This window comes from Caballeronia sp. LZ033 (genome assembly GCF_031451265.1).
In the GTDB taxonomy this organism is placed as follows: Bacteria; Pseudomonadota; Gammaproteobacteria; order Burkholderiales; family Burkholderiaceae; genus Caballeronia.
The window spans coordinates 328,812-386,482 of record NZ_JARUXQ010000002.1 but is presented as its reverse complement, the minus strand read 5'-3'; the positions used below and the strand labels follow the sequence as shown (position 1 = coordinate 386,482).

Below are 57,671 nucleotides of genomic sequence, written 5' to 3'. Positions count from 1 at the left end.
ACAGCACGGTATGCAGTTCGTCGGCGAGCATGCGGCCCACCGGAATGCCGGTCCAGCCCGAGATGACCTTGGCGACCGTCTCCGAATCGACGCACACCGGCACCAGCGGCTCGTCGTTCTGCACCGCTTCGAGACCCTTCTCCAGACGCGACAGATTGGCGGTCAGCGACTCGGCGTCGTCGCCGTCCTCGTGTGCAGCGGGCGTGTCCTGCTCGACGAAATCGCGGATCTTCTTGCGCCACGCGAGGATTTCATCGACAGCGCGCTTTTCGGTGGCGAGCTTGTCGGTCAGGCGCGCGCGCTGCGTGCGCTCCTCTTCCAGCGTCTTCGACAGCGCCGCGATGGCTTCCGCGCGGTCCGTGCCCGTCGCCGCTTCGTGGCGATAGATGCGCAACTGGTTCTCGGCGGTATCGATGGAGCGGCCCAGCGCCTCGATGTCCTCCGGCACGCCGTTCTGGCCGATCGCGACGCGCGCGCAGGCCGTGTCGAGCACGCTGATCGCCTTGTCCGGCAACTGCCGTCCCGAGATATAGCGATGCGACAGCTTGACGGCGTCGCGCACGGCGTCGTCGAGAATTTCCACGCCGTGATGTTCTTCCAGCTTGCGTACCATGCCGCGCAGCATGTCGATGGCGACCGCCTCGCTCGGCTCCTCCACCTTCACCACCTGGAAGCGCCGCGCGAGCGCCGGATCGCGCTCGACGTACTTCTTGTATTCGGCCCACGTGGTGGCTGCAATCGTGCGCAGTTCGCCGCGCGCCAGCGCCGGCTTGAGCAGATTGGCGGCATCGCCCTGCCCTTCGCTGCCGCCCGCGCCGATCAGCTGATGCGCCTCGTCGATGAACAGGATCACCGGCACCGGCGACGCCTTCACTTCCGCGATCACGGACTTGAGCCGGTTCTCGAATTCGCCCTTCACGCCCGCGCCGGCCTGCAACAGCGCGAGATCGAGCGAACGCACCGAGACGTTGACGAGCGCGGGCGGCACGTCGCCCTGCACGATGCGCTGCGCGAAGCCTTCGACCACCGCCGTCTTGCCGACGCCCGCCTCGCCCGTGAGGATCGGGTTGTTCTGGCGGCGGCGCAGCAGCACGTCGATCAATTGACGGATCTCGCTGTCGCGGCCGCGGATCGGATCGATCTTGCCTTCGCGCGCGAGACCGGTCATGTCGACGGTGAACTGGTCCAGCGCCGACTGCCGGCCGTTCGCGTTCGGCGCCATGGTCGGCATGGCTTTCGCCGTTTGGGCATCGGGTGCGGCAGCGGGCGTTTGTGCGCCGCCCGCATCTTCCGCCGATCCCGCAAGAATCGCCGCGAGCCGCTCGCGCAGGTTCGCGCGCGGGATGTTCAGCAACGCGGGCGCGGATTCGAGCAGCATGCCGCGCAGGCTGTCCACTTCGAGCAGCGCGAGCGCCAGCGTGCCCGAACGGATCTGCTGTTCGCCGAGCAGCATCGAGCTGAGCAGCCACGCTTCCTGGAACAGCGGCGAAAAGTTCGGCGACAGCGCGGGCGTGCGGCCATTGCCGCGCTTGAAGGCATCGACGGCTTTTTGCAGCTGCGCCGTCAGCGTCTCCGGCTTGATGCCGAAGTGCCCGAGGATCGCCTTCAGGTCGGGGGCGTCGGCTTCGAGCAGCACCAGCAGCAGATGCTCGACATCGACGTTGTAATGGGTCTGGCGCACGCACAGTTGCGCGGCCTGCTCCATGGCGAGCTTGCATTCGGGATTGAGACGGCCCAACAAGGTGCGGATATCGATGTCCATGCGCTTCAGGAGTTCGTCGGCGCGGCTGCGGGCGTCTCGCGCAGGGCGAGGCGCACCGGAGCCGGCGCGTGATCGGACCCGCGCGAACCGCCGAGCCACGAGGTCCAGCCGAGGCGGGACGCACGCGGGCCGCCGGCCTCGCAGGCAGTGCGTTGCGGCGCGAGATGCAGAACGAAATGCACCTCGAGGTCCTGCTGGAGATACGCGCGCGTCAGCCAGGCAGCGAGCGCGTGAAGGCGTCCGCCGGGCAGGAGCGCGTCGAAGTGTTCCTTCGACAGATCAGGAAACACGAGACTGATGCCGCTCGCCTGATCCCAGGTCCGCTGGCCGAGCACGGTGAAGGACGTGAGACGCGGCGCACCCGAGCCGGCGCGCGCAAGGCGCAGCGCATCCGCGCGATCCAGTTCGCGCCAGCCGCCTTCGAACTGCGTGCCGCGCACGGTCAGGCCAAGCCGGTCGGACAGCAGCGCGACGAGACCGCTCATCGAACGCGGCGCGGCGCTCATCAGGCCCGCGTGACGCATCCAGAGCCGCACGCCTTCCGGGCCGCGCACGCCCGCGCGCAAGCCGAGATTCGACAGTGCGTCGAGCGCCCCCGCCAGCGCCGATGCATGCGGCGAACGCCAGTTCAGACCCGGCGCGTGCTTCTTGCGGCTGCGGTACAGGAACGACAGGAAGCGGTGATTGAAGATGTCGAGCAGGTCGGCGGTCGCGTGATCGCGCTTTGCGCGGCGTTCCAGCACGAGTTCCGTGAACGACACCGGCAGCGGACCGTTCGCACCCGCCAGCGTGAGCACCGGCGTGGTCAGCGTCCAGGCAGCGCGCGGCGTGTAGTCGGGCGTGGCGGCATCGGCTGCGGTGTGCGCCTGCACGCGGCGCACATCGCTCGGTTCGAACGCGAGCGACACATGCCCCGTCAGCCGCACGCCTTCGCCAAGACCGTTGCCGCGCCCGAGCGGACGCGCGGACGGCACGGCGCGTTCCAGGAGACTGATCGCCTGGAACAGATCGAAACGCTGCGGATTCGCCTGGAGACGGGCGATCAGAGCAGCTGCTGGCAGCCGGTCATCGGCTCCCATTGCTTCCATGTCTCGTCTCCGCGGCGCACGACCAGCCGCACGAATGAATTGACCGAGGTGTACATCGCGAAGAAGCGCGCGAGCACGGCGCCCATCAGCAGCGGCGAGCCGCCCACGAAGGTGTCAGGATCGAACTCGACCGCCACTTCGGTGCCACGGCAATAGCCCCGCCACGCGTCGCTGCCGACGTGCGCCGTCACGCTGCGCGCCTCAACACTGCGGATGCCGCGAATCTGTTCCTGCTCGCGGGTGGTTTCGGCGGCGAACAGGCGCAGCATTTCCTGCAACTGCGCGCGGCCCGTCGCGCCGCTCACCAGCGAGTGATAGTTCAAAGTGAGCAGCGAGATCAGGCGCCACAGCGTTTCGCTGCCGAGCGCCGGACTGCGCTGCGCGGTGGGCTCGTACAGGCAGCGCACGCGGGCGTTCTGCGAAACCTTTTCGACGAACATGCGCGCGCCGATCGGCACGTGTTCCGCGAGGCGCCGGTTGGTACAGAGCACGTTCGCGTAGACCACCGGCGCGCCGGGTTCGGCGAGCGCGCTGGCCGCGTTGACGAAGCTCAGGAAGGTGTCGGTGCCCTGCACGTTCTCGCGCAGGCTGTGCTCGCGCCGCGCCGACCAGAACACGGTTTCGCCATCGGCTTCGACGTGGTCGATCGCGGAAAAGCACGGCACGGTTTCCGCGCGTTCCAGCGAAGGATCGGACGCGACGACCGAGACCACCGAATGAATCTCGGTGATCGACTCGCGGCGCTGATCGGCGACGAGGCGGTATTCGTAATGACGCTGATCGACGACGATCGGCTCGCTCGTCTGCGAGAACAGGTTGATGACCGGCGTGCAGCCCAGCTGGAAATTGCCCGCGTTCAGCATGCCGAGACCGCGCGGCGCGCGCGTCAGGTGCAGGATGATTTCGCAGCTTCGGCCACGGCCGAGACGCCCTTGCAGATGATGCAGGTCGAAGAAATGGAACTTGCGCGGAAACGCGAAGTATTCCTGCATCAGCGCGTAGGCCGGTTGCGCGTTCGGCGGACGCGGCAGCACGTCGTCGTGTTCGCCGTAGCCCACTTCGCGGAACGCGCGCGCGGGCAGCAGCGTCGCGGCGCGCGCGCCTTCGGGCCGCACCGAGACATCGGCGACGCCGGACACGAGCAGCTCGTAGAGCGGCATCGTCACCATCCAGTCGCCATGCAGATGCACGCGCAACTGCGTCAGTTCCAGTTCGCTGAAGTCCGCGCCGCCCGTGCATTCGAGCGTGAGACGCAGCGTAGCGTCGTCGCCGAACTGCGCGCGGCTTATGACGAGCGGCCACAGCGTGGTATCCCACGCGGTGCGGAAGCGGCACACGTCGCCGCTTTCGGTATGGGCCTGCAAAGCCGTATGGCGCGGCACGGCGAAACCGGCCGTCACCTTGCCCTGGCTCGGATCGAGTTCGAAGTGCGCGACCGTCATCGACGGCACCGGCTGCACGAGCGTCGGACAGACGTTGTCGAGCAGCGCCGACGCCACTTGCGGAAACTCCTGATCCAGGTCGCGATGCACGCGCGCGGCGAGAAACGCCGTGGCCTCGATCAGGCGTTCGGTATGCGGGTCCAGCGATTCCGTGCCATGCAGCGCAAGCCGCGCCGCGATTTTCGGATAGCGGCGCGCGAAGTCCGCGCCCTGGATCCGCAGATAGGACAGCTCGCGCTTGTAGTACTGAAGGATGTCGTCGGGGGCCATGTCAGACCGCTTCCGCTTCGCGGACGGCGAAGGCGTCGCCGTCGGCGGCCAGTTCGAAGGCCACGTGCTGGACGTTGCGGCCGGCGCGCAGCTCGCCGCCCACCGAGACCACGGCGCGCGCGTCGAACTTCACGCTGACATTGACGAGACGCGGCTCGAAGCGCGCGATGGCTTGCTTCACCGCAACGGCGATGGCCTCGCGGTCGAACGCCGATTGCAGCGAGCGATCGGAGAAATCAGGCAGGCCGTAATCGAGCACGGTGCCGTCGCTGGCGGCGAAGGCGTCGAGCGTCAACGGCGAGCGCGTATTGAACAAGCGGCCGAGTTCGCGCGCGACCGACTCCCGCAGCGCATCGGCGCCCGAGAGCTGCGCCTCGCCGTCGCCGGCGAGGCGGTCGAACAGAGGCATCGGTGAACCGCTTGCTGCCGGCATGGCGCGCGTACTCCAGAAAACCACGACTGCGCGGCACGCTTCGCTGGTGCGAGGCGCGCCGCGTTGGGACAGGATCAGCTTGCGGCAGGCGCAGCGTCGGCGTCGGCGGCGACATCCCAGCCGAACGACGTCTTGCCCTTCTGCGTCGAGTCGGTCTTCTGCTGCGTGTAGACCGCCGTGATCTTCGAGTAGCCGATCGCGAATGCATCGCTCGGCTGGCCCGCGCCCGACGTGTTGACGTTCGAGATCATCGCGTCGGTCAGCACGTAGGTCATCAGCTCCATGAACTTGCCGTTTTCCGTGCGGCCGATGCTGATGGTCGCGTCGCCCAGCTTGTCGCCGGCGGCGCACGCGCGGTACAGCGACGGCGTGGCCAGATCGGTGATCTTGGTGCAATGCACTTCGCTGAACATCGCGCGGCCGAGCGTACGTTCGGTCGCCGAGGGATCCGGGTTCATCGGCAGCTGGATGCCGAACGAATAGCTGCTGAGGATGATCTGGTCGGCGTGGCCGGTCAGCGCGCTGTTGCCCTTGATCTTGTCAATCTTGAGGAGAATCGTATCCATGACCAATTGTTATCAATGAAGTGGAATCGGGTCGGCGCGCGGCATGAACCGCACGCCGTGCCATCACGCTGCGGCTGCGGGCAGTTCCGCGACCAGGCGAATCGAAGCGGTCAGCTCTTCCATCTGGAAGTGCGGCTTCAGGAAGCAGGTGGCGCGATATGCGCCCGGCTTGCCGGGCACTTCCGTCACGTCCACGCGTGCTTCGCCGAGCGGGAAGCGCGCCTTCTGCGCCTGCGAAGCCGACGGATTCAGCAGCACGTAGTCGGCGATCCAGTTGTTCAGATACGACTCGATGTCGCTGCGCGTCTGGAAGCTGCCGATCTTGTCGCGCATCATCACCTTCAGGTAATGCGCGAAACGCGAGGCCGCGAGCACGTACGGCAGACGCGCGGACAGTTGCGCGTTGGCGTTGGCCGAGTCCTTGTTGTAGACCTTCGGACGGTTGGTCGTCTGGCCGCCGAAGAATGTCGCCGAGTTCGAGCCCTTCGAGTTCACCAGCGCGATGAAGCCGAGGTCGTTCAGTTCCTTCTCGCGGCGGTCGGTGATGGTCACTTCCGTCGGGCACTTGAGGACGATGTCGCCCTCGCCGGTCTTGAACGCGTGCGCCGGCAGGCCTTCCACCTTGCCGCCGCCTTCCACGCCGCGGATCGCCGTGGACCAGTTGTACTTGGCGAAGGCATCCGTGATGCGCAGGCCGAGCTGATAGGCCGAGTTGGCCCACAGGTACTTGCCGTGCTCGGTGCCGTCGACGTCTTCCTCGAAGCTGAAGCTGTCGACCGGATTCGTCTGCGCGCCATACGGCAGGCGTGCGGCATACGAGGGCAGCACGAGCGACACATAACGCGAGTCTTCCGAATCGCGGAAGCTGCGCCAGCCGGCGAGTTCGGCGCTTTCGAAGACCTTCGACAAATCGCGCGTCACGCCGAGTTCGGTGAACGACTTCAGGTCGAACAGGCTCGGCGCCGCTGCTGCGACGAACGGTGCGTGCGCGGCGGCGGCCACCTTCGAGATGCGCTCGAGCAGCGCGATGTCCTGCGGATGTCGGCCGAACGTGTAGTCGCCGATCAACAGCGAGTACGGCAGGCCGCCGAACGTGCCGTATTCGTCTTCATAGACCTTCTTGAAGAGCGTGCTCATGTCGTGATCGACCGCGGTTTCGAGGTCTTTCAGCAGTTCCTTCTTGGTCACGTTCAAGAGGCGCAGCTTCAGCTGCGGGCCCGTTTCCGTGCCGTAGACCATGTCGTGCAGGCCGGTCCACGACGCTTCGAGCGCCTGGAATGCCGGGTCGTGCATGATCGCGTTGAGCTGGTCCGTGAGCAACTGGTCGATTTCCGCGACGCGCTCGTTGATCATCGCGACGACGCTCTTGTCCGGACTCGTGCGCATGCCTTCGTCGAGGATCTGCGATGCGAGCTGGCCAATCAGTTTCTTCGCGTAGCCGCTTTGCGACGGCTCCACGGCCATGTTGCCTTCCTGGACGATGCGCTCCAGGAGGCTCAGTTCGGCGGTGGCCGCGTCGAGCGTCCGGGCTTCGCTGCCGGCCGCGCCGGCTGCAGTCGTGCTTTCCATCTGAATCACCTTTGCAAGTTCGTTGCGCTCACGATCGGACGCTTCTCGTCCCGATCGCGTCTGCTATGCGGGTTGGGGCCTGAGGCCTGTGGCTGTCTCAGGCGCCCGGCGTGGCGCTGGCTTGCGCCTGGCTCTGAACCGCCTTCAGTTCTTCGCTGCTCAGGACGATGCGCTCGAGCATGGAGTCGAGTTCGTCGTTGCCGTCGAGCTTGCCGAGCAGATCGCGCAGTTGCTGGCGCGCTTCGAGCAGCTTCGCGAGACGCGGAACCTGGTTGACGATGCTTTCGGGATGGAAATCGGAGAACTGTTCGAACTTGAGTTCGACCTTGAGGTTGCCCTCGCCCTTCATCGTGTCGGGCACGGACAGGTCGAGACGCGGGGCGATGTTGCCCATGATCTCGTCGAAGTTGTCGCGGTCGATCTCGACCAGGCGACGCTCCTTGAGCTTGGGCAGCGGCGTTTCCGGCTGACCCGAGAGGTCGGCCAGCAGGCCCACCACGAGCGGCAGCTCGCGCTTTTCGGTGGCATCGCCGACTTCGACGTCATAGGTGATCTGGACACGCGGCGGACGGTTGCGGCCCACCCACTTTTGCAAACTGTTCGACATGGATCTCTCCGGAGACGCTTGACTCTGTTTAGATGACTGACTACCCGCATTGCCCGCGAGCCTGGGTACGACGTGCAAAAGCCGGTGGAGAACGCAACGTTGTGGTGCAAAGGACGCGCGAACGCCTTCCCGCTGACGCTGGCTAACGTCAGCGCGGGCATGTTTCTTTAGCTTTCGTGGAACCGGACTACCCCACACGAAGGGTCGAGCGAGCCTTGCGCGAACAGCAAGCCGCCATGAAGAACACCGAAAAGCAGAGTCAGCGCTCGTCCCCGTTTCCTCAAGGGCCATGAGCACTACCCTGGTCGGAGGTAATGGCCTGCATGGAGGAAAAATTACTTGCTTGAATCAGGCGGAAGTGTGTCTCGTGAACGTTTGTTTGCCTGATGATTTCGGCAGCATTAGAGCACAGACTTTTTACGTCTACAAGACGGAAAACCGTGAGCCGATAACTTTTTTTAGCGCATCGGTATAAGCGCTTGTGGGTGGGTTGCTTATGCGCTGATGCAGTGCGTCATTGTAATTTCTTACCTTGGACGCGGCACGCGGGGCCGCTGTGGCGGGGCTTTCGGGGCCTGCGCGAGCGTCAGGGGCGGAGCTTGATTCACGCATTTCTAAAAACCGTCTGGTTGAATATCAATTATCAAGTCAGAGCGCGCTTTTAAGAGGAAGCCTGCGGTGTTAGATTTATTATCTTTGCGGATCTGATTAAACAATAATCGATGCATTAGACACGGCACGACAGGTAACTATTTCTTTTAACAAAGTTGTCATGTGGCCGGAAAGCCTGAGATAACCCGTGTCATGCGATCGCGCCTGACCGTTGTTTAGCACGTGGCGCATGCTTGTTTCCCAAGCGTGGCAAGGACGTGCGGTGAGTCTTTGTTCATATGATGCTACGCAAACGCGACGCAGTCTTCGTAACAATGCCGTAAGCGCTTTAGCAGTGGATGCTTAAGTGCGCCGAGCTTCGCGCTAAAGCACGTGCAGATGTGTCCGTTCAAGCAGATCCGCTTGGTCGGAGCTACCGCGTGAAACCTTATATCCTACGTTTCCAAGGCCGATTTAATCCGTTCGATTTCACACATAGCAATGAAGCCGTGACCGGCGCGTTCCTTCGCGATGCCGGAAGCTATCAGCAGAGTAAGAAGCGGCACACTCGTGCGTTTTGTAAAGTGCGCCGCCCATGCATGAATCGGCAAACGATTGCCTTGCGCGCGTCCGGGTTGTGAAGCAGTTCAAGGCAGGCGGATGAACGGACTATTCAGGAATGGCGAGTTCTTGAAGCGGTCGGGCAGCGTGTCGCGCAGCAATTCCTGGAGCTTGCTTGCGCGCGACACCTTGAGCTCCGTGATCATCGACAAGGTGGATCCGGGCGGAACGGACACGTCCTTGTTGAACAACGGATTGAAGCCGGTGAACGACACGACCGGCAGCACCGTCACCTGGCCGAACGGCGGCGGCGTCTCGGTGATCGGGCCATTCGTGATGACCGCGACGGTCGTGCCGGTGACATCCAGTCCGCTGTAGTTCGGCACTTCGAGGCTCGCCTGGGTCGGCTTGAAGCCGAGGCCGGTCATCGAGAGCGTGATGGGCGATGAGGTCTTGTTCAGGATATCGACCTTTTCGGTGATGCGCGAACTGAGCGACCCGGATGTGTCGCCCTCGACGGTATAAACCACGCCGCCCACGACCGTGGCTGCATTGGCGCCCGTCACATAGCCGAGCATCAAGCCTTGCACGTGGATCTGATTCGCACCAACGTGCGCATTGGAATGCATGTGGCCGAGATCGAGGAAACTCGACGGCCCCGAGGGATAGACCAGGATGCGCCGTCCATCGACGGTCCATTCGAGGGTTCTCAACAACTGCACGGGGTCGCTGGGTAGCGCGAGGTTATAGATGGGATCATCGCGCGTGACCTTCAGCGTGGAATTGTTGCTGGAGATGCTGACACTTTCCGCCAGCACTTCGCTTGAAAACGCCATCAACACGCATGCACACAGCAGAGTGGGTTTTGCTCGCATTTCAACCTCCGTCGTCAGGCTCGGTCCCACGGGACATGACGGGGCGCTGGGCACACATCGTCCCGTCCGCTTGAGCCGTTCGAATCGGTTGAGGAAGAAGGCGGCCTACCGGGTTGAATCGGCATCCTATCGGAAACGTTAGCTCACGATTTGCAAATTACAAGGTGCCGACATAACTTTTCAATCAGCCTGTGAATGAAGTGCAGAATGGGAGGGGGGTTGAATGAAATCTCGCCCTCGCATTCCACCGATCGACTCATGGCACAACCTGAAAGACACTCCAGCATGTTCGAGCCATACCTGAAGCGATGGGAGCTCACGATAGACGGCGAACCCTTCTCTTCCCGGAATGCCTGTCTTGTTCCGGTACGCCACCGTGATACACCTGCCATCCTCAAGATCTCTTCCGAGCCCGAAGAACAGGCAGGAGGCGCAGTCATGGCGTGGTGGCGCGGCGGCGGCGCAGCGCCCGTGCTGGCTCACGACAGCGAAGCGTTGCTGATGGTGCGTGCGCAAGGCTCAACCTCGCTGACCGAGATGGTGAAAGAAGGCCGCGATGATGAGGCGACCCGCATCCTGTGTGCCGCCGCTTCACGCCTGCACGGGCCTCGTTCAGAGCCGCTTCCTGCGTTGGCGCCGTTGAAGCAATGGTTCAATGCCTTGCTCTCCGGAGCCAGCACTCATGGCCGCCTGTTCGAGCACTGTGCGCGTACCGCCGACGAACTACTGCGCCTACCACGCGATATCACGGTCCTGCACGGCGATATCCATCACGGCAACGTGCTCGACTTCGGGCCGCTCGGCTGGCTCGCGATCGACCCGAAAGGACTGCACGGCGAACGCACCTTCGATTACGCCAATCTCTTCTGCAATCCCGACGCCGAGAGCGCGCTGACGCCGGGCATCTTCGCGCGGCGCATCGATCAAGTCGCCGATGCGGCGAATCTCGAACGACGACGTCTGCTGCAATGGGTGCTCGCATGGACCGGTCTGTCGACGGCCTGGATACTCGAAGACGGCGGCCACCCGGGCAGCACGCTCGACGTGGGAAGACTCGCCGCAGCCGCGCTCGGCATGATCGATTGACGGTCTCCAAGGGCACGCAAAGCCGCCCCGCCCTGCAAGCTCCATTCTTTCCCGTTTACAATCCTGCTTCCCCAAGACTCGCGGACAGGATCCATGGAATCGATGCTTGAGCGGCTGTCGGAAACGGTGGCCGCGGCAGAAAGTCTCGAACAACTCACCCGGCCACTCCTCGAAATGCTCGAGATCGTCACCGGTCTGGAGTCTGTCTACCTGACGTCCATCGATGAGGCCGCCGGCATCCAGACCGTCGACTTCGCGCGCAACTCCGGCGATCTCGACATCAGCGAAGGCCTCGAAGTGCCGTGGTCGGACACATTGTGCCGGCGCTGCATCGACGAAGGACGCCGCTTCACCTCCAATGTGAGCGAGATCTGGGGCGATTCCCAGGCAGCGAAGGCGCTCGGCATCGAGACCTACGCCAGCGCGCCGGTCTGCGGCAGCAATGGCGCGGTCATCGGCACGCTGTGCGCCGCGAGCCGCCGCAGCAAGGCGATCGGTCCGCGCGCGCGCAGTGCGCTCAACCTGTTCTCGAAGATCATCGCCCAGCACGTGGAACGTGAACGCCTGATGGGCGAACTGCGCCGTTCCAACGAATATCTGACACGCTTCGCGCTGACGGACGCGCTCACCGGACTGCCCAATCGCCGCGCCATGCAGGACGAACTCGGGCGGCTGCTCGCGCGCGCGGCCCGCGACGGCTCGTATGTGCTCGTCGGCATGATCGATCTCGACGACTTCAAGAAGATCAACGACGAGTTCGGCCATGCCGCGGGCGACAGCCATCTGAAGCAGTGCGCCAACCTGGTGTCCGGCGTCACGCGCGACACGGACATGCTCGCGCGCATCGGCGGCGACGAGTTCGCCTTCGTCGGTCCAGGCGCTCTCGATGCGGACGAAGCGCATCGCATCGCCGAAGAAATCCGCGCGCGCATCATGGAAGCGGGCAACGGTACGAGCGCATACGGCGAACACGCCGGGTTGAGTGTCGGCGTGGTCGCCGTGCGTTTCGTGACCGCGGATCAGGCCATCGCGCTCGCCGATACCGCCATGTACGAAGACAAGCGTGAACGCAAGCGCCGCCGCCGCGAAGCCCAGGCGACGCAGGAGTAACGCGGTCATGACCATCAAGGCCGTGGTCTTCGATGCATTCGGCACGCTGTGCGAGATCGGCGACCCGCGACGGCCTTATGCGCGGCTCTTACGGCTCGCGCAGCCGCAACCGGACCGGCTCGAAGCGCGCGCGCAGCTGATGAGCGCTCCGTTGTCGCTGCGTGATGCAGCCACAGCACTGAATGTCGGGCTCGACGGTATCGATGCGCTGGAGCGCGACCTCCAGGCGGAACTCGCGAGCATCCGTCTCTATCCGGAAGTGCCGCGCGTGCTGCGGGCCTTGCGCGCGCAGGGCTATGCGCTGGCTGTCGCGTCGAACCTGGCGCTTCCCTATGCGGCGCCGTTGCAGGCGCTGTTGCCCTTCCCCCTCGATGCGCATGCATGGTCGTTCGAAGTCGGCCATGTCAAGCCCGACCCGCGCCTGTTCGACTTCGTCTGCCGCACGCTCGACGTGCGCCCGAACGAGGCATTGATGATCGGCGACACCTATGCGGACGACTATCTCGGCGCGACCCGCAGCGGGCTCGCGGCGCTGCATCTCGACCGTGGCGCCCAGCCGCGCGCCGGTTCCATCCGAAGCCTCGACGCGGTGCTCGAACACCTCGCCATCCCGCTCGACTGAAAACGCCACACTGTTGGCGCGCCGCTGACCGGAAGACGGCGAATGGTGGTTGCCGGCCCACACGACCGCGTGCTTCATGCACGGAGAGCACGGCGAGCACGGCCCGCGCGAATGGCATAACAAATGCATCGGCTCCTGCAAGCGACCGGCCGCCCATGTGTTCTCTTTTCAACCTTGCCAGGAGCGCAACCATGAACCTATTGACCATCAGCGACATTCCCGTCGCCGTCGATCTCGACAGCCAGCAGATGAAGGACATCCACGGCGGCCGCATGAAGCTGCCCGGACAACAGCCCAAGGGCGCGATTCTCGTCTCGCCCGACGGCGAGCCGGTCTCCGTGTACGTCGACGGCTCGCTGCAGAACTCGGTCAGCGACGGCTTCTATCACCTGTGAGATCGAAGCCGGATGGTGCGCCGTCCGGCTTCACACCTGCTCGCGATCCAGACGTGCTTCTGGCGCACGCGTCTCGACCGGCGCGGCGTGCTCACTCGCCGCCTCATGCAGGTTGCTGCCGCTCGTTTCCGGAAGGAACACGGCCGCGATGAACGCGACGCCATACGCGCACAGCGCGCACGTCCCCATTGCAGTACCGAGCGGCAGGTTCGCGGCAAGCAGCCCGACCGTGGCCGGCACGACCGATCCGAACCCACGCCCGCCGCCCAGACAGAATCCCTGACCGCTCGCGCGGATGGTGGTCGGGAACAGTTCGGCGAAGGTCGGCAGCATGCCCGACGCCAGCGCGCCCTGAAACGCACCGAGGAAGAAGCTGAGAATGACGGTCACGCCGGCGCCGATCGGCGCGAGCAGATAGATGGCCACGTTGATGGCCTGCAGGACGAGGAAGGTCATGAACGCGGGCCGCCGGCCCAGCCGGTCCGAGAGCAGCCCGTACAGCAGCGGACCGACCAGCGACCCCAGGATATTGCACGCCAGATACCCCGCACTCGATCCGACCGACAGATGCAGCGCGGTGCGCAGGTACGTGGGCAGCCAGGTGATCATCACATACGCGCCGCCGAAGATGCCGGTCGCCATGATGACGGCGGCCAGCGTGCGGCGCAGATGGCGGGTCGCGAAGATTTCCCAGAACGGGCTGGCGGAGACGCCGTTGGCGCGGGCCACCTTGGCTTCCGCATAGACGCCCGATTCGGGCACCAGCCGGCGGATGAAGAACACGAGGATGGCGGGCACCACGCCGAGCGCGAAGAACACGCGCCAGCCGAACTGCTCGGGAAACAGTGACGCGATGACCGGCAGCAACGCCACCGACAACGCATAGCCCAGCGCATAACCGCTCTGCACGGCAGCGGCGACCCGGCCGCGCAGCACGGGACGGATCACTTCGCTGATGAGCACGCCGCCGACCGCCGCTTCACCGCCGTAGCCCAGGCCTTGCAGGAAGCGGATGCCGAACAGCACCGGGAAGGTGCTGGCGAAGGCTGCCGCGATGGTCGTGATGGCCACCCAGACGATGGTGAATTGCAGGATGCGCACGCGTCCGATCTTGTCGGCGAGAATACCCGCGCCCCAGCCGCCGATCGCGGTGCCGATCAGCGCCGCCGTGGCCAGATAGCCCACTTGAGGATGCGTGAGCCCGAGGGTGGCGATGAGCGCGGGGATGACCAGCGAGAAAATGCTCGAATCCATCGAATCGAGACCGAATCCGGCGAAACACGCCCAGAACGTTCGCCGCTCGACCGGCTTGAGGCTTGAGTACCAACCCAGACGCATGCTTCCCTCTTGATCTTGCTTGCAAACGGCGGACGTTAGCCAGATCGGGGATCGTAAGCAGGCTAGGGTTTACCCATGGCAAAGAGCGCAGCGGCAAGAAGCGGCACAGGGGTGTGCCGCTGTTCGACGGCATGAGAAGGGATTCCGGCATCGCACCAGGGCCCGGAGCGATGTCCTTTTTGCAGCGTCGTCCGATAAACAAAACTGATGGCATTGGCTGCACATCGGAAGCGGGAAGCGGGAACGACACGATCCCGCGCAACCGTCTACGCGATCACTCGTCGAGCGCGTCGCGGCAAACGGAAATGAAGATGTCGCGCAGCCACTTGTGCGCGGGTTCGCGGTCCATCCTGGGGTGCCACATGGCGGAGACCACGATCTCCGGCGCAAGCACCGGCAGTTCGAAAGCGACGAGGCCCTCTGCAAGCGCGGCCGCACCGGGCAAGCGTCCGCGCATCAGGCTGCGCGGCACTTGCGCGAGCACATCCGAGTCGCGGGCGATCCGTAACGCATCGGGAAAACCGGGCACGACGGCCACGATGGACCGCCTGAGCCCGAATTCGGCCAGCGCCCGGTCGATAGGGCCTTCGAAGTCGGCCTTGCGCGAAGCAACGACATGCTGGCAGGCAGCGTATGCCGCGGGCGTGACGGGATCCCGCAGCAACGGATGGCCGATACGCGCCACGCCGACAAAGCGATCCCGGAAGATCGACCGGGTCCGGACTTCGGGTGCGGATTGCCCGAGCACTCCGATCTCGAGATCGACCTGCCCTTCGCGCAGCGACACCGCGTCCTTCACCACGCGGGGAACGAAACGAAGCCGCACGCGCGGCGCCTCCCGCGCGACCGTGGTCACCAGCGCCGCGGCAAGCAGTGCGATGAAGCCTTCGTTCGCCCGCACGACGAAGGTCCGCGCAAGCGTGGCGGGATCGACCTCGGTGGCCTGCGGGCCAAGCAATGTCCGGGCATCCCGGGCGACATCGCGCACCCGGTCCTGCATCGCCATGGCGCGCGGCGTCGGCACCAGTCCGTTGCCCGCGCGCACCAGCAAGGGATCTCCGGTCATCGATCGGAGGCGGGCAAGCGTACGGCTCATCGCGGAAGCGCTCAGGCCGAGGCGCCGCGCCGCAGCCGTCACGCTGCATTCGTCGAGCAAGGCATCGAGCGCCGGAAGAAGATTCAGGTCGATATCGGTCATGACTGCGTTCGGTGGATTGCACGGCCGGCGTGGCGCGGCGTGCAACACCATTGTGCACGCCACGCGTCTGGCGCACGACGGCAGCGGCGCCGATACTGGACGCATCCTCACCACCGGAAACACTCATGAGCGATGCAAAATCCCCACGACCCTCGATCCTGCTGATCGGCGCCTCGCGCGGCCTGGGCCATGCAATGGCGGAGGAATTCGTGAAGCGCGGCTGGAACGTCGTCGGCACGGTGCGCGGCCATGCCAGAACGGCACTGCACGCCCTCGCGGATGATCACCCGGAGAACGTGACCATCGAATCCGTCGACATCACGGATCCGGACCAGTTGGCCGCGCTGCGCGATCGGCTGGCCCCACGACGTTTCGATGCGCTCTTCGTGAATGCGGGCACCGCCAACGAGCAGCACGAAGATACGATTGCGGAGATCACGACGGAAGAATTCATCAGGGTCATGGTCACGAACGCGCTCAGTCCCATGCGCGCCGTTGAAACCCTCGAGCCGCTCGTCGCGGAAGGCGGCTTGATCGGCGTCATGTCCTCGGGACAGGGCAGCGTGGCGGGCAATGAGAAAGGCGGGCGTGAGCTCTATAGAGGTTCGAAGGCCGCGCTGAACATGTTCATGCGCAGCTATGCCGCCCGGCAAGCGAACAGCCAACGCTCACTGCTCCTGATGGCGCCAGGCTGGATTCGCACGGACCTGGGTGGACCGGACGCGCCATTCACGATGGCCGACACCATTCCCGACGTGGTCAGCGTGATCATCGATGCGCAGGGCAAGCCGGGGCTGCGCTATGTCGATCGCAACGGCAAGACGGTTGCGTGGTGACGGCGGCAGGTCTCACCGCGCCGCCGTCCGCGCCCCCGTCAGCACCGTCTTCGTCACATCGGGAATCGCGTCCAGCGCCTGCTCGCTGAACGGGAAGCGGGTCCAGGTCTTCTGCGCATAGACGCGTGTGGTCGCGCGATACCACGGCGACGCCGGATCTTCGGATACACCGGTCGTCAGCATCGTGTCCGCCTGCGGACCCTCCGCACCGAAGCTCACGACCTGCATATAGCTGTTGCCATGGGCATCGCTGTCCAGCGACTCACCGGTCTTGTTGAGCGGCTGCATCGCGCACGCCACCGTGAAATAGCCTTGCAGATCACAGCCGCCGTACAGCGGAATGCGCCGGGCTCCGTCGCTGATGTAATGCATCTCGCCGCGCGTCGCGTCGACGGCAAAGTCATTCGCACGCAACGCCAGCACCGCGCCGCCGAGCGCATCGCCAAGCGCCCGCACCGTCGCGGGATTCGACGTGTCGAGGCCATCGGGCGTGGTGAGCGGATGCGCGGCATCGAAGGGCGTCGTGTAATGCTGGAGCGCCGGCATCGACGCAGCGCGCTGCCAGAACGCATCCCACAGATTCGCGCCGCGCGCATTCACATTCGCCGTGCCATCCCATTGCCGCAGCGCCGCGCAGGCAGCGCGAATATCCACCTCCTGCGCCTGATCCGGCTTCGCCGGGTCCGCCGTCACGCGCACGATGGCCGTCTTGCAGACCGCATCGGTCACGGGCTTCAGGAACAACTGCGCGGACATCGACGTACTGGCCAGCACCGTCCGCTCCAGCGCCGCGCGATCGACCCCGCCGGGTGCAGACATGGCCTGCGCGGCGATGCCATGTCCCAGGCGGGTGCGCAGGGACTGCACCGTGCCCGTTTGCCCGAGCACCTGCGCGTAGCCCGTCAGCGGTGCGTGCGGATTCGTCAGCCAGTAGCTGCCGTTGAAGTTGCCGACATAGTCCGCGCGCCGCAACTCAGGCATCGATGCAACCGGCATGCGGCCCGTGCGCACTGCGCCGGACAGCTTTCGCGCCGTCCAGTCGCACGCCGCGCGCGAACCGTCGAGGAACGGCACGCCGGGCAGGCGCGCATCCACCGCGCGGCCCGCAGGCGTCGTGCAGGCGTTGGCAAGCGCATCCGTCACGCCCGGCACGGCGCCGATATCCGCGAACCAGACATCGGCGCTACCGCGCCCGATGGCGAACGTGTTGACCCATGGCATCGATGCCGCGTGCTTCTGCGTCGCGATGAAATCGTCGAGCGAGCTGGCCTGATTCCATTGCAGGAAGTTGGAGAAGGTGCCGGGGTTGTCGGCGTTGACATCGGCGAGTGCGAACGCATGCTCGCCGTTCCACGCCAGCGCCGGCGACAGCGACGACAGATCCGCCACCGGCCCGAAGCGCGTCCGGTACAGCGTGCGCGTGACGGGCGCGAGCGCGCCGGTCTTCATGTCGCGCACCTGCACGGTGGCGGGCACGGCGCGCATCGCTTCATCGCGGCCTTCGTAGCGATAGTGCGTCGGCGCGCCCGGCACGAGCGACAACTGGAAGATGCCGAAGCGCCGCGCGCTCGACACCGTATGCGTCCACGCAATGTTCTCGTTGAAGCCGATCATCACCATCGGCACGCCGAGGAACGCCGCACCCGCCGCATCCATCTGCTGCGGAATGCGCAGCTGCATCTGATAGAACCGGTCCGGACCTTGCCAGAACCAGTGCGGATTGCCGAACAGCAGACTCTGGCCGTCCTTCGTGCTGGCCGCACCGAACGCCAGCGCATTGCTGCCGATGCCGGCCTGCCCGCCTATTGCGAGTCCATTGGCGCTGGCGAGCGTCGCAACCTCGCCGCCCGTCGCTGCTGCACCCGCAGCCCCCGGCGGCTGCGCCCGCGCGATGCCGCGCAGGAACGGCATCGTGCCGCCCGCCAGATTCGCGGCGATGAAACGTCGATACAGATCGTCGGTATCGATATGCGTGACCCAGCGCGCGCCCGCACAGCTTGCATGCGCGCCCGGAAAGTGTCCCGCATGAAGCTCGTCGATATAGCGGTTGTAGCCATCCGCATAGCCCGCGACGAGCGCACGTTCGCGCGGCGGCTGGGCATCGCGGAAACGCGTCACCGCGTCATGATCGATCACCGAGCGGAAGAAGAAATCGGCATCGAGATTGGCGGGCCGGCCGAAGGTCGATGGCCCCGGCGGATGCCCTTCCGCGCCGAAGTTCGCCGACCGCTTGCCGCGCCAGGTGACGAAGGCATCGGACAGCGTGCACAGCGCATCCTGCGCCTGCGCGAAGCCGACGCCATAGCCGAGGCTGCCCCAGTCGGCGGCATCGATATGCGGCACGCCGTCCGGGGTCCGCTTGATCGTCACGTCGTAGGCCGCGCCGGATGCTTGTTCCGCCGGCGTATGACACCCCGACACCAGCACCAGCAGCACGGCGCCGCCACACATTGCCGCCAGCTTCCGGGCGGTCTTCGAAATACTCAGCACAGGCATGTTCGCGTTACGTGGTTCTTTGCAGCACTGCAGGGAAATGTGGGGTTCAGGCGGCCGCGTCGAGCGAATGCTGCGCGAGCTCGCGTCCGTCGCCTGTCGCGGCGATCTGGCCGTAATCCAGCTTGATATAGCGGTCCGCCAGCGAGAAATAGCGGTCGTCGTGCGTGATGACCAGCACGGTCTTGCCGCGCGCCTTCAGGTCGGGCAACAGCCGCCGGTAGAACACGTCCTTGAAGGCCGGATCCTGATCCGCGGCCCATTCATCGAACACATAGAACGGACGGTCTTCCAGATACGCCACCAGCAGCGCAAGACGCTTGCGCTGGCCCTGCGAGAGATCCGTGGTCGAGAACCGGCCGTCGCGGATCGTCACCTTGTGCTCCAGATGCAGCAGTTCGAGCAGCTCCTGCGCCTGCGCGTCGAGTCCGTCGATGGCAAAGCCATGCAGTTCGTCGAACAGGAAGAAGTCGTTGAACACCACCGAGAAATGCTGCCGATAGCGCTCGCGGTCCGCCTCGTTCACCGGCCGGCCGTTCAGTTCCACCGTGCCGGTCTCCGGCGCATACAGGCCCACGATCAGCTTGGCCAGCGTGGTCTTGCCGCTGCCGTTGCCGCCGATCAGATAAACCAGCTCACCCGGCTTGAACGCGAGGTTCGCGGGACCGAGCTTGAACACTTCGTTCTCTTTCTCGCGGAAATAGCTGTGCGTGATGTTGTTGAGCGCAATGCTGTCGAACGCGGTTGCCGCTTCCGAGGGCTCGACGTTTTCCTTCGGCAGGTCGCGGTTCACCTTGTCGATGCGTTCCAGCGCGACCTTCGCCGAACTGAGCGACGGAATGGACGACAGCAGGCCTTCAATCGGCATGATCATGTACAGGAACACGACCGCATAGCCGGACAGCACGTGCACGTCCACCGCATGAAAGCGCGTCAGCACGAACAGCACGCAGCCGATGAACGCCAGCAGGATCATGCTGCCCCAGCTGGCCGCCGCCGTGTACAGCACATAGCCGCGCGTACGCTGCACGCGCACGGCTTCCACATTCGCGGCGATGGCGTCATCGACGAACGCGGTCCTGCGGCGGCGATGCAGCTTCAGTTCCTTGGCGCCGTCGAAGAGCGCGCGGAAATGCTTGACGAGATCGTCCTCGCGATTGCGCGAGCTGCGCAGATGGAACATCGCGCGCGTGTTGGCCAGATGGAAACCGAGCGAGCCGATCACCACCGTGACCACCGCGAACACCAGCACCTGCCACGACAGAAAGCCGAGATAAGCCAGGCAGCCGATCACGATGGAGCCGTTCATCGCGAGCGAGGGCAGGCTCAGGAAGAACACGACGATGGTGTCCAGGTCCGAAGTCAGCACCGTCAGCGCGCTGGATGCGCCTTGCCGTTCGAGGTTCTGGTACGAGGCCTCGGTGACGCTGTGAATGGTCCGCATGCGCAATGCGGCCTTGGTGTTCTGGCCGAGCTGCACGAAGGCGGTCTGCGACAGCGTGCGCGTGACGAGCACCGCGAGCGCCAGCAGCAGGAACTGCCAGCCCAGCGTGGGCAGCCGTTCGGGCGTGGCGCCGAGCGCCTGGTTGATGATGGCCACGAGACCCGCATTCGCGAAGCCGCCGACGACGCTGATGATCAGCGCCAGCAGCAGGATCCAGCGCGACTGTCGGATCAAATTCAGGAGCAGGGACATGTCGATCCTCAAAAACTTGTTATCTGTTCGGTGTTCACGTGCGCACCGTCACAACTGCGCAAGGATATCGCGCATTGCGCCGGCCATCGCCGCGTCATCGGCAACGGAGTGTTTCAGCGCGTCCAGCGCGGCCGCGAGTTCATGCAGCGGCTGATTGCGCATCAGGTCGGCGAGCGGCGCGTCGATGCCGAGCTTCGCCCGCAGCGCGGACTGCACCTGCATCGCCGCGAGCGAATGGCCGCCCAGTTCGAAGAAGCGGTCGGAGCGGCGCACCGGCGATACGTCCAGCACGCCCGACCAGACTTCGGCCAGTGCGGTTTCCATCTCGCCTTCGGGCGGATCGGCCAACGCAGCCGAAGACGACACGGCCGGCGCAGGCAGCGCATGCCGGTCTATCTTGCCATTCGGGTTGAGCGGCATGCGGTCGAGCACCGTCACGGCGGCGGGCACCATGTAGTCCGGCAGGCTCGCGGCAAGCTGGTCGCGCAGTTGCCGCCCATCGAGCGTCGCGCCCGCCGCCGCCACCGCGTACGCCAGCACGCGCACGCCGGTGGGACCATCGCGGGTGATGACCACCGCTTCCCGCACGTTCGGCTGCTGCGCGAGCAGTGCTTCGATCTCGCCCAGTTCGACGCGAAAGCCCCGCACCTTCACCTGATGGTCCGTGCGACCGAGATAGGCGAGCGTGCCGTCCTCGTTCCAGCGGACCACGTCGCCGGTGCGATACAGCCGTGCGCCCGGCGTGCGCGCATGCGGATCGGCGATGAAGCGGGTCGCGGTGAGTCCCGAGCGCCCGAGATAGCCGCGTGCAAGCAGCGCCCCGCCGATACACAATTCGCCCGCCGCGCCCATCGGCACCAGATTGAGTTGCGCATCGAGCACGCGCAGCGTGCGTCCGTCGAGGGGCGTGCCGAGCGGAATCTGCGCGGGTAAGGATGCGTCGTTGCGCACGTAAGGCGTGCAGTCGAACAAGGTTGCCGTCACGACTGCTTCGCTCGGACCATAGGTATTCGCCAGCGCCACATGCTCGAGACCCGCCGCGCGCCATGCCCGCACGCCATCGGCGGGCATGGCTTCACCGCCCGCATGCACGCGCCGCAGCGTGCCACAGCGCGCACGCACTGCGTGCGCGCCGCGTTCGGCAAAGTCCTGTGCAAGCGCGTTCCAGTACGCCGTGGTCAGGTCGGCGACGGTGATGCGCTGCTGCGCCACCTGTTCGAGGAAGCGCTCGCTGCTCCATAGCTCCGGTCCGCGCAGGATCAGCGTCGCGCCGGCGGCGAGCGTCGGAAAGACCTGTTCGACGAAGCCGTCGAAGTTGAAGGTCGAGAATTGCAGCACGCGGTCCCGCGACGTGATGCCGAACATGCCGATCGACACGTCCGTATGACGCGCCAGCCCGTCGTGCGTGATGCCGACGCCCTTCGGCCTGCCGGTCGAGCCTGATGTGTAGATCACATAGGCGAGGTGCGAAGGCACGATTGCAGCGGGCGCTGTTGAAGGCGTTGCACCGTCCTCCGTCATGCGATGCACGTCCAGTGTCCTGACGCCGAGGCGCGCGAGCGCATCGACCGGCACATCCGAGGTCTCTTCCGTGGGCGCGGTCAGCGCGACCGCAATGCCGCTGTCCTCGATCATGAACGCGAGACGCTCCGCCGGATACGACGGATCGAGCGGCACATAAGCACCGTCCGCCTTCAGCACGCCGAGGATCGCGACGATCATCGTCAGCGAGCGCTCGAGCAGCACGCCCACGCGCGCTTCGGGTCCGACACCCGCCGCGCGCAGATGGCGCGCGACGCGTTCTGCGCGGCGGTCAAGCGTGCCGTAGTCGATCGATTCGTCATCGAGCACCAGCGCCTGCGCATCCGGCGTGCGCGCGGCCTGTTGCGCGATGCGCAGATGCACGGGCGCGGACGCTGCGACCTCGCGCGCGCTGCCCCAGCTTTCCAGTTGCGCGCGCTCGCCGGGGGCCAGCATGTCGAGCGCCCCGAGCGGTGCATCCGGCGCGGCGATGAACGCATCGAGCAGCGCCGACAGATGCGCTGCCATGCGGGCGATCTGCGTGGCATCGAAGATATCGCTGGCATAGTCGAAGTCGATGCGCAGCGCTTCCTCGCCCGCCCTGCCTTGCGTGACCGACAGCGTCAGCGGATAACTCGTGCGGTCCTCGTTGCGCAAGCCGGAGAACTGCAACTCGCGCGCGCCGGAAGCATGCAGGATGTCATCGACCGGATAGTTCTCGAACACGACGATGCTGTCGAACAGCGCCTGTCCGCCTTCGATGCGCGCCCAGCGCTGGATGTCGTAGAGCGCGACGTGTTCGTGCTCGCGCGCCGCGACGCCCTGCCGCTGCACGCGTTCGAGCCACGCCGAGACGCTCGTCGCGGGATCCGGCGCGCCGATCACCGGAATGGTGTTGATGAACAGGCCGAGCGTGCGGTCCGCGCCCGCGAGCGCTTCCGGACGGCCCGCGACGGTCGCGCCGAAGCTCACCGCGCGCTGCCCCGTATAACGTTGCAGCAGCACGAGCCACGCGGCCTGCACCAGCGTATTCGGCGTCACGCGGCGGGACTTCGCAAAGCGGCCGAGCGACGCGGCGCGCGCGGCGTCCCACGTCAGCGCATGCGTGCCGTATGAAGCGGCGCTCGCTGCATCGGCGCGTGACGGTGCGGGCAATGCATGGCTCAGCAGCGTCGGGCCTTCGAGTGCGCCGAGTTGCTCGCGCCACCAGGTCTCGCCGACAGCCTGCGGCCGCTGGCCCAGCCACGCGATGAAGTCCCGATAGCGTCCCGGCACGCCGGTAGCCGGTCGTCCCTCATAAGTCGCCAGCACTTCGGCGAGCAACTGCGCGGCGCTCCAGCCATCGAGCAGCGCGTGATGGAACGTCCACACGAAATGATGTCGATCCACGTCCGTGCGCAGCACGTCCACCCGCCACAACGGCGCGCGCGCCAGATCGAAACCCTGCGTCACGCGCGCGGCGGCGAAACGGTCGAGACGCGCATCGAGTGTCGATGCTTCTTCGTTACGCCAGTCCTCGGTGAAGAACGGCGTCGCGATGCTGCGCGCCACCCATTGACGCGGGGCATCGTCGAAGGACAGAAAACCGGTACGCAAGGTGTCGTGACGCGCGGCAACGGCAGTCCATGCCGCTTCGAAACGCGCGCCATCCAGCCGGCCGATATCCACGCGCAACTGGTTCACATAGGCGCCCGGCTGCTGTCCGAGCAGGCTGTGGAACACGATGCCCGTCTGCATCGGCGCGAGCGGATACAGGTCCGCGACGTCGGCGGCACGCACGGGCAACGCATCGAGACGCGCCTGGTCGATGCCCGCAAGCGGCACATCGGAAGGCGTCAGCCCGGATGCGCCGCTTTCGCAGTGCGCCAGTACGGCCAGCAGTTCGCGCTGCAGCGCGTCGGCGAGCGTCGTCAGCGTGGCTGCGTCGTAGCGGTCGCCGCGCGGATGCAGCAGCGTGAGCGACAGTGCGCCCCGATGAACCTGCGCCGAAATTTCGAGTGCATGCGTCGCGCGATTCAGTTCGCTCGACGTGCGCCCGCTCGCCTCCGTGGCGAGTTGCCAGCCTTGGCCGGGGTCGTCGTCGTCGAACTGGCCGAGATAGTTGAACAGCACCTCCGCGTGACCGATGCCCGCCAGCGCCGCGCGACTCGACGGCGTACCGAGATACTTGAGCAGATTGAAGCTCAGGCCGCGATGCGGCACCGCGCGGCGCGCTTCCTTCACGCGCTTGAGCGCCGCGCCGGGCTCGCCGGTCGGCGCGAGTTCGAACGGATACACGCTCGTCAGCCAGCCGACCGTGCGGCTCAGATCGGCGTGGCCGGAGAGCGGCTCGCGTCCGTGACCTTCGAGGTCGATACGCAACGCCGCGCTGTCGGAGAACGCGCACAACGCGCGGCCCGTGGCGAGCAGCAGCAGATCGACGAGTTGCGTCCGATAAGCCGCCGATGCGTCCTGTTGCATACGCCGCGTCGTCGCGCGATCGAACTGCACGACGGCGCGCTGCGGCACGCCAGATGCGTGCGGCATGCCCGGCGGCAAGGCCGCGCGCACTTCGGCGAGGCGTTGCCAGTGCGTGAGGTCGCGCTCGACGTCCGGTATGCGCGCCGCTTCGTGCAACTGGCGTGCGAAAGCCTGACACGAGGTCGTGCGTTCGGGCAGCGTTGCCGCTTCGCCGCGCACGCGTTGAGCGTGAACGCGTTGCAGGTCGTCGATGAGAATGCGCCACGACACGGTATCGACCACCAGATGATGGATCGCGATGAACAGCCGCCACGTGCCGTCTTCGATGCCGAGCGCGATCGCGCGAAGGAGCGGGCCGTGCTCGATGTCGAGGCTGGCCTGCGCCGCGTCGCAATGCTTCCCGATCTCCGCGAGCGCGACGCTTTCAATGACGTCGAGGGACGGCGCGGCTTCATCCTCCGTGGCATAGCGTTGACGCCAGCCCGACTCGCACGGCTCGAAGCGCACGCGCAGGCTGTCGTGATGCGCGACCACCGCGCTCAGCGCGTCTTGCAGCGCGCCGGTATCCAGCGTGCGGCCCACGTCGAGCAGCACCGCCTGATTGAAGTGATCGCGCGCCGCGAATGCTTCGCTGAAGAACCACGCCTGGATCGGCAGCAAGGGAACAGGCGCGCTTGTGTCCACAGTCGAATCCGGCAGCGCGGCTTCGGCGGGCGACGCACCGAGCGGCGTGACGACGCTCGCCAGTTGCGCGATGGTCTGCTGCTCGAAGATCTGTCGTGCGCTGAGGCCGAGGCCCGCGCGACGCGCACGCGCGACGATCTGCAAGCCCATGATCGAATCGCCGCCCAACTCGAAGAAGTTCTCGTGACGTCCGATGCCCTCGCGCCGCAACAACTGCGACCAGATTCCTGCGAGCGTGATTTCGGTATCGCCCTGAGGCGCTTCGGAGAGCGGCGCCGCGACGATCTCCGGCGCAGGCAGCGCGCGCCGGTCGATCTTGCCGTTCGGCGTCAACGGCAACGCATCCAGCACGGTCAGCCAGGAGGGCACCATGTAGTCGGGCAGCGTGGCGCCGAGCGCCGCGCGCAGGGCGGCCGGGTCGAGTGGCTGTCCCGCTGCTGCCGTGACATACGCTGCAAGACGTCTGGACGCCGTGCCGTCGGCTGCATCCAGCGCGACGACGACCGCCTCCGCGACGCCGTCCTGCATGCGCAGCCGCGCCTCGATCTCGCCAGGTTCGATCCGGAAGCCGCGCACCTTCACCTGCTCGTCGAGGCGGCCCAGATATTCGAGCTGACCATCGGCGCGCCAGCGCACCAGATCGCCGGTGCAGTAGAGGCGCGCGCCGGGCGTGTCGGAAAACGGGTCCGGCACGAAGCGCGCCGCGCTCATGCCGGGCTGGCCAAGATAGCCGCGCGCCAGCGCCGCGCCGCCGATATGCAGTTCGCCCGGCACGCCAGGCGGCACCGGGTTCTTGCGCGCATCCAGCACCCAGGCGCTGCGTGCGCCGACGGGCTGTCCGATCGGCGCATAGGCGCTGTCGAACGCGGGCTCATCGGCTTGCCAGACGGTCGGCGTGATGACCGTTTCCGACGGACCGTAGGCATTGAAGACGCGCTGCGGCGCGAGCCGTTCGCGCACGGCATCAAAGCCCGCGCGCGACCACGCCTCGCCGCCGACGATGCAGGTCCGCACGCTCACCGCGCCCGCCGCCGTTTCGCGCGCGAAGGCATCGATATAGGCCGGCGGCACGTTGAGCGAGGTGACGCCGTGCGCGCGGATCTCATCGACCAGCCGCCCGGCCGACCACACTTCGTCGTCGCGCATCAGGACCGAAGCGCCGTGCGTAAGCGGCACCCAGAGCTCTTCGGCGGCGACGTCGAAACTGATCGACGCGAAATGCAGGCAGCAATCCGACGCGTCATAGCCGAACAGTTCGCCGATCGCCCGGCAGTGCGACGCCAGCGCGCCATGCGCAACCGCGACGCCCTTCGGACGGCCCGTCGTGCCCGATGTGTACACGACATATGCAAGATTGTCAGGATGCAGGGCGGGCGCGGGATCGGTGTCGGGTTCGCCGGACAGGTCGAGCGTGTCGAGGTTCAGCACGGGCACGCTACAGGCGTCGCGCATGTGCGCTTCCGACGCATCGTCGACGAGCAGCAGCGCAATGGCGCTGTCGTTTGCCATGTGCGTGAGGCGCGCGGGCGGGTACGCCGGGTCGAGCGGCACATACGCGCCGCCCGCCTTCAGGATGCCGAGCATCGCGGCCGTCAGGCCGGCGGTCCGCGACATGGCCAGGCCGACACGCACTTCGGGACCGACATCCTCGCGCATCAGACGCGCCGCCAGACGGTTCGCGCGACGATCGAGTTCGGCATAGGTCATCCGGCCGTCGATGCCGGTGACGGCGAGCGCGTCCGGTGTGGCCTGTGCGCAGGCGGCGATGCGTCGGTGAACGAAGTCGTCGGCTTCTTGTGCTTGAGTGGAGCCGCTGCCCCATTCGCGCAGTTGCCGCCATTGCGCCGCATCGAGCAAGGCAATTTCACCGATGCGCTGCGCCGGGTCATCCGTCAGCGCCCGCAACACGTTCGCGTAATGCGCGCCGAGCCGCTCGATGCTCGCGGCATCGAACAGTTCGTCGGCGTAGATGAACTCGGCCTCCAGCGTGCCGTCCGTCGATTCGATGATGTTCAGCGTCAGTTCGAACAACGCCGCTTCGTCCGGCAGGGCGTAGGGCTCGATGCTCAGGCCCGGGAGTTGTTCCAGCACGCGCCAGTCGCTGCGCTGATGGTTGAACATCACCTGGAACAGCGGCGTGTGGCTCAGGCTGCGTTCGGGACGCAGGGCATCTACCAGTACGTCGAAGGGCAGGTCTTGATGCGCCTGTGCGTCGAGCGTCGTCTGGCGGGTTTGTTGCAGCAGCGCTTCGAGACTTGCTTCGCCATCGATCTCTGCACGCAACACCTGCGTGTTCACGAAGAAGCCGATCAAGCCCTCCGTCTCCACGCGATGTCGGTTCGCCACCGGCACGCCGATGCGGATATCTTCCTGTCCCGTATAGCGATGCAGCAGCGCCTGGAACGCCGCGAGCAGCACCATGAACGGCGTCGTGGACGTACTTTGCGCGCGCGACTTCACCGCCTGCGAAAGCGCTTGAGGCATGCGCAGGCGATACCGCGCCGCGCGATACGACGCATTCGCCTGACGCGGTGCATCGGTGGGGAGCGCCAGCACCGGTTGCGTATCGCCCAGCGCCTTGCGCCAGTAGGTCAATTGCTGCTCGCGCTCGCCTGCTTCCAGCCAGTCGCGTTGCCATGCCGCATAGTCCGCGTATTGCACCGGCAGCGCCGCCAGCTTCAACGGCTCTTTCAACACCGCTGCGCGGTAATGCGCCACCAGTTCTTCAAGCAGCACACGCACCGACCAGCCATCCGAGACGATGTGATGCATCGCCAGCACGAACAGGCTTTTGCCCGCTTCCTGCGTGTGAAAAAGCCCTGCACGCAGCAACGGCCCTTGCGCCAGATCGAACGGACGGCTCGCGAGCATACGCGCTGCGTCATCGATCTGCGTCGCCGGTAATGAAGCTTCCTGCCAGTCAAGCGTTCCTTGCGGTTCGATCCACTGCTGCACCTGACCCGCGTCATCGGCAACGAAGCGCGTACGCAATACCTCATGCCTTGCGACGATCGCCTCGACGCTCGCCTTCAACGCAGACGCATCCACGTCACCGTTCAGCCACAAGCCGCCCGCCACGTGATACGCGCTGCTCTCCGGCGCCAGGTTCCACATGAACCACTGACGCTGCTGCGCATGCGAAGCCGCCACGCCCTGCCCTGCCTGACGCGCGCGCGGCAGGATAGGGAACTGCGCGGGCGCCACGCCCTGCTCGTTCATCTTCTGCCAGAACACACGCCGCTTCTCCGGCGTCAGTTCGATAAAGCGTTCAGCGATGCGTCGCGCCGCGTCCTTGTCCATAGCCATGCTCACAGCGTATCCATGAAGAGATCCAGGCGATTCAGCGCGTCGTCGGAAGGCTGCGCGGCGCGCGTCTGCGCCACCATCGCGGCTTGCGCGGCCAGCGTCGGCGCATTGAACAGCGTGGCGAGCGGCAGACTCGCGCCCAGATCGAGACCGATGCGCGCGTTCAGCTGCACCGCGAGCAGCGAATGCCCGCCCAGATCGAAGAAATCGTCGTGACGTCCAATCCGCTCGACGCCCAGCAGCGTCGACCACACCGTCGCCAGTTCCGTCTCGATGCCCTCGTGCGGCGCTTCGAAAGGCGCGGCATCGTCGAACGCGGGCTGCGGCAGCGCATGCCGGTCCACCTTGCCGTTGGCGTTGAGCGGCATCACATCGAGCGGCACGATGCGCCACGGCACCATGTAGTCCGGCAAAGTTCGAGCGAGGGCGATGCGCAGGGCATCGGCATCGGACACAGCGCCCGTCACCCACGCGATGAGCCGGTCATCGCGCGCCATCACCACCGCTTCGCGCACGCCCTGGCCGAGCAAGGCCGCCTCGATTTCGCCCAGCTCGATACGCAAGCCGCGAATCTTCACCTGGTGATCGACGCGGCCCAGATAGTCGAGCGCGCCGTCTTCGCGCCAGCGCACGACATCGCCCGTGCGGTACAGGCGCGCGCCGTCCGCGCCGAACGGATCGGGCACGAAGCGCTCGGCGGTCAGCGCCGCCCGGCCCAGATAGCCGCGCGCGAGGTTCGCGCCGCCCAGATACAGTTCTCCCGGCACGCCCGGCGGCACCGGCGACAGGCGCGCGTCCAGCACCCAGGTCTGCGTTGCGTCGATAGGACGGCCGATCGGCACGGCTCGCGCCGCTTCGTCCACGCAGGTCCACGCGGTCACGTCGATGGCCGCTTCCGTCGGGCCGTAGAGGTTGTGCAGCGTCACCGAGGGCAACGCTTGCGCCGTCGACTGGCGCAAGCCGGCGGACAGCGCCTCGCCACTGCACACGATGCGCGTCAGCGACCCGCCGCAGTGAGAGGCCGCGCCGCTGTCGATGAAGGCTTGCAGCATCGACGGCACGAAGTGCAGCGTGCTCACCGCATGGCGACGCATCGTCGCGGCGAGCAGCGCCGGATCGCGATGCGCGTCGGGCGCGGCGATGGCCAGCCGTGCGCCGACGCGCAACGGCCAGAAGAACTCCCACACCGAAACGTCGAAGCTGAACGGCGTCTTCTGCAACACGGTTTCGCCGCGCCGCAGCGCATAGGCGCGCTGCATCCATTCGAGCCGGTTGAACAGCGCATCGTGACGGTTGCCCACGCCCTTTGGCCGGCCCGTCGAACCGGACGTGTAGATCACATAGGCGAGATTGGCGCCGTGCAGCACGGCATCCGGGTTGTGCGCCGGACAGGCGCGTGTATCGATGTCCTCGAGCACGAAGCACGGCACGCCGCCCTCCGGCGCGGGCAGTGCGATGCCGCGCTGATGCAGCACCAGTTGCGGCCGGCTGTCGCCGATCATGTAGGCGAGGCGATCGGCCGGATAGGAGGGATCGAGCGGCACATAGGCCGCGCCCGCCTTGACGATGGCATACAGCGCGACCAGCAGATCGAAGGAACGCAGCGCCGCGATGCCGACGCGCGTTTCCACGCCGACGCCCTGCGCGAGCAGCCAGTGCGCGAGCCGGTTGGCGCGGGCGTTGAGTTCGCCGTAGGTCAGGGTGGCGTCGTCGAGCAGCAGGGCGATGTCGTCCGGATGACGCTCTGCGTGACGCTCGAACGCGCGGAAGACGGGCTCGGCGCCTTCGTTGTGTGCCGGGTTCACGCTCCAGCGCGCGAGCGTGGTGGCTTCGGCTTCGTCCACCATCGCGATCTCGCCGACGCTCTGGCGGCTGGCCGCAGCGTCCGCGAACGCCGCGAGTATCCGTTGGTAATGCTGCGCGAGACGGGCGATGGTCGCTTCGTCGAAGAGTTCGCGCGTGTAGGTCAGTTCCAGCGATAGCGTGCCGTCCGGCTCCTCGCGCGTGTCGAGCAGCAATTCGAATTGCGCCATCGGGGCGGGCAGCGGATACGGCTCGATGGTCAGGCCTGGAAGCTGTTCCAGCACGCGCCAGTCGCTGCGCTGATGGTTGAACATCACCTGGAACAGCGGCGTGTGGCTCAGGCTGCGTTCGGGACGCAGGGCATCTACCAGTACGTCGAAGGGCAGGTCTTGATGCGCCTGTGCGTCGAGCGTCGTCTGGCGGGTTTGTTGCAGCAGCGCTTCGAGACTTGCTTCGCCATCGATCTCTGCACGCAACACCTGCGTGTTCACGAAGAAGCCGATCAAGCCCTCCGTCTCCACGCGATGTCGGTTCGCCACCGGCACGCCGATGCGGATATCTTCCTGTCCCGTATAGCGATGCAGCAGCGCCTGGAACGCCGCGAGCAGCACCATGAACGGCGTCGTGGACGTACTTTGCGCGCGCGACTTCACCGCTTGCGAAAGCGCTTCAGGCATCTTCAGCCGATACCGCGCCGCACGATACGACGCATTCGCCTGACGCGGTGCATCGGTGGGCAGTGCCAGCACCGGTTGCGTATCGCCCAGCGCCTTGCGCCAGTAGGTCAATTGCTGTTCGCGTTCGCCTGCTTCCAGCCAGTCGCGTTGCCATGCCGCATAGTCCGCGTATTGCACCGGCAGCGCTGCCAGCTTCAACGGTTCTTTCAACACCGCTGCGCGGTAATGCGCCACCAGTTCTTCGAGCAGCACACGCACCGACCAGCCATCCGAGACGATGTGATGCATCGCCAGCACGAACAGGCTTTTGCCCTCTTCCTGCGTGGGAAAAAGCCCTGCACGCAGCAACGGCCCTTGCGCCAGATCGAACGGACGGCTCGCGAGCATACGCGCTGCGTCATCGATCTGCGTCGCCGGTAATGACGCTTCCTGCCAGTCAAGCGTTCCCTGCGGTTCGATCCACTGCTGCACCTGACCCGCGTCATCAGCAACGAAGCGCGTACGCAACACCTCATGCCTTGCGACGATCGCCTCGACGCTCGCCTTCAACGCAGAAGCATCCACGTCACCGTTCAGCCACAAGCCACCCGCCACGTGATACGCGCTGCTCTCCGGCGCCAGTTGCCACATGAACCACTGACGCCGCTGCGCATGCGAAGCGAGCGTGCGCCCTCGCGATGCCTCAGGCAGGCGCGGAATCGTGCTCTGCGGCGCCGCCTTGACAGCCGACGCCTCATCGAGCCGGGCCGCCAGTTGCGCCAGCGTGAGCCGCTGGAACAGCAGCTTCGGCGTGATCGACAGCTTGGCCTTGCGGGCCTTCGCCACCACCTTGAGACCGAGAATCGAGTCGCCGCCCGATTCGAAGAAGTTGCGATGCCGGCTGATCGATCCCGGCTCCATGCCGATCACGTCAGCCCAGATCCGCGCGAGCGCGACTTCGGTTGCGCCATGCGGCGCATCGGCGGCGTCCGCAGGCGCGCTCTCCGACACCGACGGCAACAGCGTCCGCAAAGCCACACGGTCGAGCTTGCCGTTCGCGTTCAGCGGCAAGGCCGCGACGGTGACGATATCGGCGGGCACCATGTATTCCGGCAGCCATGCCGCGAGCGCGCCGCGCACCGTGTCCGCCGTTGCATCGCCGGTCACGACGGCCGCCAGGCGCAAGCCGCCCGCCGCTTCATGCCCGAGCACGGCAGCTTCGCGAACGCCTTCCACACGCCGCAGCGCGCGCTCCACCTCGGCCGGTTCCACGCGGTAGCCCCGGACCTTCAACTGATCGTCCGCACGGCCCAGATAGTCGAGCATGCCGTCCGCATGGATCCGCACGCGATCCCCCGTCCGATACAGCCGCTCGCCCGAAGCGAACGGATCCGGCACGAAGCGCTCCGCGCTCAGCGCCGCACGGCCGTGATAACCCCGCGCGACGGACGGCCCACCCACGTACAGTTCGCCAATTGCACCTGATTCGACCGGCTGGAGCGCATCGTCGAGCACGTGGAGGCGCGCGCGGGGCAGCGCGGCACCGAGCGGCAGATCGCGCTGTGCGTCGAGCGGGCCGCGCTGCGCGTACATCGCGACGCCCACCGTCGTTTCCGTCGGGCCATAGTGATTGAAGATGCGGCACGCGGGTGCGAGCGCCTGCAAACGCGCGAGCAGCGCGGCGGAAGTCGTCTCGCCGCCGACGATCAACGCATCCCACGGCAACACGTCGCGCGGGCGAGCCGCACTCAGCAACGCCGACAGATGCCCCGGCACGATCTTCAGCACGCCCACTTCATGTTCCGCCATATAGCGCGCGAACTGATCGGGATTGAAGGCCAGTTCCGGTGCGAGCAGATGCAGCGTGCGCGCCGAGCACAGCGCGCCGAACAGCACGGTATGGCCGAGATCGGCGGCGGGTGTCGAGACCATCGCGAAGGACGCGTCGGGGCTCGCGCGCAGCGTGTCCAGCATGCCGCGCACATAGCTGCCGAGCGCGCGATGCGAGACCACCACGCCCTTCGGCTCGCCCGTCGAACCCGACGTATAGATCATGTACGCGGCCTGATCGGGATGAACCACGCACGGCAACTTGGCTTGCGTGTTCTCGCCGGCCGCGAAGCTCACGTCGAGCGGCACGGCCTGCGCCGTGTCCAGCCCGTCGGGCAACGCGGCGGCATGCAGCAGCACCCGCGCGCCGCAATCACGCAACTGGGCGCTCAGGCGCGCGGCGGGCGCGGCCGGATCGAGCGGCACCCAGGTCGCGCCCGCCTTCAGCGCGGCCAGCATGCCCAGCACATGTTCGATCGACCGCTCCGCCAGCACGCCGACCCGCGCCTCCCTCACCGCGCCATGCTCGACGAGACGCGCGGCGAGCACGCTGGCGGCGGCGTCGAGTTCGGTGAAGGTCGCGCTGCGTGCGCCATCGCGCAAGGCGATCTTGTCCGGATGACGCGCGACGCTGTCGGCCCACATGGTCAGCACGTCCGCTGACGGCGCTTCGTCCAGATGGCGTCCGATCGCTTCCTGCGGCGCATCGGTCAGGCGTTGTGCCAACGTCGCGAACAATCGAGTCAGACGCGCGATGAACGCGGCATTGAACACGGCATCGTCATAGGCGACGAGGAAATCGATCTGCGCACCGGTATCGGTGAAATCGACGGCGAGGTCGAAGTGCGGGGCATCGTTCAGCAGCACGTGCAGCGACGCATCGAGCGGTGCGAATCCATGCGCCGCGAACGGACGCTGTTCGGTGAGCTTCACCTGAAACAGCGCGTCGCCGGCTTGCGCGCGCTTCGGCAGCAAGGCGCTCATCAGCCGGTCGAACGGCACGTCCTGATGCTCCTGTGCCGCGAGCACGGTTTCACGGGCGGCATCGACCAGCGCGCCGAAATCCTGCTGCCGTTCGACGCGCGAACGCAGCACCTGCATGTCGATGAAATAGCCGATCAGATGCTGCGCCTCAGGCCGCTTGCGCGACGACACCGGCGCGCCGATGCGGATATCGTCCTTGCCGCTCAATACATGCAGCACCACGTTGAAGACAGCCAGCACCGTCATGAACAACGAAGCGCGATGTTCGCCCGCGAGCCGTCGCATGCGGGCGGCCAGATCGGCTTCGAGCGCAAACTTTGCGCCGCGCTGGCGGCCGCGCGTGGCCTCCGCCGCAGCCGGGAACAGACGCGCGGCTTGCGCGGGATCGCCGTCGGCGGCGAGTTGCGCGCGCCAGTAGTCGAGTTGACGGGCGAGCGTGGAAGCATCGGCCGAGGCGCGGCTCCACGCGGTGTAATCGGCGGACTGCACGCGCCGCTGCGTGGCTTCGGGACGCGCGTAGTACGCATCGGCCAGCGCTGCGAGCAGCACGTTCACCGACCAGCCATCCGCGATGATGTGATGCAGCGCCAGCACCAGCCGATGCTCGTCTTCGCCCACGCTGACCAGATGCGCCCGCACGAGCGGACCGGTTTCCAGATCGAATGGCGCGCGGGCGATGCGGTCCGCGAGTGCTTCAAATGTGCCTTCATCGCACGAGTGGCCCAGCGTGATATCGAGCGTGTCGTCGATGAGTTGCACGGCCTCGCCTTCATCGTCGATCACGAAGCGAGCGCGCAAGATATCGTGCTGCTTCACGACGGTCTGGAAAGCGCGTTGCAGCGCGGCCACGTCAAGCGCGCCGTGCAGCCGCAATACGCCGCTCATGTTGTACGCGGCGCTCGATGGATCGTGCGACCACGTCAGCCACAGGCCGCGTTGCGCGTCCGAGGCACGCGAACGGGCGCGCTGTGCGTCGTCGAGGAGCGGCAGTGCTTCAGTCTGAGCCTGCCCTTGCGCCACGTGTGCCATCCGCTCGCGCACGCGGGCTGCCGCGTCGCGCAACACGGGCGCGGCAAAGACATCGCGCGGCATGAAATCGATCGACCAGCGCGCGCGGATCGCCGCCGCGACCTGCACGGCCGCGAGCGAACTGCCGCCATGCGCGAAGAAGTTGGCGTCGGCAGTGAGCGCGCCGGCGCCGTGCAACGCATCGCGCCACAGCGCGGCCAGCGCCGCTTCCATTTCGTCCAGCGTCACAGGCGCGGCTTGCGGCGCTTCGTCGCTATCGATGCGGCGGCCTTGCAGGAACCATGCGTACGCGTCGAGCGAACGCTTCCGCCAGCCGAGCGCACAGGCCGCGCGCTGCACCTTGCCGCTCGACGTCTTCGGCAAGCCGCCCGGATCGAGCAGCACGATCGCGCCGGCCGTTTCGCCGCACGTCTGCGCGACGGCTTCCGTCAAGGCCGCCGCGATGTCCTGCGCCGCAACCAGCTTGCGCATCTTCGGCGACACCTCGGCTGCGATGCCGATCGCCGCCTGCCCGTCGATCTCGACGGCGAACGCCGCCACCCGGCCGCGCCGCACAAGCTCGACCTCGCGTTCGATCGCCAGTTCGAGATCCTGCGGATACAGATTGCGTCCGCGCACGATCAGCAGATCCTTGATGCGTCCCGCCACGTACAGCTCGCCGTCGTGCAGGAAACCGAGATCGCCGGTATGCAGCCAGGTCACGCCGCCGCGCGTCCTGAACGCCGAGGCGCTCGCGTCCTCGCGCCGCCAGTAGCCCGCCGCGACGCTCGGCCCGCTCACACAAATCTCGCCAATGTGGCCCGGCGCGAGCACCGCGCCGCTGTCCGTATCGACGATGGCAATCTCATGCCCCGGCGCGGCCTTGCCGCACGACACCAGCGCGGCGGAATCGGCCTCGCCCGCCGCGACGGCAACGCGGCCCTGCTCCATCGCGGCCTGATCGAACGATGCCGCGCGCGCACCCGCACCGCGCGCCACGCCGCTCACGTAAAGCGTCGCTTCGGCAAGCCCGTAGCAGGGAAACAGCGCGCCTGCATCGAAACGCGCGGAAGCAAAGCGTGCGACGAAGGCATCGAGCGTCGGCTTGCGCACCGGCTCCGAGCCGGAGAACGCCACGCGCCAGCTCGACAGATCGAGCGCATCGCGCTGCTCGTCGCCGACGCGGTCCGCACACAGCCGATACGCAAAATCAGGACCGCCGGAAATGCTGCCGCGATGCCGCGCAATCGCTTCGAGCCAGCGCACCGGCCGCTCCAGGAAATACTGCGGCGACATCAGCACGAGCGGAATGCCGCTGAACACCGGTTGCGACAAGGTGCCGATCAACCCCATGTCGTGATACAGCGGCAGCCAGCTCACGAACACGTCGTCGCCCGTGACGCTCAGGCCCGCGCGGATCGCCGCTTCGTTGGCCCACAGGCTGCCGTGCGTGACCATCACGCCCTTGGGGCTCGAGGTCGAACCGGACGTGTATTGCAGGAACGCCACATCCACCGGCGCCGCGCGATACGGCTCGAACGATGACGCATCCGGGTCCGCAACGAGCGCGTCCATCAAGACGCGCACGGCTTGCGGCGCGATCTCGGCGAAGGCGTCGCCCAGGCTGGCTTCGAGCGCAGCCGTCGTGACGATGAAGGCAGCGTCGGCATCGGCGGCAATCGCCTGCAAGCGCGCCAGGTGCTGGCCGCGCCGCGACTCCGGCGGATACGCCGGCACCGCCGTCGCTCCGGCATACAGGCAGCCGAAGAACGCGGCCACATAGTCGATGCCGCTATCCATCATCAGCAGCACGCGCATGCCTTCGGCCCAGCCGTCCGCGCCGCGCAGACGCCGCGCCAGCGCGGTCGCGCGGCGGTCGAGTTGCGCGTAGTCGTAACGCGTGTCGCCGTGCGCATCGACCGTCACGAGCGCCGTGTCCGTGCCGCGCGAAGCGGCCAGCGCCCGCAACCGCTCAATCATGTTCTCAGCCATGTCCATCCCGTCCGCGCCTTGTGCCTGTGATGCCATTACGCCTCAGTCCTCGTCATACTCGCGCACCGTCCGCTCGCCGTACGACACCGCGTGCCGCTCCACTTCGAGATGCACCGGACGCAGCGGATAACGCGCCTCGTCCGGCGACACGGGCCGCGGCTGCCACCACGTCGGGCGCGCGGGATCGGCGGGCGGCTTGCGCGTCTCCACGACAGGCGCTTCCTGCTGCGCCATGCGCTTGCGCTTGAGGAACGGACAACGGTCGTCGGCGGGGGTGTTGGCATCGTCGAGGAAGTATTGCTTCCATTCGAGATTGCCCGGATCGCCGAAGAAACCGAGATCCGGATGCGCGCCGATCTCGTCCCAGGTCTCCAGACGCTTGCGCACCTGATTGCGCGCCTCGCGGCCGATGACCTTGTTGGTGATCGTGTCGACGAACACGCTGCGCGGCTGGAACAGCAGCACCATGCCCGGACCGAGATTGCGGCTGTGCCGCGCGCGGAACGACGGGCACGCGCACACCACGAAGGTCTCCACACCCGCGAAGGAGAACTCCCAGTCCTCGCTCGACGGCTCCGGCTGCGCGTCCGCGTGCGGGTCCGGATCGACATCGTGCAGATGCTGGAGGATCTTCCAGAACAGTGCGTGATAGGCGTCGTGCGAGAGCGGCTCGGCATCCGGCTCGAAGAACACCGCAATATTGTTCTTGCGATACTCCGGCAGCGAGACCAGTTCCGCGAAGGTCTGCATGGTCGCGGCAAGCTGGCCGATGTCCTTGCCGTTCACATACGAATAGAACATCTCGCCGCGCTTCTCGGCCATCGTGCCGAAGAAGCACGGATAAGCCGGATCCATGACCTGCGCGCGCAGCGTCTCGTAAGAGGCATCCAGCCACGCGGGCGGCTGCACCTCCGCACCCGTGGCGCGCCCGGCGATGATGCGGCTCTTCCAGTCGCCCGGATCGAACCCGCTGCCTGCGGGCGCGCCCGCTTGCGTTTCAGCATTGACGCTCTTTGCTTGATCGTCCACTGTTTCCTCGTTCCTTTGCATCGTCGATATCCTCGTTCTTCACGCGCGCCCCTGCCTCTTGCACGGGCGAACGCGCGCGCGAGCCGCAGACGCCGCGGCTCGTCGATGAAAGCGTTTCTTGCAGGGAAACAGGCGTCCTGTGCCGGACGCTCTGGGATGATGCTTTTCGTTCAGGCCGACGCCTTCGCGTCGAGCTCCGCAACCAGCGCGCGGACCCAGTCGTCGGGAATGATCGGCTGGTGATAGGTGCATTCGCCCGATACCACCGTCGAGCCATGCAGACGGCCATCGGGAATCAGCACCATGTCGCCCTCGTTCATCTTCAGCTGCATGCCGAGATTGCCCCAGAAGAGCATCTCGCCTTCCTGGATGGTCACGAGCCGGTGATCGTTGTGAACGTGCGTGGTCGAGCACATCTCATGCGGCTCGATGAAGGTCTCGCGATCGATGTCCGGACATTCGGCGTCGATACGCGTGCTGATGCGGTGCGCGAACGCCACGTAATGACGGATCGACGACAGCCACAGCAATTGTTCGCCGAGATCCCAGCGCGCGCGTTCGGCCAGCCGTTCGCCGGCAGCCATGCCTTGCGCGGTCATCGCCACGGCAGAGGCACCGTAGGCCGCGCCGATCGTTTCGAGCGCCTGCGCGCCGCGCCGCAACAGTGAATCCTTGCGCGACTGCGCATCATCGTTGCTACGGTTCGCAGGCTTCAGATGCGCACAGGCGCGTTCGAGCGCGATGCTGAATGCCAGCGCTTCCGCTTCCGCCGCGAACGCCGCGCCCACCAGCCCGAACGCGCGATCCGGCCGGCGCGCGAGCGCATACAGCAGGTTGCACTTGGCCAGGCTGGTCGGCAGATAGAACTGCCAGTACGCATGCTGCTGGCGCGTCACGCCGCACGATGCCGCCACTTTCGCGTACAGCGCGGCATCGGTTGCATCGGTGTCGGGTGCGGGACGCTGGTCGGCGGGAAGCATGTCGAACAGGCCGCTCGCCGCCGCCCGCGCCAGCGCGCGCTGCTTCGACGGCGCCAGCGACCAGCGCTGCACCATGATGAAACGCAAGCCTTCCTCGAGGTAATCGTTGCGCATCAGCCGCGCAAACGTTTGATCCCAGAACTGCAGTTCGGCATCGAGGATGCGGGCGAGTCCTTGCGTCGCATCCGAAGCCTGCCCGGGAGCGGTCTGCTCCTGGCACAGATACTCGAACGCGTACGCTTCGAGGAACGGCGCAATCTGTGCGCCGAGCACCTGCGCCTCTTCGCCATAGAACTCGACGAAGCGTTGCCAGTCGGCGGGCGCGGCCGAGGCCGGCAGACGCGCCGTGCCCAGTTCGTAGATCGACAGCAAGGTACGGTTCGATGCCAGCGCAGGCAGGCGGCTCACGTTATGCGGGCGCACCGGCTTCGCGAACTTGAGGAACTCGAAGTCTTCGGGGCGCAGCGGCCGGCGATGGTAGTCGTCGTCGAGCACCAGTTCGCTGACCTCCGCGCTGCGAAACGGCTGCGCGGCGGCGAACTGCTTGATGAGGCCGACATAGCGTTCGCTCTGGCCCGCGAACGGTGAGAAGTCAAACAATGAAGACGAGGGTTGCGTCATGATCGTATTCCTGCGGCTGACTCACTGAAGATGAGAGAAACGTGTTGCGCCCGTGTGTTGAGCCGTGCCGTCCGCGCACGGCTCGCCGGATGGGATCTGCTGCTGCGTGTCGGCCGGCATGTCGCGGCATGCCGGCTCGACGCGCTTTTAAAAGTCCGACCGGACCGTCAACATCACATTGCGACGCTGACCGAACTCGCTGAAGAAAGTGCCCGGCGGACGAATGTAGTAATCGCGGTTGAAGATGTTGTTCAGGTTGAGCGACGCCTGAAGGTGCTTGTTGAACTGATAGCCCATCTGCGCGTTGAAGATCGCGTATGCGCCCTGCTCGACGCCGCGCGAAATGCGCGTCTGCGCCAGCATGCCCCCGCCCACCGAGAAGCCGCGCAGTGTGCCCTGGGTGAACAGGTAGTTCGTCCACAGCTTGAACAGATGCTTCGGATCGGTGCCGGTCGTCAGATCCGGCTGATCGTTTTCATAGTTGACGTTCAGGTACGTGTAGCCCGCATACACGTTCCAGTTCGCCAACGGCTGGCCCGCGATCTCGAACTCGAAACCTTCGTCCGTCGACTTGCCGCCCGCGATCGAGCCGGTCGGATTGTTCGGGTCGGTGATCGCGCGGTTGTTGTCGTTGATGTGGAACGCCGCCGCCGTGGTCGTCAGCCGGTTGTTCAGGAAGCTGGTCTTCAGGCCGACTTCGTATTGCTCGCCGGAGCGCGGGGGCAACAGTCCGCCCGTATAGGTGAGCGCGGTTTGCGCGGTCAGGAAGCGGGAATAACTTGCGTAAGCCGTCATCGAGCGCGTGATGTCATACACGAGCCCCGCGCTCGGCAGGAAACGGTGATTGACCTGCGCCTGCGTGCTCCAGTCCTCGACGGTCGGAAGCGTGGACTGGGACGTTTCCTGCAGGAAGGCTTCACGCGCGCCGAGCACGAGCGTCAACGGCGTCAGCAGCTTGATGCGCGCCTGCGCGTAAATGCCGTACTGCTCGGTGCGGTTGTTCGATCCGAAAGTGAACGGCACGTCCGTTTTCGGCACGGCGTTCGGATCGAATACGTTGAAAGTCTGGCCGTCGAACGGACCGTTCAGCGCAGCAAAACCCGAATCCGCGGTGCCCGTCTGCAGCGAATAGTTCGCACCGATCGTCAGCGTATGGGTCTGGCCGAACGCGCGGATCGGGCCACTCACGTTGGTATCCGCGCCCCACCAGTTATAGGTGTTGCGCTGGCGTTGCTCGCCGTAGAAACTCAATCCGTCCGCGGTCGTGCCCGGACCCGCGTACGCATAGTCGGCCTTCGTCAGCAGATGGCGATAGAACAGCGTCGTGTTGGACTTCCAGCCGTTCTCGAAGCGATGCACGAGATTGCCGTTGACCTCTTCCATCGCGCTGTACGAGTAGTTCCAGCTCGGGCTGAAGTTCTGCGTGTACGAACTCTGCAATCGGCCGAGCAGATTGCCGTCCGGATCGGTCACGCCGCTCACGCCGTAATCGATGCCGCTGATCGGGTTGACCTGATACGCCGCCGACAGCGACAACGTGGTGCGCGGGTTGAAATCGTAGTCGATGGCGCCGTACGCCATCACTTCCTTCTGGCGCGTGCCATCCACCGACTGCAAGCCGTCGCTGCCCACCAGCACCGCGCGGCCGCGCAGCGAGCCGTCCTTGTTCAGCGGGCCGGTCACGTCGATCATCTGGCGGAAGCTGCCGAACGAGCCGACCTGCGTTTCCGTCGCCACATGGAAGGTGTCCTGCGGACGCTTGCGCACGAAGTTCACCGTGCCGCCCGGATCCGTCACACCGTCCATCACGCCAGTCGGGCCGCGCAACACTTCGATGCGGTCGTACATCGCGAGGTCGAACTGCTGCAGATATTGGAGGCCGCCCGGCGTCGACACGCCGTCGAACTGCACGCCCAGGAAGTTGCCGCGCGCCTTGTAGTAGGCGGTGCCGTCGCCGTAATCCACCGACTCCACGCCGGTCACGTATTTGAGCGCGTCCTGGATGGTCGTCAGGTTCTGGTCGTCCATGCGCTGGCGCGTCAGCACCGACACCGATGCCGGAATCTCCTTGATGGACTGCTCCGTCTTGCCCGCGACAGTCGCCGTGCGGCCGGAATACGTGCCGCTGCCTTCCGTGGTGGCATCCGGCGTGGCATTCACTTCGATGGCTGGCAGATTGCGATTCGACGGCTGCGCGTCCGTGGCTTGTTGCGCATGCGCGGACGTGCCCCACATGGCGACCAGCGCCAGCGCAATGGGCGTGAGTCCCGATCGGACGGGCAAGCGGTGGTTGGGCCGCGGTGCGCGGCGCCGTTGTCTGTTGTTATTCATTGTGCTGATCGCATCTGCCTGATGGTGGAAACCCGTTGAAGACCCGAAGAAGACTCGTGGAAAACCCTGGCGCCCATCGCATCGATGGACGTGTTCAGGATTGCCAAGTTGAGAATCTGGAGATACAGCGAGGCGCCCGACGAACAGCGTGCACGTCTGTCCGTCATGGCCGGGAACAGCGTCGCGCGCAGGTCATGCTGAATGCTGAACACGTCATCGACGTGACGAGACGGCGTGAAATTCTGGCGCGCTTCCGTCTCGACATCGACACTATACAAGAATGATTCGCATTTGCAAGCCTTGACACAGTTTATGTCTTGCTTTCAAAAAGCCGACGTGCTAATCCCCTGCGCGGGAGAGATTCGTCACGTAGCTGACACGGATTTGCGCAGCGTCAGCGCGATCAGATAAGGCCCGCCAATGAGCGTCGCGACCAGACCCGCGGGCATTTCCTCGGGGAACATGAGCTGGCGGCCGAGCCATTCCGCGAAGCCCATCAGCAGCGCACCGAAGATCGCGGCGACGAAGATCTGCACGCCGGGACGGCGCGCGCCCGAATAGCGCGCGACATGCGGCGCGATCAGGCCGACGAACGACAAGGGTCCGACAATCAACGTCGATGCCGCCGTCAGCAGCGCCGCCACGATCAGGATGGCAAAGCGCGCGCGCGTGACGGGCACGCCGAGTCCCTCGGCCATGTGGGTGCCGAGTCCGAGCGCCTCCAGCCAGCGCGACAGCAGCGGCGCGAGCGCCAGCCCGAGCACGGCGATGGCGGCGGCCGTGTAGGCGGACGACGCTTCGACGTAATAGGTCGAGCCGATGATGAAGTTCATCAGCATGCCGCCGCGCGGATCGCCGCTTGCGAGCAGCGCGCCGACCACGGCCTGAAACAGCGCGCTGATGGCCACGCCGATCAGCAGCAGCCGTTCTGGCGCGAACGCGGCCTTCGATCCGAGCCACAGCAGCAGCGCCAGCGTGACGATCGCGCCCGCGAGGCAGCCGGCGAACAGCACGCCCGGCGACGGCGTCAAACCCGCGAACAACACGACCACGATGCCGAGCGCCCCGCCCGAACTCACGCCGAGCAGGTCGGGGCTGGCCATCGGATTGGCGGTGACGCGCTGGATCAGCGTGCCCGCGACCGCGAGCAGCACGCCCGCAGCGAGCGCCGCGACGGTATGCGGCAGGCGCCAGAACATCAGCGCGTCGAGATCGCTGCGGCTGGCAAAGCGCCAGCCGTCGAGTCCGCGCGACACACAGAACGACAGCACCAGCACCGCCACGAGCGCGGCGCACGCCCACGGCAGGCGGCGCTCCAGCTTCGCGGGCGGTGCATGCGCGACGGCCGCCGCATGCAGGTCCGGCTGGGTGCGCAGACGCGGCAGCAGCGCGAGCAGCAGCGGCACGCCGAGCAAGGAGGTGACGGTGCCCGTCGGCACCAGATGCGCCGAGAACAGTTCGCCCGATGCGATCACGCGGACGATTTCATCGGTGCACCAGAGCAGCACGGCGCCGAGACACGGCGCCCACACGAGCCGCTGACGCAGCCGCCGCGCGCCCGCGAGCCGCGCGAGCGTCGGCGCGGCCAGTCCGACGAAGCCGATCACGCCCACCGCCGACACCACGCACGCAGTCAGCACCACGGCGATCAGCAAGGCCGCGAATCGCGTGCGCTGCAGTGCGATGCCCAGTCCCTGCACGGTCGAATCGCCGGCCTCGAACACGCCGAGCGGACGCAGCATGAAGGCCGTCAGCACGAAGCACCCGAGCACGCCGACGAACAACCGCGCGCTCTCGTGCCAGCCGGTCTGGTCGAGCGCGCCGCCGCCCCAGATCATCAGGCCGCGCATCAGGTCGAAGTGCGCGAGCGTGATGCCGAGCGCAATCGCGCCGCAATAGAGATTGACGATCATGCCCGACAGGATCACCGCCAGCGACGACATCCGCTGCCGCCACGCGAGCGCGAACACGAGTGTCATCGCCAGCGCGCCGCCGCCGAGCGCGACGGCCATGCGTCCGCTCGCCAGCAGCGAAGGCGCCCACAGTTCGGCGAGCATCAGCGCGAGATAGGCGCCGGGGAAGATGCCGAGCGTCATCGGCTCCGCGAGCGGATTGCGCAGAACCTGCTGTGCGAGCGTGCCGGCCAGCGCGAGCGCGCTGCCGCATAGCAGCGTCATGGCGATGCGCGGCAACATGCTGTCGCGCACCAGCACCTGATGCAGGTCGGTGCGGTCGGGCGTGAAGAGCGTCGACCAGAACGATGCGCCGCTCAGTTCGCCGTGGATGCCGGCAATCGACAGGCACAACGCCACCAGCCCGAGCACGCCGACCAGCGCCACGCGGAAATCGCGCGGCGCGCGCGGTCCGGATACCGCCGTCATGTCACGCGACACCGCCGCCTCCCGCCGCAATCAGGGTGAGGGCGTCGTCGATGGCGTGCGCGAAGCGCTGCATCGAGACAAGTCCGCCGTAGGGCGCGATCACGGGCAGCTTGGCGACGCGCTTCGAGCGCACCGCCGGCAGCGCCTGCCAGATCTCATTCGAGCCGAGCTGCGCGACGACCGGCGCCGCCACCGGCCCGACCAGCAGCAGGCTCGCCTGCTGCACGTCCACCAGCCGTTGCAGCGGCACCATCGCCGCGCCCACCTGCGTGGCCCACACGCGGCCGCCCGCAGGCGGATTCACGGCGTTGACGACGCCGAGCTTCGTGAGCATCGCGTCGAAGAGACTGCCTTGGCCGTAGACGCGCAGATGCCGGTCGTCGACCAGATCCGCGACGATCACCGGCGCCGCGGTCAGCGCCGGCCGCGCGCCGATCCGCGCCCGCACCGCGTCCGCCGTGCGCTGCGCCGCGCCGATCAGCGCGGCCGCGCGTGCCGGAAGTTGCAGGCGCGTGGCCAGTTCGGCGGTTTCGGCGCACAAGGCGGCGTAGGGCGCGGGGTTCGACATGTACGTGCCGAGCGTGATGGTCGGTGCAAGCCGCTCCAGCGACGGTTTCGCCGGCGCGTGTTCGACCGTGATGACGAACAGGTCGGGGTGGAGCATGCGCAGCACGTCGAAGTTCGGCTGATAGAGCAAGCCGATATCGGCGACGCCCTGCGGCAGCGGCGGCTGCACGATGGTCGTGCGATACCAGTTCGGCAACGACGTGCCGACCGGCGCGACGCCCAGCGCCAGCAGCGTTTCGGTCAGTTCCCAGTTCATCGTGACGATGCGGCGCGGCGTGGCACTTTCAGCGGCGAACACCGATGGCGCGGCGAGCCCCGCCGTCATGGCAAACGCCGTCGCGAGCCAGCGACGTCGGTTCAAAGCAACGCGCTTCATCGCGGGAATCCGATCAGATGACCGCTGACGGCATCGGTCATGACGCCCATCGGAACGCCGTAGATGGCTTGCAGCACATCGGGACGCATGGTCTCGGCCGGGCTGGTCTGCATCAGCAGCTTGCCGCCGCGCAGCGAGACCAGTTGCGTGCAGAAACGCGTCGCCATGTTGACGTCGTGCAGCACGATCACCGCCGTCATGCCGCGCTCGTCGCACAGCTTGCGCACGAGGCCGAGCACTTCGAGCTGATGGCTGATGTCGAGCGCCGAAGTCGGCTCGTCGAGCAGCACGCAGCGGCTGTTCTGCGCGATCAGCATCGCGAGCCACACGCGCTGGCGCTCGCCGCCCGAGAGACTGTCGACGGGTCTGTCGGCGTAATGCGCGACATCGGTCCAGGTCATCGCCTCGTCCACCAGCCGCTGGTCCTCCGCCGTGAAGCGCCCGAGCGCGCCATGCCACGGATAGCGCCCGAGCGCGACCAGTTCGCGGACCAGCAGGCCGTCGGTGGCCGGCGTGTATTGCGGCAGATGCGCGACCTGCTGCGCGAAGCTGCGGTGCGGCCAGCTGGCGAGCCGCTCGCCGCCGAACTCGATGGTGCCGCGCGTCGGCTGATGCAGCCGCGCGAGCAGCCGGATCAGCGAGGTCTTGCCCGAGCCGTTATGGCCGATCAGCCCGACCACCTCGCCCGTGCCGATGCTGAGCGAGATGTCGTGCAGCAGTTGCTTGCCGCCGATCTCGAAATCGACGTTCGACAGCGTGTAGAGGGCGTCTTCTGTTGTGTGCTGCATGACCCGATGTTGCCTTTTCGATGGTGGGAACCGCGGCCTTGGCGCGCCGCTGTGTTTTGGCAGGTTCAAACGGAGCCGGCGATCCCGCGCAAGCGTTCCACGACGCTCGCGTGCAAGGCCGGATGATGGACGATGGCGCTGTGCGTCGCATCGATGCCGATCTCCTCGACTGCCGCGCTCGTGTGCGGCCGCCAGTCGCGCTTGCGCTCGGCGGAGGTATCGCGCGCGGCGCGCCAGAACGTCACCGGCACGTCGATGCGCGGCAGCGCGTGCGCCAGCCGCAAACGGTAATGCAGGTCGTCGAGCGCGGCGGTGCGGTCAAACAGCGCACGCAAACGCGCGCCGTCCGGCTGGGCGTCGAGCCAGGCGGACAGGGGATCGCCTGCCTCGGCGGCTTCGGGGAGATCGTTCGTATGCGTCGCCGTATCGAGCAGGCCGAGGAAATCGACTTCATGGCCGCGCGCACGCAACAGTCCGGCCACGCTCAGCGCGAGCCGTCCGCCGAACGACCAGCCCAGCAGACGGAACGGCCCCGCGCGCTGCACGCCGAGCATCTGCTCGACGCAGGTCTCGGCGAGTGCTTCGAAGGACTTCGCGTTCTGAAAGTGCTCGTCGGCGAGACCCGGCGAACGCAGCGCGATCACCGACGCCACGCCTTGCAGCGCCGCGCCGAGAAAGCGGTATTCGCCGACCATGCCGAAGCCCGGATAGAAGCAGAACAGCGTGAGCGGCGCGCCGCTCGCGTTGAGCGGCTGCACGCACGCATCCGCCGACGGGCACAGCATCGCCTCGGTGATGAAGCGTTGACGCCAGAGCTCGAAGGCTTGCTGATTGTCGTCGTCCGTGGCGACAGAGGCGCTCTGCGCAACTCCGTCGAACAAAGGCAAGGCCGCTGCGCGCGCGCTCACGGCGACGCCACTGTCCGCGTCATCGGCCAGCGTGCGTACGTGTGCGTCGAAACTCGCGACGATGCGTTCGAGCCGCTCCTCGTCGATCACCGTTGCCGCCGCGCTCCAGTCCACCTTCAGGCAGCCGTCCGCGATCAGGCCGTTCAGGTCGAGCACATGACGCGGTCCGGCGGCCACGCTGCCGCGCGTGCCATGGCCGCTGTCCTCCGCCGCGAACGCGAAGCGCCCTTCGCTCAGGCGTTCCTCGAAGCGGCCCAGATAGTTGAAGCCGATGGTCGTCGGCGACAGCGCGGCCAGCGTCGCGCGGCTTTGCTCCGTCCCGGCGTAGCGGAACAGGTTGTAGTGCAGGCCATCGGCGGGCACGGCGCGCAGGGCCGATGCCAGCGCACGCCGCGTCGCGCGCGGATGATCGAGCGCGGTCACGCGCAACGGAAACTGCGTCGTGAACCAGCCGACCGTGCGGCTCAGGTCGAGACCCGCGACGCGCTCGGTGCGGCCATGCCCTTCCATCTCGACCACCACCGGCAACGCCGGCAGATGCTCGGCGCAGGCATGCGCGAGCGCGGCGAGCAGCACTTCGTCGATGCGCGCGCCCGTGCCGGTCAGACGTCGTGTGGATGCGGCATCGAGAGTCCAGTCGAGATGACGGGTGGCGTCGTCTTGTGGCGTAGCGAAAGAGGTGTCGTGGCCCAGCTGCGCCTGCCACCACGCCAGCTCACTCAAGTGTTCCGGCAAGCGCGCGTAGTCGGCAAGCGCCGCGTTCCACTGCGCCCAGCTCGTGGACGGCGCGGGCAACGCAGCATCGCCGCCCGGCGTGCGTGCGGCTTCGTAGGCCGTCATCAGGTCATCGAGCAGGATGCGCCACGACACGCCATCGACGACCAGGTGATGAACCGCGATCAGCAAGCGCGAGCCGTCCGGCGTCGCGATACACGCGGCCCGCAACAGCGGACCGTTATTCAGATCGAGACTGTCGTGCACGCGTTCCGCGATCGCTTCGATGCGCGCCGCCGGATCTTCCGAAGCGCGCAGGTCTTCGACGATCAACGCCTCAGCGGCAAACGCGCCCGCCGACGATGCCGCTTCGATCGTCTGCGTCCACACCTGCCGCGCCGTATCGAAACGGAAGCGCGCCCGCAAGGCGTCGTGCGCCTCGATCAGCGCGGCGAGCGCCGTGCGCAACGCGTCGGCGTCGAGCGCTTCGGCCGCGCGCAGCAGCACCGCCTGGTTCCAGCGCGATGGCGCAGCCGGGAAGCGCTCGAAGAACCAGTGCTGCATCGGGGCAAGCGGCGCATCGAGCGGGCCGCTCGGGGTCTGCGCGGCGGCCGCTGGCGTATCGGCGGGACGGGCGACGCGTGCCAGCAGGCGCACCGTCGGATGCTCGAACACCTGGCGCGCCGTCACCACCCAGCCGGCGCTGCGCGCCTGGGCGATCACGCGCAGGCTCGAAATCGAGTCGCCGCCGAGTTCGAAGAAATGATCGGTCACGCCGATATCCTCGCGCCCCAGCACGGTCTGCCAGACGGCCAGCAAAGCCGTCTCGACGACACCCTCCGGCGCGGCCGAGCCGGTCTCCAGCAACGCATCCGGGTCGGGCAGCGCACGGCGGTCCAGCTTGCCGTTGGGCAGCGTGGGCAGCGCGTCGAGCCGCATGCACGCGGACGGCACGTGCGACGCCGGCAAGGTCGCGGCGAGCGCGGCGCGCACGTCATCGGCCTCGATGGCGGCGTCTGCCAGAGTTGTGAAATACGCGACGAGCCGCTTGCGCGTACCCTCGCCGCGCACCTCGGCAATCGCTTCGCGCACACCCTCGATACGACGCAGCGCCACTTCGATTTCACCCAGTTCGATGCGATGCCCGCGCAGCTTCACCTGCTGGTCGATGCGGCCGAGAAAGTCGATCACGCCGTCGGTCCGCGCGCGGCACAGGTCGCCGCTGCGATACACGCGCGCGCCGGGCGCGCCGTACGGGTCCGGCACGAAGCGCTCGGCGGTGAGCGCGGCGCGGCCGAGATAGCCTTGCGCGAGCGTCGCGCCGCCGATGCACAGTTCGCCCGGCGCGCCGGAGGGCGCGCGATTGCCGTCGGCATCGGCGACATAGGCGTGACGCGACGGATAGCAGCGCCCGATTGCGACGATTGCATGATGCGTGTCGTCGCGCGTCACCGGATGATGCATGCACGCGACGGTGGTTTCGGTCGGACCGTAGAGATTGTCGATGGCGACGTGTGCGAGCGGTCCTTCGTACCAGCGTTGCAGCGCGTCGCCGGGCAGGCCTTCGCCGCCCACGGTGATCTGCCGCAGCGCGATGCGTTCGGCCGGCGGCAGCGCGATGCGCCATTGCTGCCACAGCGCGGTGGGAATGCGCGCGAAGGTCACGCGCTCGTCGATCAGCGTGCGGTTCAGCGTGTCGAGCTCCCACGCACGCGGGCCGCGCATCACGACGCGTCCGCCCATGATGAGCGCGGGCAGCAGCTCGTGCAGCGCGACATCGAAATTGATGGTCGACGATTGCAGCACGACATCCGTGTCCGCGATGCGGTGGTCGTGCAGGAAGTCGTCGAGATGCAGCGTGAGCGAGCGATGCGAAATGGCGACGCCCTTCGGCGTGCCCGTCGAGCCCGAGGTGTAGATCACATAGGCGAGCGCATCGCGGGCGACGGTCCATGCGGGCGTCGCGGCCTGCGCGGTGTCATGAGCAGCCTGCGCGCAGAGGGCGCGCTGCGCCGCAAGCAGATCGCGCCAGCGTTCGCGCGTCGACGGATCGGCGACGATGCGTTCGAGCCGCGCGTCGTCGATCATCGCGCGCAGACGCGCTTCCGGGTATTCGGGATCGAGCGGCACGAACGCGCCGCCCGCCTTCAGCACGCCGAGCAGCGCCGCCGGCAGCGCCAGCGAACGTTCGAGCAGCAGGCCGACGCGCTCGCCCGGCGCAAGCCCGTCCGCGCGCAAGGCGAGCGCGATGCGGTCCGCCCAGGCATCGAGCGCCGCGTAGGTCAGCGATTCGCCTTCGCAACGCAGCGCCACGCGGGTCGGGCATGCGCGCGCCCGCTGCGCGATGCGCAGGTGAACCGGTTCGGTGCTGCGGGCGATGTCGTCGGCGTGCGTTTCCGGCATGCGTTGCACGGCCAGGTCGCCGATACGGCACGCCGGCTGCGCCGCGACCCGTTCGACGAGCGCCGCGAAATCGTCCAGCATGCGCTGCGCGGTCGCGGCGATGAAACGATCCTGCGCATAGGTCAGCGCCAGTTCCACGGGCTGGCCCGCGCCCCGGTCCCGCGCGTTCAACGCGAGATCGAAGCGCGCGGTGACGGCGGCATCCGCGATCGATTCGACGCGCAGTCCACCTGTATCGCCGGCGATGACATCTTGCGGCGTATCCACGGCGAGATCGAACATCACCTGGAACAGCGGCGAGCTATCGAGATTGCGCTCGACACCCAGCGCCTCCACCAGCCGCGCGAACGGCACGTCCTGATGCGCCTGCGCTTCGAGCACGCGGTCGTGCAGGCCGCTGAGCATGGCATCGAAAGTCTGGGCGGGTTCGAGATCCGCCCGGACGATCAACGTGTTGACGAAGAAGCCGACCAGATGCTCCAGCTCACTGCGCGCACGCCCCGCCGCCGGCACGCCGACCACGACCGTACGCTGCCCCGAATAGCGATACAGCAGCACGTCGAACACGCCGAGCAGCACCGTGAACAGCGTCGTGCGCCGCTCGCGCGCAATGCGCCGCGCGACATCGGCCAGGTCCGCGCGCAGCGTCAGCCGCGCCAGACCGCCATCGTGAGAGCGCGTCGCGCGCGGCGGGACGTCGCGCGGCAAGGTCAGCGCGGCGGGCGCGCCGTCGAGCCGCGTGCGCCAGTAGTCCAGGTGTCGGGCGAGCGCGTCGTCGGCGCTCCATTCGCGCTGCCACAGCGCGTAGTCGGTCATCTGCACGGGCAATGACGGCAACCCTGCTCCGCTCTCGTCGCGATACAGCGTCAGCAGGTCGCGGAACAAGACCTGCATCGACCACGCATCCGCAACGATGTGATGCACGACCAGTTGCAGCACGCACTGCTCGTCGCTGGTCTCGAACAGCCCGACTCGCAGCAGCGGCCCGCGCGTCAAATCGAACGGCTCGCAGGCGAACGCGCTCAGCACCGCGCCTTCATCTTCGATGCGCGTCCGCACGAACGCACAGTCGGCGTCTTTGGCGGCGTATTGCATGGGCACGCCGTCCTGCGCGTCGAAGCGCAGGCGCAAGGCTTCGTGACGCCGCACCAGTTGTGCGAGTGCGCGTTGCAGCGCGGCGACGTCGAGCGCGCCCGACAGCCGCAGCGCATGCGCGATGTGATAACCCGCGTGATCCGGATCGAGACACCACAGGAACCACAGCCGCTCCTGCGCGGGCAGCAGCGGAAAGCGCGCGGGACGCGGCGCGAGCGGCACGACCGGCAGCGCGCCCGCGTCGAGGCCCTGGGCGCGCGCACGCGCCCGGAACAACGCGCGCTTGTCCTCGGCGAGCAACGCGTATTGCTGCGCGAGGCGCAAGGCGTCGGGGCGGCGCGGAACTTCGGTGGCGCGGGGAGTGTCGAGCGTGTCGGTCATAGCGAATCCATCAGGTCCTGCAACGCATCGAGCGTGTCCGCGCCGGAAGCACCGGCGGCGGGGGCATCGCGATCCAGCCTCGCGGCCAGATCCGCGAGCACCGGATGCTCGAACAGCAGCGTCAGTTCGATCTTGCGGCCCAGCGTCTCACCGGCACGCGACGCCACGCGCACGGCCAGCAGCGAGTGGCCGCCGAGCACGAAGAAATCGTCATCCAGCCCGACGCGCTCCACGCCAAGCACCTCGGCCCAGATCTCGCACAGCAGCGTCTCGGTGGCGGTGACAGGCGGCCGGTAGCCATCCTTCGACGTCGCGCCCAGCAACGGCAGCGCCTTGCGATCGAGCTTGCCGTTCGCGGTGAGCGGCAGCGCGTCGAGCCGTTCGATCTGCGCGGGCACCTGTTGCGGCGGCAGACGGTTGGCGAGCAGCGTCCGCAATGCGCCCGGTTCCGCGCGGCCCGTCACGAACGCGACGAGCCGGCGCGTCGTGCCTTCGCCCTGCACCTGGCACACGGCGTCGTCGACGCCATCGAGCGCGCGCAGCGCCGCTTCCGTGTCGCCCAGTTCGATGCGGAATCCGCGCAGCTTGGTCTGCTGATCCGCGCGGCCTAGATAGTCGAGCTGGCCGTTGCGGCGCACGCGGCACAGATCGCCGGTGCGATACAGGCGCGCACCCGGCGCGCCGTGCGGGTCCGGCACGAAGCGCTCGGCAGTGAGCCCGGCGCGCCGCGTATAGCCGCGCGCCAGATTGTCCCCGCCGATGCACAGTTCGCCGACGCCGTTTTCCGGCACCGGATTGCCATCGGCGTCGAGCACCGTCAGGAACGTGTGTTCGAGCGGCGCGCCGAGCGTGACCGGCGTACCCGCCGCCAGCGGCGCGGCGCTCGACCAGATGGTCGTTTCGGTCGGTCCGTAGAGATTCCACAAGCTCACGCCGCGCGCATGCAGCGCGGCGGCGAGATCGGCGGGCAGCGCTTCGCCGCCGCACAGCGCGCGCAACGGCGCGGCGCGCTGGCCTTGCCAGCCGCCGTCGAGCAGCACGCGCCAGCCCATCGGCGTGGCCTGCATCACGCTCGCCTTCGACGCCTCCAGCAGCGCCGCCAGCCGCCTGCCGTCCGCGATCGTCTCGCGAGTGGCGAGTTCCACTGTCGCGCCCGTGAGCAACGGCAGATACAGCTCCAGCGCGGCGATATCGAAAGACAGCGTGGTCACGGCGAGCCACACGTCATCGGCGTCCAGGCGCAGGCGCGTCTGCATGCTGTCGAGGAAACGCGTCAGCGCGCCATGCGGCACCGCGACGCCCTTCGGCTTGCCTGTCGAGCCCGAAGTGTAGATCACGTAGGCGAGTTGCCCGGCGTGAACCGGCCACAGCATTTCGACAAGGCCGGGCGCGTCGTCGTCACGTTCGACCGCAATCAGCGCGTGATCGCCTGCGATCTCCGCGAGCCGGTCGCGGCCGGCGGCATCGGCGACGATGCAGGCGAGTTGCGCATCGTCGGTCATCACGGCCAGATGCGCGACCGGATAGTTCGGATCGAGCGGCACATAGGCCGCGCCGGTCTTCATGACGGCGAGCGTCGCCACCAGCATGTGCGGCGAACGCGCGATGCACACGCCCACCCGCGCTTCGACTCCCACGCCCTGCTGCAACAAGCGTTGCGCGAGACGGCCGGCGCGTGCATCGAGTTCGGCATAGGTGAGCGTCGCGCCCTCGCAGCGCACGGCGATGGCATCCGGCGTGCGGCGCGCCTGCTCCGCGACGCGCACATGCACCGGCACGAACGCGGCATCGGCGTGTTGCGCGCCGCGCTGCGCGACAGCCTGCGCGGCGAGCGGCAGATCGCGCAGACGCACGGCGTCCTCGCGCACGATGCCTTCCAGCACGCCGACGTAATCCCGCGCGATGCGTTCCACCGTGGCCGGATCGAAGATATCGGCGGCGTAGCTGAACGTCAGGCCCGTGCGTTCGCCAACCGACACGTTCAGGCTCAGATCGAACTGCGCCGCCGAACGCCGCGTGCCCACCGCGGACCAGCGCAGCCCCGTTCCGGCGTGCCGCTCGAAGGGACTCGCGGGCACGTCGAGATTGAACATCGCCTGGAACAGCGGCGTCTGGTTGGCGGCGCGCACCGGCTGCAATGTATCGACGATCTGCGCGAACGGCACATCCTGGTTCGCATGCGCCTCGAGCACGCGTTGCCGGACCTGCGACAGCAGCGCATCGAAGCGCGCCGCACCGGACACTTCGGCGCGGATCACGGCAGTGTTCACAAAGAAGCCGATCAGCGCTTCGGTCTCCACCTGTTCGCGCCCGCCGAGCGGAATGCCGACGCGAATCTCACGCTGGCCGCCATAGCGATGCAGCAGCGCCTGGAACGCCGCGAGCAGCGTCATGAACACGGTGGCGTCGTGACGGCGGGCGTAGCGTTGCAATGCATCGGCGAGCGAGGCGTCGAGCGCCGTTTCCACTTCGCCGCCGCGTGCGCTGCGCACGGCCGGACGAGGACGGTCGGCGGGCAGTTCGAGCACCGGCTGCTCGCCGCCGAGTTGCGCGCGCCAGTAGTCGAGCTGCTGGCCGAGCGCGGCGGCATCGAGCGACTCGCGCTGCCATACGGCGTAATCGGTGTACTGGACCGGCAGCGGCGCAAGCGCGGGCTTTTCCCCCTCACGCGGCGCCCCGTACACGGAGAGCATTTCGTCGATCAGCAGGTTCATCGACCAGCCATCCGCCGCAATGTGATGCACCGTCAGCGCGAACACATGCGAGCCGTCGCCGAGCCGTGCAAGCCGCGCACGCAGCAGCGGGCCGCGCGCAAGATCGAAGGCGCGGTCCGCGCCCTCGCGCAGCCAGGCGGCGAGCGCCGGGTTCGTGTCATCGACGGCATCGGGGAACATGGACTCGGACCACTCGGCGCCGATCGCTTCATCCACCACGAGCCACGGCGCGCCATCGCGCTCCTCGAAACGGCTATGCAGGATCTCGTGCCGCTCGACGACCGCATCGAGCGCCGCGTGCAGCGCGCGCGCATCGAGGGCGCCGTCGAGCCGCACGGCGAAGGACAGGTGATAGGCGGGATTGTCGGGCGTCAGGCGCCACAGGAACCACAGGCGCTCCTGGCCATGCGTCGGTCTGGCTTCCCGTCGATGCAGACGGCGCACCGGCTCGCGCGCCTGCTTCGACAGTCCGTCGAGCGCTCCGGCCAGCGCACGCAATTGCGGATGCTCGAACAACAGGCGCAGCGGCACTTCGCGGCCGAGCGCGCGTTGCAGCCGTGCCGCGACTTGCAGCGCGAGCAGCGAATGGCCGCCGAGCGCGAAGAAATCGTCGTGCGCGCCCACTGGCGCGCTGCCCAGCACGCTCTGCCAGATGTCCGCGAGCAGCGTTTCCGTGCCGTCAGCGGGCGCGACATGGCCCGCGTTGCGCGCGTCGATGTCGGGCAGCGACTTGCGGTCGAGCTTGCCGTTCGGCAGGGTCGGCAGGACATCGAGCATCGCGAGGGCCGACGGCACCATGTACGCGGGCAGCACGTCCGCGAGCGCGTCGCGCAATGCTGCGTCCGTCAGGCTTGCGTTGCTGGCGGGCACGACATAGCCCAGCAGCCGGCGCGCTTCCTGTTCGCCGCGCACGATCACGACTGCCTGCGCGACGCCCGGCTGCGCGCTCAGCGCGCGCTCGATCTCGCCCAGTTCGATGCGATAGCCGCGCAGCTTCACCTGCTCGTCGATGCGTCCCAGGAACGCGACGCCGCCATCCGGCAGCCAGCGGCAGAGATCGCCGGTGCGATACAGACGTGCGCCCGGCGTGCCGGCCGGATCGGGCACAAAGCGCTCGGCCGTCAGCGCCGCGCGGCCGAGATAGCCGCGCGCGAGCGTCGCGCCGCCGATGCACAGTTCGCCGCTGCCGCCTTCGGGCACGGGCTCGCCGTCGGCATCGAGAATGCGATAGTGACGCGACGCCCACGGCAGCCCCACCGGCACCGCGACGCTCTCCGCATGCGCCGCCGTGACGGCTTCGCCGGAGGTCGTCACCGTGGCTTCGGTCGGGCCGTAGGTGTTCACCAGCGTCAGGCCGCCGAGCGGCCCGGCGCACCATTGCGCGACCGCCGCGCCGGGCAGCGCCTCGCCGCCGACCGTCACGCGCCGCAGGACGAGGCCTGACAAGTCAGCGGGTGCTTGCTGCGGCAGATGCTGGGTCCATTGCTTCCAGTAGCCGGTCGGCAGATCGGCCACCGTGATGCGCCGCTCGCGCAGCACGCGCGTGAATTCGTCCGCGCTCCACAAGGCCGGCCCGCGCACTTCCAGCGATGCGCCCGCCGCCAGCGTCGCGAAGACATGTTCCACCGCGCCGTCGAAGTTGATCGTCGCGAACTGCAACGCGCGATCCGCGGCGCTCAGGCCGTTCTCCGCGATGAAATCGTCGAGATGCAGGCTCAGCGCGCCATGGCTGATGCCGACGCCCTTCGGCTTGCCCGTCGAGCCCGAGGTGTAGATCACGTAGGCCAGCTGTTCGGGATGCGGATCGGTGGCGTTCTCAAGTTCCGGCCGGCGGTCGGTCTGGTCGATGCGGATTGCCGGGCAATCGCTCAGTTCGGCATGCAGCGCGTGCGTGCCCGCATCGGTGACGAGCGCGGCGAGTTGCGCATCGTCGATCATGTCGCGCAGGCGTTCGCGCGGATACGCCGGATCGAGCGGCACATAGGCAGCGCCCGCCTTCATCACGCCGAGCAGCGCCGCGATCATCCCCGCCGAGCGTCCGACCAGCACGCCGACGCGCCCCTCACGCCGCACGCCTTCAGCGTCGAGCCGCGCCGCGATCCGGTTCGACCACGCGTGCAATTCACGATACGTCAGCGAGACGCCGTCGCAATGCACCGCGAGCGCCTCTCCTTGCGTCCGCACCCGCTCCTCGAAGCGCGCGATGAACGGCCGGTACGCATGTGCCGCCGTGCCTTCGGGCACGCCGCGCTGCAGGTCGCGGCCAGGCACGCGCAGCAGGCCGAGCGTGGCGTCGCGGGAAGCCGCGTCCGCGATCTGCCGCAGCAGGCTCACATAGGCGTCGCGCACCTGTTCGAGCGTCGCGTCCGGCAGACGCCGCGCGTCCCAGCTCCATTCGAGCGCAATGCGCTCGCCCGGCACGATGCCCAGCGTCAACGGGTAATGCGTGCGCTCGAACGACTCCGACGCGCTCACGCTCAGGCCGAGCGAGCCGTCGTTCAACGCGGCATCGACGGGGAAGTTCTCGAACACCAGCAGCGAATCGAACAGCACGCCGAAGCCCTGCCCGGCAAATTGCTGGATCGACGGCAACGGCGTATGGCCGGCCTGCCGCAACTCGACGTTGGCGGCTTGCAGGTCGCGCAGCCAGTCGGCGAGCGGCCGGTTCGACGGTACGTCCACCCACAACGGCAGACTGTTGATGAAGAGGCCCTGAATGGCATCGGCGCCCGGCAGATCGGCGGGACGTCCCGCCACCGTCACGCCGAACGCCACCTGCCGCCGGTTGCCGAAGCGCGCCAGCAACAGCGCCCACGCGCCCTGCACCAGCGTATTGAGCGTCACGCCGCAGACTTGCGCCGCCTGCGCCAGCGCCGCGCCGAGCGTGGCGTCGAGCCGGTCGTCGCGACGATGGAACGCGCTTTCCGCCGCGTTTTCCGCCGCGTTTTTCGATTCGGCCATGCGCGTGGCGGGCACGCTGTCCAGCAGCAACGCCGGACGATCCGCGCGCGCAATCTGGCCGCGCCACCAGACGTGCGCATCCGGCTGCGCGCGCAGCCATTCGACATACGCGCGATACGGCACGACCGGATCCAGCACGAGCGGCTCGCCCCGGCTCGCCGCCCGATAGGCGCGGCCCAGTTCGCTCAGCAGGCGCGCGCTGCTCCAGCCGTCCGCGAGCGCGTGATGGTTGATCCACGCCAGATCGTGCGCGCCGTCCGGACGCCGGAACAGCGCGACGTGCAGCAAGGGCGCGGCGTCGAGGTCGATCAGTTGCGGCGCGCGATGCTCGAACCAGCCGGTGAAGGCGGTCTCGTAATCGTCGCGGCTGCGCCAGTCGTGCACCGCGAAGAACGGCTGCACCTTCGCCTGCACGACCTGCAACATGTCGCCGCCATGCGCGCGCGTGAAGCGCGTACGCAGCACCGCATGCCGCGCGACGACGGCATCCCAGGCCGCGCGCATCGCGTCGATGTCGAGCGCGCCGTGCAGCGTCAGGCGCTTGCGGTTCACGTAGGCATCGCGCTTCAGCAGGCTGTGGAACACCAGGCCTTGCTGGAGCGGCGTCGCCGGATAGAGGTCTTCGATCTCATCGGGCGCG

At 67.1% G+C, this 57,671-nt stretch carries 27 protein-coding genes (2 of these 27 cut by a window edge); 5 read left to right on the top strand and 22 right to left on the bottom strand.

The features are described from left to right. The 8 genes from tssH to QCE62_RS17195 all read right to left on the bottom strand — a co-directional run. Positions 1 to 1,762, bottom strand: partial view of a type VI secretion system ATPase TssH gene (tssH, locus tag QCE62_RS17230; protein WP_309920795.1) — the 5' portion only. 926 nt of this gene lie to the left of the window's left edge; only the first 1,762 of its 2,688 coding nucleotides appear in the window; its start codon is at positions 1,760 to 1,762; its stop codon lies off the left edge, out of view. Positions 1,763 to 1,767: 5 nt separating this feature from the next. Next, complete coding sequence (gene tssG / locus QCE62_RS17225; RefSeq protein WP_309920793.1) at positions 1,768 to 2,850, bottom strand: type VI secretion system baseplate subunit TssG; 1,083 nt, start codon at positions 2,848 to 2,850, stop codon at positions 1,768 to 1,770. Further along, positions 2,805 to 4,562 carry a type VI secretion system baseplate subunit TssF gene (tssF, locus tag QCE62_RS17220; RefSeq protein WP_309920790.1) on the bottom strand — a complete coding sequence of 586 codons (1,758 nt, stop codon included), beginning with the start codon at positions 4,560 to 4,562 and terminating at the stop codon, positions 2,805 to 2,807. Before tssF ends, tssG begins: the two co-directional genes overlap by 46 nt. Before the next feature lies 1 nt (position 4,563). After that, positions 4,564 to 4,971: a type VI secretion system baseplate subunit TssE gene (gene tssE, locus QCE62_RS17215; RefSeq protein WP_409017867.1), complete on the bottom strand. Its 408-nt coding sequence runs from the start codon at positions 4,969 to 4,971 to the stop codon at positions 4,564 to 4,566. Positions 4,972 to 5,069: 98 nt separating this feature from the next. Continuing rightward, positions 5,070 to 5,561 carry a type VI secretion system tube protein Hcp gene (locus tag QCE62_RS17210; protein WP_309920785.1) on the bottom strand — a complete coding sequence of 164 codons (492 nt, stop codon included), beginning with the start codon at positions 5,559 to 5,561 and terminating at the stop codon, positions 5,070 to 5,072. Positions 5,562 to 5,624: 63 nt separating this feature from the next. After that, entirely contained in the window at positions 5,625 to 7,130 is a 1,506-nt protein-coding gene (gene tssC, locus QCE62_RS17205; RefSeq protein WP_309920780.1) for a type VI secretion system contractile sheath large subunit, read from the bottom strand. A gap of 97 nt (positions 7,131 to 7,227) precedes the next feature. Beyond that, a complete protein-coding gene (gene tssB / locus QCE62_RS17200) occupies positions 7,228 to 7,737 on the bottom strand; it encodes a type VI secretion system contractile sheath small subunit (protein ID WP_309920777.1) in 510 nt (169 codons plus the stop codon). A gap of 1,238 nt (positions 7,738 to 8,975) precedes the next feature. Further along, a complete protein-coding gene (locus tag QCE62_RS17195; RefSeq protein ID WP_309920775.1) occupies positions 8,976 to 9,764 on the bottom strand; it encodes a hypothetical protein in 789 nt (262 codons plus the stop codon). Between the two features lie 258 nt (positions 9,765 to 10,022). Here QCE62_RS17195 and QCE62_RS17190 point away from each other — a divergent pair, with 258 nt between their 5' ends. From QCE62_RS17190 to QCE62_RS17175, 4 genes are all read left to right on the top strand, one after another. Beyond that, positions 10,023 to 10,850 (top strand): aminoglycoside phosphotransferase family protein, encoded by an 828-nt coding sequence (locus QCE62_RS17190; RefSeq protein WP_309920773.1) that lies wholly within the window; start codon positions 10,023 to 10,025, stop codon positions 10,848 to 10,850. 93 nt (positions 10,851 to 10,943) lie between these two features. Next, entirely contained in the window at positions 10,944 to 11,960 is a 1,017-nt protein-coding gene (locus tag QCE62_RS17185) for a sensor domain-containing diguanylate cyclase (protein WP_309920771.1), read from the top strand. 7 nt (positions 11,961 to 11,967) lie between these two features. After that, a complete protein-coding gene (locus QCE62_RS17180; RefSeq protein ID WP_309920769.1) occupies positions 11,968 to 12,582 on the top strand; it encodes an HAD family hydrolase in 615 nt (204 codons plus the stop codon). Between the two features lie 191 nt (positions 12,583 to 12,773). Then, positions 12,774 to 12,977 carry a hypothetical protein gene (locus QCE62_RS17175; protein WP_309920766.1) on the top strand — a complete coding sequence of 68 codons (204 nt, stop codon included), beginning with the start codon at positions 12,774 to 12,776 and terminating at the stop codon, positions 12,975 to 12,977. A 30-nt stretch (positions 12,978 to 13,007) separates the two neighbouring features. Here the strand turns inward: QCE62_RS17175 and QCE62_RS17170 are convergent, their stop codons facing one another. Then, positions 13,008 to 14,315 (bottom strand): MFS transporter, encoded by a 1,308-nt coding sequence (locus tag QCE62_RS17170; RefSeq protein ID WP_309920763.1) that lies wholly within the window; start codon positions 14,313 to 14,315, stop codon positions 13,008 to 13,010. A gap of 274 nt (positions 14,316 to 14,589) precedes the next feature. Then, the gene (locus QCE62_RS17165) at positions 14,590 to 15,513 is read right to left on the bottom strand and encodes a LysR family transcriptional regulator (protein ID WP_309920759.1); all 924 of its coding nucleotides are present in this window, start codon (positions 15,511 to 15,513) and stop codon (positions 14,590 to 14,592) included. 125 nt (positions 15,514 to 15,638) lie between these two features. Between QCE62_RS17165 and QCE62_RS17160 the strand changes: the two genes are divergently transcribed. Then, on the top strand, positions 15,639 to 16,349 hold the full coding sequence (locus tag QCE62_RS17160) for an SDR family oxidoreductase (protein WP_309920756.1): 711 nt from the start codon (positions 15,639 to 15,641) through the stop codon (positions 16,347 to 16,349). 12 nt (positions 16,350 to 16,361) lie between these two features. Here the strand turns inward: QCE62_RS17160 and QCE62_RS17155 are convergent, their stop codons facing one another. From QCE62_RS17155 to QCE62_RS17100, 12 genes are all read right to left on the bottom strand, one after another. Beyond that, positions 16,362 to 18,845 carry a penicillin acylase family protein gene (locus QCE62_RS17155; RefSeq protein ID WP_309920754.1) on the bottom strand — a complete coding sequence of 828 codons (2,484 nt, stop codon included), beginning with the start codon at positions 18,843 to 18,845 and terminating at the stop codon, positions 16,362 to 16,364. Between the two features lie 46 nt (positions 18,846 to 18,891). Further along, the gene (locus QCE62_RS17150; RefSeq protein ID WP_309920751.1) at positions 18,892 to 20,538 is read right to left on the bottom strand and encodes a cyclic peptide export ABC transporter; all 1,647 of its coding nucleotides are present in this window, start codon (positions 20,536 to 20,538) and stop codon (positions 18,892 to 18,894) included. A 48-nt stretch (positions 20,539 to 20,586) separates the two neighbouring features. Further along, positions 20,587 to 28,509: a non-ribosomal peptide synthetase gene (locus QCE62_RS17145; protein WP_309920748.1), complete on the bottom strand. Its 7,923-nt coding sequence runs from the start codon at positions 28,507 to 28,509 to the stop codon at positions 20,587 to 20,589. Positions 28,510 to 28,511: 2 nt separating this feature from the next. Continuing rightward, positions 28,512 to 36,782: a non-ribosomal peptide synthetase gene (locus tag QCE62_RS17140; RefSeq protein ID WP_309920745.1), complete on the bottom strand. Its 8,271-nt coding sequence runs from the start codon at positions 36,780 to 36,782 to the stop codon at positions 28,512 to 28,514. Positions 36,783 to 36,824: 42 nt separating this feature from the next. Continuing rightward, on the bottom strand, positions 36,825 to 37,811 hold the full coding sequence (locus QCE62_RS17135) for a YqcI/YcgG family protein (protein ID WP_409017866.1): 987 nt from the start codon (positions 37,809 to 37,811) through the stop codon (positions 36,825 to 36,827). A gap of 170 nt (positions 37,812 to 37,981) precedes the next feature. Beyond that, entirely contained in the window at positions 37,982 to 39,412 is a 1,431-nt protein-coding gene (locus tag QCE62_RS17130; protein WP_309920741.1) for a peptide synthetase, read from the bottom strand. A 147-nt stretch (positions 39,413 to 39,559) separates the two neighbouring features. Further along, positions 39,560 to 41,695 (bottom strand): TonB-dependent siderophore receptor, encoded by a 2,136-nt coding sequence (locus QCE62_RS17125; RefSeq protein WP_309920739.1) that lies wholly within the window; start codon positions 41,693 to 41,695, stop codon positions 39,560 to 39,562. Between the two features lie 413 nt (positions 41,696 to 42,108). Further along, positions 42,109 to 44,136, bottom strand: coding sequence for a Fe(3+)-hydroxamate ABC transporter permease FhuB (gene fhuB / locus QCE62_RS17120; protein WP_309920737.1), 2,028 nt, complete (start codon positions 44,134 to 44,136; stop codon positions 42,109 to 42,111). Next, entirely contained in the window at positions 44,126 to 45,067 is a 942-nt protein-coding gene (locus QCE62_RS17115; protein ID WP_309920735.1) for an ABC transporter substrate-binding protein, read from the bottom strand. Before QCE62_RS17115 ends, fhuB begins: the two co-directional genes overlap by 11 nt. Then, positions 45,064 to 45,855: an ATP-binding cassette domain-containing protein gene (locus tag QCE62_RS17110; protein ID WP_309920732.1), complete on the bottom strand. Its 792-nt coding sequence runs from the start codon at positions 45,853 to 45,855 to the stop codon at positions 45,064 to 45,066. Before QCE62_RS17110 ends, QCE62_RS17115 begins: the two co-directional genes overlap by 4 nt. 65 nt (positions 45,856 to 45,920) lie before the next feature. Next, a complete protein-coding gene (locus QCE62_RS17105) occupies positions 45,921 to 51,356 on the bottom strand; it encodes a non-ribosomal peptide synthetase (protein WP_309920729.1) in 5,436 nt (1,811 codons plus the stop codon). Further along, a protein-coding gene (locus QCE62_RS17100; RefSeq protein WP_309920726.1) for a non-ribosomal peptide synthetase crosses the window boundary here: on the bottom strand, positions 51,353 to 57,671 show its 3' portion. 4,619 nt of this gene lie beyond the right edge of the window; 6,319 of the gene's 10,938 nt are visible here — the last part of the coding sequence; the start codon falls outside the window, past its right edge; its stop codon occupies positions 51,353 to 51,355. The genes QCE62_RS17105 and QCE62_RS17100 overlap by 4 nt, the downstream gene beginning before the upstream one ends.

Coding starts and splice junctions, on each gene's coding strand:
- tssG (WP_309920793.1), bottom strand. CDS start 2,850: ATGGAAGCAATGGGAGCCGATGACCGGCTGCCAGCAGCTGCTCTGATC.
- tssF (WP_309920790.1), bottom strand. CDS start 4,562: ATGGCCCCCGACGACATCCTTCAGTACTACAAGCGCGAGCTGTCCTAT.
- tssE (WP_409017867.1), bottom strand. CDS start 4,971: ATGCCTCTGTTCGACCGCCTCGCCGGCGACGGCGAGGCGCAGCTCTCG.
- QCE62_RS17210 (WP_309920785.1), bottom strand. CDS start 5,561: ATGGATACGATTCTCCTCAAGATTGACAAGATCAAGGGCAACAGCGCG.
- tssC (WP_309920780.1), bottom strand. CDS start 7,130: ATGGAAAGCACGACTGCAGCCGGCGCGGCCGGCAGCGAAGCCCGGACG.
- tssB (WP_309920777.1), bottom strand. CDS start 7,737: ATGTCGAACAGTTTGCAAAAGTGGGTGGGCCGCAACCGTCCGCCGCGT.
- QCE62_RS17195 (WP_309920775.1), bottom strand. CDS start 9,764: ATGCGAGCAAAACCCACTCTGCTGTGTGCATGCGTGTTGATGGCGTTT.
- QCE62_RS17190 (WP_309920773.1), top strand. CDS start 10,023: ATGGCACAACCTGAAAGACACTCCAGCATGTTCGAGCCATACCTGAAG.
- QCE62_RS17185 (WP_309920771.1), top strand. CDS start 10,944: ATGGAATCGATGCTTGAGCGGCTGTCGGAAACGGTGGCCGCGGCAGAA.
- QCE62_RS17180 (WP_309920769.1), top strand. CDS start 11,968: ATGACCATCAAGGCCGTGGTCTTCGATGCATTCGGCACGCTGTGCGAG.
- QCE62_RS17175 (WP_309920766.1), top strand. CDS start 12,774: ATGAACCTATTGACCATCAGCGACATTCCCGTCGCCGTCGATCTCGAC.
- QCE62_RS17170 (WP_309920763.1), bottom strand. CDS start 14,315: ATGCGTCTGGGTTGGTACTCAAGCCTCAAGCCGGTCGAGCGGCGAACG.
- QCE62_RS17165 (WP_309920759.1), bottom strand. CDS start 15,513: ATGACCGATATCGACCTGAATCTTCTTCCGGCGCTCGATGCCTTGCTC.
- QCE62_RS17160 (WP_309920756.1), top strand. CDS start 15,639: ATGAGCGATGCAAAATCCCCACGACCCTCGATCCTGCTGATCGGCGCC.
- QCE62_RS17155 (WP_309920754.1), bottom strand. CDS start 18,845: ATGCCTGTGCTGAGTATTTCGAAGACCGCCCGGAAGCTGGCGGCAATG.
- QCE62_RS17150 (WP_309920751.1), bottom strand. CDS start 20,538: ATGTCCCTGCTCCTGAATTTGATCCGACAGTCGCGCTGGATCCTGCTG.
- QCE62_RS17145 (WP_309920748.1), bottom strand. CDS start 28,509: ATGGCTATGGACAAGGACGCGGCGCGACGCATCGCTGAACGCTTTATC.
- QCE62_RS17140 (WP_309920745.1), bottom strand. CDS start 36,782: ATGGCTGAGAACATGATTGAGCGGTTGCGGGCGCTGGCCGCTTCGCGC.
- QCE62_RS17130 (WP_309920741.1), bottom strand. CDS start 39,412: ATGACGCAACCCTCGTCTTCATTGTTTGACTTCTCACCGTTCGCGGGC.
- QCE62_RS17115 (WP_309920735.1), bottom strand. CDS start 45,067: ATGAAGCGCGTTGCTTTGAACCGACGTCGCTGGCTCGCGACGGCGTTT.
- QCE62_RS17110 (WP_309920732.1), bottom strand. CDS start 45,855: ATGCAGCACACAACAGAAGACGCCCTCTACACGCTGTCGAACGTCGAT.
- QCE62_RS17105 (WP_309920729.1), bottom strand. CDS start 51,356: ATGACCGACACGCTCGACACTCCCCGCGCCACCGAAGTTCCGCGCCGC.